Origin of the sequence: Paenibacillus sp. FSL W8-0439 (assembly GCF_038008995.1) — a bacterium.
Taxonomy (GTDB): domain Bacteria; phylum Bacillota; class Bacilli; order Paenibacillales; family Paenibacillaceae; genus Paenibacillus; species Paenibacillus polymyxa.
Window position 1 is genome coordinate 1,802,742 of record NZ_JBBPAK010000001.1, and the last position, 57,671, is coordinate 1,860,412.

At 45.4% G+C, this 57,671-nt stretch carries 55 protein-coding genes and 2 tRNA genes (1 of these 57 only partly in view); 44 read left to right on the top strand and 13 right to left on the bottom strand.

Annotation, left to right across the window (positions count from 1 at the left end; genetic code table 11):
• Nucleotides 1-109 precede the first annotated feature (109 nt).
• Nucleotides 110-1,444, top strand: a complete 1,335-nt coding sequence (locus MKX36_RS07840; protein WP_016819614.1) for a DRTGG domain-containing protein — start codon at nt 110-112, stop codon at nt 1,442-1,444.
• 44 nt (nt 1,445-1,488) lie between these two features.
• Here MKX36_RS07840 and MKX36_RS07845 read toward each other — a convergent pair whose 3' ends face one another.
• Together MKX36_RS07845 and MKX36_RS07850 are read right to left on the bottom strand one after the other, a co-directional pair.
• A complete protein-coding gene (locus MKX36_RS07845; protein WP_016819615.1) occupies nt 1,489-1,986 on the bottom strand; it encodes a hypothetical protein in 498 nt (165 codons plus the stop codon).
• A gap of 12 nt (nt 1,987-1,998) precedes the next feature.
• Nucleotides 1,999-2,328 carry a YtrH family sporulation protein gene (locus MKX36_RS07850; protein ID WP_013309582.1) on the bottom strand — a complete coding sequence of 110 codons (330 nt, stop codon included), beginning with the start codon at nt 2,326-2,328 and terminating at the stop codon, nt 1,999-2,001.
• A gap of 137 nt (nt 2,329-2,465) precedes the next feature.
• On the opposite strand from MKX36_RS07850, the gene MKX36_RS07855 reads away from it, so the two are divergent.
• The 6 genes from MKX36_RS07855 (at nt 2,466) to pyk (ending at nt 10,752) form a co-directional block, all read left to right on the top strand.
• Nucleotides 2,466-6,131, top strand: coding sequence for a DNA polymerase III subunit alpha (locus tag MKX36_RS07855; protein WP_340864493.1), 3,666 nt, complete (start codon nt 2,466-2,468; stop codon nt 6,129-6,131).
• 167 nt (nt 6,132-6,298) lie between these two features.
• Nucleotides 6,299-6,796, top strand: coding sequence for a phosphatidylglycerophosphatase A family protein (locus tag MKX36_RS07860; protein ID WP_025364511.1), 498 nt, complete (start codon nt 6,299-6,301; stop codon nt 6,794-6,796).
• A 153-nt stretch (nt 6,797-6,949) separates the two neighbouring features.
• The gene (locus MKX36_RS07865; protein ID WP_007429680.1) at nt 6,950-7,138 is read left to right on the top strand and encodes a hypothetical protein; all 189 of its coding nucleotides are present in this window, start codon (nt 6,950-6,952) and stop codon (nt 7,136-7,138) included.
• A 180-nt stretch (nt 7,139-7,318) separates the two neighbouring features.
• Nucleotides 7,319-8,212, top strand: a complete 894-nt coding sequence (gene accD, locus MKX36_RS07870; protein ID WP_016819618.1) for an acetyl-CoA carboxylase, carboxyltransferase subunit beta — start codon at nt 7,319-7,321, stop codon at nt 8,210-8,212.
• Nucleotides 8,213-9,196, top strand: coding sequence for an acetyl-CoA carboxylase carboxyltransferase subunit alpha (locus tag MKX36_RS07875; protein ID WP_016819619.1), 984 nt, complete (start codon nt 8,213-8,215; stop codon nt 9,194-9,196). It abuts the gene before it with no gap.
• 125 nt (nt 9,197-9,321) lie between these two features.
• Nucleotides 9,322-10,752, top strand: coding sequence for a pyruvate kinase (gene pyk / locus MKX36_RS07880; RefSeq protein WP_016819620.1), 1,431 nt, complete (start codon nt 9,322-9,324; stop codon nt 10,750-10,752).
• Between the two features lie 94 nt (nt 10,753-10,846).
• On the opposite strand, the gene MKX36_RS07885 is transcribed toward pyk, so the two are convergent.
• Complete coding sequence (locus MKX36_RS07885) at nt 10,847-11,734, bottom strand: LysR family transcriptional regulator (RefSeq protein WP_117289740.1); 888 nt, start codon at nt 11,732-11,734, stop codon at nt 10,847-10,849.
• 206 nt (nt 11,735-11,940) lie between these two features.
• On the opposite strand from MKX36_RS07885, the gene MKX36_RS07890 reads away from it, so the two are divergent.
• The 7 genes from MKX36_RS07890 to MKX36_RS07920 all read left to right on the top strand — a co-directional run bounded on the left by MKX36_RS07890 (nt 11,941) and on the right by MKX36_RS07920 (nt 18,122).
• Nucleotides 11,941-12,864 (top strand): phosphate ABC transporter substrate-binding protein, encoded by a 924-nt coding sequence (locus tag MKX36_RS07890; protein ID WP_016819622.1) that lies wholly within the window; start codon nt 11,941-11,943, stop codon nt 12,862-12,864.
• Between the two features lie 105 nt (nt 12,865-12,969).
• Nucleotides 12,970-13,902 carry a phosphate ABC transporter permease subunit PstC gene (gene pstC, locus MKX36_RS07895; RefSeq protein ID WP_013370343.1) on the top strand — a complete coding sequence of 311 codons (933 nt, stop codon included), beginning with the start codon at nt 12,970-12,972 and terminating at the stop codon, nt 13,900-13,902.
• On the top strand, nt 13,902-14,798 hold the full coding sequence (pstA, locus tag MKX36_RS07900; protein WP_016819623.1) for a phosphate ABC transporter permease PstA: 897 nt from the start codon (nt 13,902-13,904) through the stop codon (nt 14,796-14,798). Before pstC ends, pstA begins: the two co-directional genes overlap by 1 nt.
• Before the next feature lie 17 nt (nt 14,799-14,815).
• The gene (gene pstB / locus MKX36_RS07905) at nt 14,816-15,658 is read left to right on the top strand and encodes a phosphate ABC transporter ATP-binding protein PstB (RefSeq protein WP_016819624.1); all 843 of its coding nucleotides are present in this window, start codon (nt 14,816-14,818) and stop codon (nt 15,656-15,658) included.
• Between the two features lie 206 nt (nt 15,659-15,864).
• A complete protein-coding gene (gene pelA / locus MKX36_RS07910) occupies nt 15,865-17,073 on the top strand; it encodes a pectate lyase (protein ID WP_340864494.1) in 1,209 nt (402 codons plus the stop codon).
• A gap of 135 nt (nt 17,074-17,208) precedes the next feature.
• On the top strand, nt 17,209-17,727 hold the full coding sequence (locus MKX36_RS07915) for an acyl-CoA thioesterase (protein WP_017425912.1): 519 nt from the start codon (nt 17,209-17,211) through the stop codon (nt 17,725-17,727).
• Nucleotides 17,724-18,122, top strand: a complete 399-nt coding sequence (locus tag MKX36_RS07920; protein ID WP_013370347.1) for an FxsA family protein — start codon at nt 17,724-17,726, stop codon at nt 18,120-18,122. Before MKX36_RS07915 ends, MKX36_RS07920 begins: the two co-directional genes overlap by 4 nt.
• A 29-nt stretch (nt 18,123-18,151) precedes the next feature.
• Here MKX36_RS07920 and ytvI read toward each other — a convergent pair whose 3' ends face one another.
• Entirely contained in the window at nt 18,152-19,270 is a 1,119-nt protein-coding gene (ytvI, locus tag MKX36_RS07925) for a sporulation integral membrane protein YtvI (protein WP_016819627.1), read from the bottom strand.
• Nucleotides 19,271-19,614: 344 nt separating this feature from the next.
• Between ytvI and citZ the strand changes: the two genes are divergently transcribed.
• From citZ to MKX36_RS08000, 15 genes are all read left to right on the top strand, one after another.
• Nucleotides 19,615-20,727 (top strand): citrate synthase, encoded by a 1,113-nt coding sequence (citZ, locus tag MKX36_RS07930; RefSeq protein ID WP_016819628.1) that lies wholly within the window; start codon nt 19,615-19,617, stop codon nt 20,725-20,727.
• Nucleotides 20,728-20,874: 147 nt separating this feature from the next.
• Nucleotides 20,875-22,170 carry an NADP-dependent isocitrate dehydrogenase gene (gene icd, locus MKX36_RS07935; RefSeq protein WP_016819629.1) on the top strand — a complete coding sequence of 432 codons (1,296 nt, stop codon included), beginning with the start codon at nt 20,875-20,877 and terminating at the stop codon, nt 22,168-22,170.
• Nucleotides 22,171-22,186: 16 nt separating this feature from the next.
• The gene (gene mdh, locus MKX36_RS07940; RefSeq protein WP_340864495.1) at nt 22,187-23,128 is read left to right on the top strand and encodes a malate dehydrogenase; all 942 of its coding nucleotides are present in this window, start codon (nt 22,187-22,189) and stop codon (nt 23,126-23,128) included.
• 386 nt (nt 23,129-23,514) lie between these two features.
• Nucleotides 23,515-23,931, top strand: a complete 417-nt coding sequence (locus tag MKX36_RS07945; protein WP_017425909.1) for a hypothetical protein — start codon at nt 23,515-23,517, stop codon at nt 23,929-23,931.
• Between the two features lie 217 nt (nt 23,932-24,148).
• Nucleotides 24,149-25,018, top strand: a complete 870-nt coding sequence (locus MKX36_RS07950; protein WP_025364514.1) for an SDR family oxidoreductase — start codon at nt 24,149-24,151, stop codon at nt 25,016-25,018.
• 120 nt (nt 25,019-25,138) lie between these two features.
• Nucleotides 25,139-26,941 carry a two-component system histidine kinase PnpS gene (pnpS, locus tag MKX36_RS07955; RefSeq protein WP_340864496.1) on the top strand — a complete coding sequence of 601 codons (1,803 nt, stop codon included), beginning with the start codon at nt 25,139-25,141 and terminating at the stop codon, nt 26,939-26,941.
• 128 nt (nt 26,942-27,069) lie between these two features.
• The gene (locus MKX36_RS07960) at nt 27,070-27,801 is read left to right on the top strand and encodes a response regulator transcription factor (protein WP_013370356.1); all 732 of its coding nucleotides are present in this window, start codon (nt 27,070-27,072) and stop codon (nt 27,799-27,801) included.
• Nucleotides 27,802-27,958: 157 nt separating this feature from the next.
• The gene (locus MKX36_RS07965; protein ID WP_340864497.1) at nt 27,959-29,083 is read left to right on the top strand and encodes a methyl-accepting chemotaxis protein; all 1,125 of its coding nucleotides are present in this window, start codon (nt 27,959-27,961) and stop codon (nt 29,081-29,083) included.
• Between the two features lie 127 nt (nt 29,084-29,210).
• Nucleotides 29,211-29,969: a phosphate ABC transporter ATP-binding protein PstB gene (pstB, locus tag MKX36_RS07970; RefSeq protein ID WP_016819635.1), complete on the top strand. Its 759-nt coding sequence runs from the start codon at nt 29,211-29,213 to the stop codon at nt 29,967-29,969.
• A gap of 40 nt (nt 29,970-30,009) precedes the next feature.
• A complete protein-coding gene (gene phoU, locus MKX36_RS07975; protein WP_016819636.1) occupies nt 30,010-30,669 on the top strand; it encodes a phosphate signaling complex protein PhoU in 660 nt (219 codons plus the stop codon).
• A 175-nt stretch (nt 30,670-30,844) separates the two neighbouring features.
• Nucleotides 30,845-33,499: a DNA polymerase I gene (gene polA, locus MKX36_RS07980; protein ID WP_340864498.1), complete on the top strand. Its 2,655-nt coding sequence runs from the start codon at nt 30,845-30,847 to the stop codon at nt 33,497-33,499.
• A 71-nt stretch (nt 33,500-33,570) separates the two neighbouring features.
• Nucleotides 33,571-34,401, top strand: coding sequence for a DNA-formamidopyrimidine glycosylase (mutM, locus tag MKX36_RS07985; protein ID WP_016819638.1), 831 nt, complete (start codon nt 33,571-33,573; stop codon nt 34,399-34,401).
• 111 nt (nt 34,402-34,512) lie between these two features.
• The gene (locus tag MKX36_RS07990; protein WP_044785442.1) at nt 34,513-35,316 is read left to right on the top strand and encodes an MntP/YtaF family protein; all 804 of its coding nucleotides are present in this window, start codon (nt 34,513-34,515) and stop codon (nt 35,314-35,316) included.
• A 10-nt stretch (nt 35,317-35,326) separates the two neighbouring features.
• A complete protein-coding gene (gene coaE, locus MKX36_RS07995; protein WP_107734365.1) occupies nt 35,327-35,923 on the top strand; it encodes a dephospho-CoA kinase in 597 nt (198 codons plus the stop codon).
• Nucleotides 35,920-36,483 carry a lytic transglycosylase domain-containing protein gene (locus tag MKX36_RS08000; RefSeq protein WP_016819641.1) on the top strand — a complete coding sequence of 188 codons (564 nt, stop codon included), beginning with the start codon at nt 35,920-35,922 and terminating at the stop codon, nt 36,481-36,483. Before coaE ends, MKX36_RS08000 begins: the two co-directional genes overlap by 4 nt.
• A gap of 119 nt (nt 36,484-36,602) precedes the next feature.
• On the opposite strand, the gene MKX36_RS08005 is transcribed toward MKX36_RS08000, so the two are convergent.
• Nucleotides 36,603-36,827, bottom strand: coding sequence for an alpha/beta-type small acid-soluble spore protein (locus tag MKX36_RS08005; RefSeq protein ID WP_013309613.1), 225 nt, complete (start codon nt 36,825-36,827; stop codon nt 36,603-36,605).
• A 105-nt stretch (nt 36,828-36,932) separates the two neighbouring features.
• On the opposite strand from MKX36_RS08005, the gene nrdR reads away from it, so the two are divergent.
• The 3 genes from nrdR to MKX36_RS08020 all read left to right on the top strand — a co-directional run bounded on the left by nrdR (nt 36,933) and on the right by MKX36_RS08020 (nt 37,690).
• A complete protein-coding gene (gene nrdR, locus MKX36_RS08010) occupies nt 36,933-37,400 on the top strand; it encodes a transcriptional regulator NrdR (protein ID WP_013370366.1) in 468 nt (155 codons plus the stop codon).
• A 130-nt stretch (nt 37,401-37,530) separates the two neighbouring features.
• Nucleotides 37,531-37,606, top strand: a tRNA-Ala gene (locus MKX36_RS08015).
• A gap of 11 nt (nt 37,607-37,617) precedes the next feature.
• Nucleotides 37,618-37,690 (top strand) — tRNA-Lys (locus tag MKX36_RS08020).
• An 85-nt stretch (nt 37,691-37,775) separates the two neighbouring features.
• Here the strand turns inward: MKX36_RS08020 and MKX36_RS08025 are convergent.
• From MKX36_RS08025 to MKX36_RS08035, 3 genes are read right to left on the bottom strand one after another with little or no spacing between them, the layout of a single operon-like run.
• A complete protein-coding gene (locus MKX36_RS08025) occupies nt 37,776-38,780 on the bottom strand; it encodes an alpha/beta hydrolase family protein (protein WP_340864499.1) in 1,005 nt (334 codons plus the stop codon).
• Entirely contained in the window at nt 38,764-39,429 is a 666-nt protein-coding gene (locus tag MKX36_RS08030) for a GNAT family N-acetyltransferase (RefSeq protein WP_340864500.1), read from the bottom strand. The genes MKX36_RS08025 and MKX36_RS08030 overlap by 17 nt, the downstream gene beginning before the upstream one ends.
• Nucleotides 39,426-40,205 (bottom strand): helix-turn-helix domain-containing protein, encoded by a 780-nt coding sequence (locus tag MKX36_RS08035; protein ID WP_340864501.1) that lies wholly within the window; start codon nt 40,203-40,205, stop codon nt 39,426-39,428. The genes MKX36_RS08030 and MKX36_RS08035 overlap by 4 nt, the downstream gene beginning before the upstream one ends.
• A 176-nt stretch (nt 40,206-40,381) precedes the next feature.
• Here MKX36_RS08035 and MKX36_RS08040 point away from each other — a divergent pair, with 176 nt between their 5' ends.
• The gene (locus MKX36_RS08040) at nt 40,382-41,260 is read left to right on the top strand and encodes a radical SAM/SPASM domain-containing protein (RefSeq protein ID WP_340864502.1); all 879 of its coding nucleotides are present in this window, start codon (nt 40,382-40,384) and stop codon (nt 41,258-41,260) included.
• A gap of 102 nt (nt 41,261-41,362) precedes the next feature.
• Nucleotides 41,363-43,345, top strand: coding sequence for an AraC family transcriptional regulator (locus MKX36_RS08045; RefSeq protein WP_340864503.1), 1,983 nt, complete (start codon nt 41,363-41,365; stop codon nt 43,343-43,345).
• 124 nt (nt 43,346-43,469) lie between these two features.
• On the opposite strand, the gene MKX36_RS08050 is transcribed toward MKX36_RS08045, so the two are convergent.
• From MKX36_RS08050 to MKX36_RS08065, 4 genes are all read right to left on the bottom strand, one after another.
• Nucleotides 43,470-44,606: a hypothetical protein gene (locus tag MKX36_RS08050; protein ID WP_117289733.1), complete on the bottom strand. Its 1,137-nt coding sequence runs from the start codon at nt 44,604-44,606 to the stop codon at nt 43,470-43,472.
• A gap of 91 nt (nt 44,607-44,697) precedes the next feature.
• Complete coding sequence (locus MKX36_RS08055; RefSeq protein WP_017425900.1) at nt 44,698-45,108, bottom strand: DUF4183 domain-containing protein; 411 nt, start codon at nt 45,106-45,108, stop codon at nt 44,698-44,700.
• An 89-nt stretch (nt 45,109-45,197) separates the two neighbouring features.
• On the bottom strand, nt 45,198-46,010 hold the full coding sequence (locus MKX36_RS08060) for a DNA alkylation repair protein (RefSeq protein WP_340864504.1): 813 nt from the start codon (nt 46,008-46,010) through the stop codon (nt 45,198-45,200).
• A 75-nt stretch (nt 46,011-46,085) separates the two neighbouring features.
• Complete coding sequence (locus MKX36_RS08065; RefSeq protein ID WP_340864505.1) at nt 46,086-46,760, bottom strand: Crp/Fnr family transcriptional regulator; 675 nt, start codon at nt 46,758-46,760, stop codon at nt 46,086-46,088.
• Nucleotides 46,761-46,958: 198 nt separating this feature from the next.
• On the opposite strand from MKX36_RS08065, the gene MKX36_RS08070 reads away from it, so the two are divergent.
• The 5 genes from MKX36_RS08070 to MKX36_RS08090 all read left to right on the top strand — a co-directional run bounded on the left by MKX36_RS08070 (nt 46,959) and on the right by MKX36_RS08090 (nt 52,115).
• The gene (locus tag MKX36_RS08070) at nt 46,959-48,041 is read left to right on the top strand and encodes an ankyrin repeat domain-containing protein (protein ID WP_340864506.1); all 1,083 of its coding nucleotides are present in this window, start codon (nt 46,959-46,961) and stop codon (nt 48,039-48,041) included.
• Nucleotides 48,025-48,225, top strand: coding sequence for a hypothetical protein (locus MKX36_RS08075; RefSeq protein ID WP_340866158.1), 201 nt, complete (start codon nt 48,025-48,027; stop codon nt 48,223-48,225). The genes MKX36_RS08070 and MKX36_RS08075 overlap by 17 nt, the downstream gene beginning before the upstream one ends.
• Before the next feature lie 233 nt (nt 48,226-48,458).
• Entirely contained in the window at nt 48,459-49,205 is a 747-nt protein-coding gene (locus MKX36_RS08080; RefSeq protein WP_016819655.1) for a DeoR/GlpR family DNA-binding transcription regulator, read from the top strand.
• A 2-nt stretch (nt 49,206-49,207) separates the two neighbouring features.
• Nucleotides 49,208-50,119, top strand: coding sequence for a 1-phosphofructokinase (pfkB, locus tag MKX36_RS08085; RefSeq protein ID WP_016819656.1), 912 nt, complete (start codon nt 49,208-49,210; stop codon nt 50,117-50,119).
• Between the two features lie 67 nt (nt 50,120-50,186).
• Nucleotides 50,187-52,115 (top strand): PTS fructose transporter subunit IIABC, encoded by a 1,929-nt coding sequence (locus tag MKX36_RS08090; RefSeq protein WP_016819657.1) that lies wholly within the window; start codon nt 50,187-50,189, stop codon nt 52,113-52,115.
• Between the two features lie 124 nt (nt 52,116-52,239).
• Here MKX36_RS08090 and MKX36_RS08095 read toward each other — a convergent pair whose 3' ends face one another.
• Complete coding sequence (locus tag MKX36_RS08095) at nt 52,240-53,130, bottom strand: LysR family transcriptional regulator (RefSeq protein WP_103042360.1); 891 nt, start codon at nt 53,128-53,130, stop codon at nt 52,240-52,242.
• 112 nt (nt 53,131-53,242) lie between these two features.
• Between MKX36_RS08095 and MKX36_RS08100 the strand changes: the two genes are divergently transcribed.
• The 5 genes from MKX36_RS08100 to MKX36_RS08120 all read left to right on the top strand — a co-directional run.
• Complete coding sequence (locus MKX36_RS08100) at nt 53,243-53,629, top strand: tautomerase family protein (protein WP_340864507.1); 387 nt, start codon at nt 53,243-53,245, stop codon at nt 53,627-53,629.
• On the top strand, nt 53,626-53,961 hold the full coding sequence (locus tag MKX36_RS08105; protein ID WP_340864508.1) for a carboxymuconolactone decarboxylase family protein: 336 nt from the start codon (nt 53,626-53,628) through the stop codon (nt 53,959-53,961). Before MKX36_RS08100 ends, MKX36_RS08105 begins: the two co-directional genes overlap by 4 nt.
• Nucleotides 53,962-54,203: 242 nt before the next feature.
• On the top strand, nt 54,204-55,061 hold the full coding sequence (gene licT / locus MKX36_RS08110; RefSeq protein ID WP_019686863.1) for a BglG family transcription antiterminator LicT: 858 nt from the start codon (nt 54,204-54,206) through the stop codon (nt 55,059-55,061).
• 183 nt (nt 55,062-55,244) lie between these two features.
• A complete protein-coding gene (locus MKX36_RS08115; RefSeq protein ID WP_340864509.1) occupies nt 55,245-57,125 on the top strand; it encodes a beta-glucoside-specific PTS transporter subunit IIABC in 1,881 nt (626 codons plus the stop codon).
• Nucleotides 57,126-57,199: 74 nt separating this feature from the next.
• Nucleotides 57,200-57,671 carry the 5' end (the start) of a glycoside hydrolase family 1 protein gene (locus MKX36_RS08120; RefSeq protein WP_019686865.1) on the top strand. Its footprint extends 938 nt past the window's final position, so 472 of the gene's 1,410 nt are visible here — the first part of the coding sequence; its start codon is at nt 57,200-57,202; its stop codon lies off the right edge, out of view.

Consider the following 57,671-nt stretch of genomic DNA (forward strand, 5'->3'; position numbering starts at 1 on the left):
TGTTATTTTCAAAGCAAAGATATCCTAATAACAAGGGTCTAAAACAAAGGGGTTTTGTGGTATAATAGATACAGAATGATACAGATTGAACGTTGGGGGTGTAACAGAGTTGGACGGGCTAGATGAAACAGTTACGAAGCATGAGCAGCTATTGCGTCATATCGAGCAGTTAAAAATAGGCTCCAAAATTTCTGTGCGCAGGTTGGCTAAAGAAATGAGCGTTAGCGAAGGCACGGCTTATCGGGCTGTGAAAGAAGCAGAGAATTTGGGAATTGTCATTACCAAGGAACGGATCGGAACAGTACGAGTGGAGAAGCGTCCACGCGGCTTGTCTGAGCAGCTGACCTTTGCGGATGTTGTGAATATTGTAGAGGGACATGTGCTGGGCGGAAGCGAGGGGCTCGAGAAGCCGCTGCACAAGTATGTGATCGGGGCGATGCGTGAGGAAGCCATGGCTCGTTATATTGACGCAGGCAGTTTGCTGATCGTAGGTAACCGAGAGGATGCGCATTCGCTTGCATTAGAGCAAGGAGCAGGTGTGCTGATTACAGGGGGGTTCGGTACGAGTCGGGAGGTTAAGCAGCTTGCAGACCAGATCAGCTTGCCGATTATTTCCTCGCGTCATGATACATTTACCGTGGCTTCTATGATTAATAGAGCGATATTTGACCGCTTGATCAAAAAGAAAATTATGTTGATTGAAGACATTGCGGCCAGCAAACCGAAGACGCTGACCTTGAAAATCAACAGCACGCTGACCGAATTTGAAGAGCTATCAGCGACCACGGGATATCATCATTTTGCCATAGTGGATGAATGGAATCGTTTAATTGGTATCGTCAGCCGTAAAGATGTGGAAGGACTTCAACCTGAGCATACGATGGATAAATGTATGATCCGTAACCCAATTACGGTCACTTACCAGACCTCGCTGGCTTCTGCTGCTCAAATGATGGCATGGGAAGGTGTAGATTACTTGCCGGTCGTGGACCGCAACCGTAAGCTGCTCGGGTCCGTTACACGGCGTGAGGTGCTGGAGGCGCTGCGTAACGCCCAAAAGCAGCCACAACTTGGCGAGACGTTCGACCAGCTGATCTGGAACGGTTTTGCTGAGGAGCGTCATGAGGACGGATCATTATTTTTTCGCGGCTTTATCATTCCACAGATGGCTACCAATTTAGGGACTATCTCGGAAGGCGTACTGGTCAACGTGATGACACAAGCGGGCTACCGGGCAGCTAGAGATATGAGCGGCAAGGATTATGTGCTGGATAATTTGACGACTTATTTTATTCGACCAGTACAGATTGAGGATGCTGTCGTTCTTCGTCCGTTGCTGCTTGAGATGAGTCGCCGCACATGCAAGCTAGAAATTGCGATTTCTCGGGAAAATCATTTGGTGTGCAAGGCAGTGATGACCCTTCAATCCATTGAACATGGTTAATCCACCTTTGGATTGGAGCAGAAGATGGAGTTAAATAGATCGACTTAGTGGCTTTGAGGCAGTCTTTCTTTGGCCTCCAGCCAGATTTGCAGCACACCTTCCATTACAAGCATCGTTTTGACCTGGATTGTATACTCCTTGTCACGAACGGTGTATTTTTTTTGGTGCAGCAACATACGTACCAGCTTGCTGTCAGAGTCAATCTCAAACATATCTCTGCCGCGCAGCACCTCCAGATCACGACTGACGCGGCGAAGAAGCTCTTTCAGATTAATAGAGTCAATTTTTTCAGCCGTGGCTTCCTCCGCAATCAGCTTGATTTCTTTGATGACGGTTTGGCGCTTGCTGTATTTACGTAATGTTTTGTTGTCCTCTTCAGCTTGCTGGAGCTGGAATTGAAGGTCCTGGTTGTTCATCCACAGCTGATTGAAACTCGCATGCCAGATGGCATTGTAGATCAATCCTCCCGTAATCATACCGAGTACAAAAACGGAGGATAATTGCATAAAAGGGCGCAGGCGCTCAAAGGGAGGGACTCTCATAGTCGTTTCACCTCACGGCCGTCCGTTGCCGCATACCCACTTGACCAGCTCTGCACCCATATGAGCGCCTAAAAAGGCGAAAATCAAATACAATATCTGCTTAATGGCAGGTGACAAATTACCATCCAACATATTGCTCTCAATGACCCGGATCGGGTCCATCGTTCCTCCCACAGCGGCGGCAAGCGCCCATATTTTAATCCTTCCTGCAACCTCCAGCATCGTCTGGGTAGGCGGCTGAAGCGATACTACAGCTCCCATTCCCCCGAGCATGGCTCCTCCGAGCACGATGCCGAAGGCAATGAAGAAGTCGAGAATCGCTTTGGATATAAAAGTGCTCATGCTCTTTTCCTCCTTGGGTATACGAATCAGGACCGCGCTTGTCCGCCCGGGTCTGTACTTTTATTCTATGGGCGCTACTAACGTGGATATGATAAAATAGTTTGAAGAAAATCAAGCGGTGAAGGGAAGAGAAGCGCATGAGTTCATTTGTGCATTTGCATGTTCACAGCGAGTACAGCCTGCTGGACGGCGCGGCTCGTACCGCGGAATTGGTCAAACAGGCATCAGCTTATGGAATGGAGGCGCTGGCTCTTACAGATCATGGGGTCATGTACGGTGCCATTCCTTTTTATAGAGCATGTGTAGAGAACGGCATTAAGCCGATTATCGGGTGTGAGGCTTATATGACGGCAGGCTCGCGCAAGGAGCGTGGCAGCCGGAAGGATCAGCCCATATATCATTTAATTTTGCTCGCCAAAAATAAAACAGGCTATCAAAATTTGATGAAGTTGTGCTCCATTGGCCATTTGGAGGGTTTTCACTATAAGCCGCGCATCGATATGGATGCTTTGGCTGCCCATCATGAAGGCATCATATGCTTGAGCGCTTGCTTGGGCGGTGAAGTGCCGCAGCATTTGCTGCATGGTCGGGAAGCCGAAGCACGACGTGCGGCCGAACGATACCGTAGCATTTTTGGCGAAGATTTTTATCTGGAGCTTCAGGATCATGGTCTGTCGGAGCAAAAACGCGTAAATCCTCAATTGATCGCATTGGCGAAGGAACTGGATATTCCGCTAGTGGCGACGAATGACGTGCATTACTTAACCGAGCCGGATGCTGATGTCCAGGACGTTCTGATTTGTATCGGGACAGGGAAGACAGTTGACGATGAGGAGCGCTTGCGTATACCAACACGTCAGTTGTATCTGAAAAGTCAGGAGGACATGGCTCGTTTATTTCCACATGTAGCAGAAGCCATCGCTAATACGGTGCGTATTGCTGAAAAATGCGAGCTGGAGCTGGAATTCGGCCAATCGATTTTGCCTGAATATCGCCCGCTGCCAGAGGACATGACGTCTTCGTCCTATTTGCGTAGTCTGTGCATGCAAGGGCTAGAGCGTCGCTACGGAGGCGATCCTGTATGGGAGCAGCCGGAGGAGCGGGAAAAACTGGACCAGCGGCTAAACTACGAATTAAATACGATCGACAGTATGGGCTTCAGCGATTATTTCTTGATTGTATGGGATTTTATTGCTTTTGCTCATAAGCATAAGATTGCAACCGGTCCGGGACGGGGTTCCTCCGCCGGTAGTTTGGTCGCCTATGTGCTTAATATCACGAATGTCGATCCGATAAAATACAATCTGCTCTTTGAACGGTTTCTGAACCCTGAACGGATCAGCATGCCAGATATAGATATTGATTTTAGCGATGAACGCCGTGACGAGGTTATCGACTATGTAGTACAGAAGTACGGAAATGAGCATGTTGCGCAAATTATTACCTTTGGGACATTAGCGGCAAGAGCCGCAGTCCGTGACGTCGGCCGTGTATTGAACGTGCCGTATGGCGAGGTGGACAAGGCGGCCAAGTTGATCCCGGCGCAGCTCGGCATTAATATCCGGCATGCGCTGGAGATTACCCCTGAGCTGAAGGCTCTGTATGAAACGAAGCCCAAGACACGTGAACTGCTGGATATGGCGATCAAAGTAGAAGGAATGCCTCGCCATGCTTCGACACATGCGGCGGGTGTTGTCATCTCGCGGACTCCATTGACCGATGCGGTTCCGCTGCAAGAGGGAAGCGAAGGGGTTCCTTTAACGCAGTACTCAATGGAAAATCTGGAGCGCATCGGTTTGTTGAAAATGGATTTTCTTGGACTGCGTACGCTCTCCATTATTGAACGGTGCATGCGCTGGGTTGCGGAGCAGCATGGAGAAACACCTGACTTTAGCCGTGTTCCCGACGATGACCCGCATACCTATGACTTGCTGGGCAAAGGAGATACAGGAGGCGTGTTCCAACTGGAGTCGGCCGGTATACGCCGGGTACTCAAGGATTTGAAACCGAGTGTTTTCGAGGATATCATTTCTGTCCTGGCTTTGTATCGTCCGGGCCCGATGGGTTTTATTCCCAACTTTATACAGGCTAAGCACGGACAGATTGAGGTTTCTTATCCGCATCCTGATCTTGAACCGATCTTAAAGGATACGTACGGTATTATTGTGTATCAGGAACAAATCATGCAGATTGCATCGCGCATGGCTGGCTTTTCCTTGGGAGAGGCCGATCTGCTGCGCCGCGCGGTGTCTAAGAAAAAACGCGAGGTGCTGGATCTGGAGCGTGGTCATTTTGTCGAAGGCAGTATTAAACAGGGGTACACAGAGGAGGAAGCCGGCAGGGTTTACGATATGATCGTCCGTTTTGCTGACTACGGTTTTCCGCGTGCCCATGCAGCTGCTTATGGTGTGCTAGCATTCCAGACGGCTTATCTTAAGGCCCATTATCCAGTACAATTCATGGCTTCCATGCTGACGGCCGTCATGGGAAGTCATCGAAAAGTGGCTGAATATGTCGTCGAATGCCGTCGTATGGATATCGCAGTGTTGCCGCCTGATGTGAATGAGAGTGGGGTGCTGTTTACCCCATTACAGCAGGGTGATATCCGCTTTGGACTGGCTGCCATTAAAAATGTCGGCACACAAGCAATGGAAAGCATTCTTGCTGTTCGTAAGGAACGCCCTTTCGACAGCTTGCTCGATTTTTGTCGACGCGTTGATTTGAGGGTGTGTAATAAGAGAGTGATTGAATCGCTCATTCAGGCAGGGGCATTTGATTCATTGACAGGCCATCGGGCACAGTTGCTTGCCATGCTGGATGAAACGGTGGATGCAGCTGCCAAATGGCGCAAGGAACGTGACGATTTGCAAATTGATATGTTTGGCTTTGTGGAAATGCCTAATTGGGATATTGAATACCCCAATGTACCTCCATTTAGTACCAGCCAGCAATTAGAGCTGGAACGCGAACTGCTGGGACTGTATTTGTCTGGGCATCCGCTAGATGATTTTGAATCGCTGCTGGAAAGCAGCCAAGCGGATCGTCTGATGGAGCTGAGCGACGTGCCAGATGAAACAGTTATTGTAACCGCAGGCATGGTGGTGTCACTCAAGACGATTACGACCAAGCAGGGAAAGGCCATGGCCTTCATTGAGCTGGAGGATCAGATTGAGCGCTGTGAGGTTGTGCTGTTTCCTGAGGTATGGAAGCGAAGCCAGCAGTGGATTGAAAAGGGTGCCTTGCTTGCACTACGTGCCAAGATGCAGCAGCAGGACGAGCACTTCAAGCTCCTTGCGGATGAGGCAGCCCCGCTGGCGGAAGACGCGTTGGCAAGGCTTCTTCAGCGCCGGCGTACCGGCGCACGTTCGTCCGCAGCAGCTGGAACATCCGTGTCAGCTGCTGGCAGTCCGGGCGGGAGAGCGCCGCGTATGTCGCCCTTGCCTTCCGCAGCTGCTCCATCAGCTTCGCCGCAGCAGAAGGCGGCTCGTCCCGTAGCGGCCCCCTCACAACGCGGAGGCGAAGCGGCTCACGGTGAGCAGGTGCCTTCCCCGCGCGGCTCGGAAGCCTCCGCCCGTCAGCGGGTGTTTGTCAAAATCACCCGCCAGGCCGAGGCGGACGCCAGCTTGCTGGTCAGCCTCAAGGCGTTGCTACAGGAGCATCCCGGTGCTGTGCCTACCGTACTCTTTTACGAGAGCAACCAGCGTCTGCTGGCGTTGAGTGATGCTTACAGCATTAAGCCTTCTCCTCAGCTTTTTGATCGAATGGAGTCGATGCTAGGTGAAGGTACCGTGAAAGTCAAATGACAGGCACACAGCAACACGCCCTTATTGTAACGGTTTAATGAACATTTTCCTTCCCTTTCGCATACACTTGGAAAACTGGCGGAACAGGAGATTCAACACGTGTCCTGCACCATAAGGTCCCGCACGGTGGAAGAATAGAACTGCATGGTGAAAGCGGGAGGGAAATTATGTCCTATGAATATGCAGAAACCTTGTTAAATCGCAGAGGCATTCGGATCGAGTCCATTGCGGACATTGTTTTTCAGCTTCAGCTAAAATATTATCCTCATTTGACTATGGAAGAATGTGTAGAAAGTGTCAAAGCGGTTTTGCAAAAGCGAGAGGTACAATATACACTGCTGACAGGCATTGCACTCGATGAGCTGGCCGAAAAAAAACTTCTTCCCCAGCCACTTCAAGCCATTATGGAGGCAGACGAACCGCTGTATGGAGTGGACGAGACAATGGCTCTTGGCATTACGAGCGTGTACGGCATGATTGGCTTGACCAGTTTTGGCTATCTGGATAAAGAAAAGATTGGAATTATCGATAAGCTGAACCAAAAAGGCAGTGGTATTCATGTGTTTTTAGACGATCTTGTCGCCGGATTGGCTGCCGCCGCTTCTTCGCGTATTGCCCATCGGAGCCTTCATGCCAAGCATTATCCTGCATCATTGGATGTTTAATTGGCCTGAATAAACAGAATTAATGATTATCTAGGCCCTCCGACGGAACTTGAATGATCAGGAGGGCTTTTGTTGCGGGAAAAAAGTAAGGTATGTTATCATGAGTCTATTATATGGGCTCAAAACTTGAGGCTTAGGGGGTAGAAACAAGGCATGTGGACGGTGATATATATTGCACCGACGGCCAGACTGGCTGACATGATTAAGCTCAAACTGTCTGAAGAAGGTTTTATGGTGCAGACCCGGGCCATCAGTGCATCCAAGCAACAGTTTGAGATACTTGTGCCTTCGGGTGAAGTCGAAGAAATACAGGAAGTGCTTAATTCGATTTTGCGCCCTTGAGTCCGGAACGGCGGAAGTGATACAGCAGCATGAATGGAACAAAGGATGCACGATCGGCGGTAATGTTGTATTAACAGGCGTTGACGTGTGTATGAACATAATGCTTAGAGGTGCCGCATCGACGGCAGAGGACCTTGTATCGGTTACGGCTGACAAATAAACGGCTGGAGAGGTGTAGTTGTGTTTAAAGATTTATTCCAAAAGAAGCGTAAATACGCGACCATCCCTTCGGAACGGGCGCTGAGCGGCGATCAAGCGGACATGCCGGATCGTCCCAAACGGGAAATTCCCGAAGGTCTTATGACCAAATGTGGCAAGTGTGGAAGTATTCAATACAGCAAAGAGTTGGAGAAAAATTTGAAAGTGTGTCCGGTGTGCGGATACCATATGCGTTTGAATGCAATGGATCGCATTCGCATGGTGCTCGACGAAGACACGTTTACGGAATATGATGCCGATATGATTTCGGTTGATCCGCTGGACTTTCCGGGATATGCAAGTAAGTTGGAGCAACAGACCCTGAAATCTGGCCTGCGCGAGGCTGTCGTTACGGGCGACGGCCTTATTCATGGGCATCCTGTTGTCGTAGCGGTGATGAGCTTTGACTTTTTTACAGGCAGTATGGGCTCGGTCGTAGGAGAGAAAATTACGCGTGCCATTGAGCAGGCGATTGACAAGCGCTTGCCGCTTATCATCTTCTCCACATCCGGTGGGGCACGTATGCAGGAAAGTATTCTGAGTCTGATGCAGATGGCCAAAACAAGCGCTGCTCTCGCTCGTCTGGACGAGCAGGGATTGCTCTATATTTCTGTGATCACTGATCCGACTACAGGTGGAGTCTCCGCCAGCTTTGCTATGCTTGGAGATATTATTATTGCAGAGCCAGGTGCTGTATTTGGTTTTGCAGGTCGTATTGTAATTGAGCAAACGATCAGACAGAAGCTGCCGGATGATTTCCAAACTTCCGAATTTAATTTGCAGCACGGACAATTGGATATGGTTGTACATCGCAAGGAACTGCGTGATACCCTTGGGCAATTGCTTGATCTGCACAGTGTGAAAGGGGAGGAATAAATGGCTGGCGAATTGCCTTATGAAAAGCCCCTGGTCGAGATGCGACAGAAGATCGAAGAACTTAAGCAATTCGGACAGGACAAGCAAATTGATTTTACAGATGAAATTAACCGTCTGGAAGAACGTTATCTCCAGATGGAAGAAGAAATATACACGAACATTACAGCATCGCAAAAGATGCATCTGGCTCGTCATCATCAAAGACCAACGTCCCTTGATTTGATCGAGCAGGTGTTTACAGATTTTATTGAATTGCATGGCGACCGCTTGTTCGGAGACGATCTGGCGGTTGTGGGCGGGATTGCCAAGCTAAATGGTATTCCGGTGACCGTCATTGGTCAGCAACGTGGTAAGGATACCAAAGATAACATTGCACGCTTTTTTGGTAGTGCCCATCCGGAAGGATTCCGTAAAGGCTTGCGACTGATGCAGCAGGCTGAAAAATTTAAGCGTCCTATTATTACATTTATTGATACGAAGGGCGCTTATCCGGGTAATACAGCAGAGGAGAGAGGTCAATCGGAAGCGATTGCCCGCAATTTGCGGGAGATGGCAAAGCTTTCGGTGCCTGTTATTTGTGTGGTCATCGGCGAGGGTGGAAGCGGCGGTGCGCTTGCGTTTGCAGTGGGTAACCGTGTGCTGATGCTGGAACACGCCATTTATTCGGCCATTTCTCCGAACGGCGCAGCCTCAATTCTATGGAAAGATGCTTCTAAGGCAGATCAGGCAGCTGAAGCGATGAAGATCACCGCTAATGACCTCCTGCGCATGGAGATTATCGAGGATATTGTGCCAGAGCCGAAAGGGGGCGCACATCGTAACTATGAAGTGACTGCTGCCGCAATCAAGGAGTTATTAGAACGTCATTTGGCAGACCTTACGAATATGAGCTGCGATGAATTGAGAGAAGACAGGTATCAAAAATTCCGGAAAATAGGACAATATACTTTCTTAAAACCTTCGGAATCTGAACCTATGTTGTAATACGCTGGAAACGGGTAACAATAAATATGACGAACTTCCTATACAAATAGGAAAAAGTGTAGTAGATTTAATTGTTGGAAAAAGATATAAAGAGTAGCACCTTTGAAAACGGAGGAAAAACCCAAATGCGCAAAACTAAGATTGTATGTACCATCGGTCCTTCCAGTGAATCATTGGAAAATGTGAAGAAACTGATTATGGCTGGTATGAACGTAGCCCGCCTGAATTTCTCTCACGGTGATTTCGAGGAGCATGGCAACCGGATTAAAAACATCCGTCAAGCTTGTAAGGAGCTTAACAAAAATGTTGCTATTTTGCTCGATACGAAGGGGCCGGAAATCCGGACAGGAAAGCTCGAAGTTGAACCTATTGAGCTTGTTCAGGACGAGTTCATTACGCTGACAACGGAAGAAATTCTCGGTACGCAAGATCGTATCTCCATTACGTACAAGGATCTTCCCTCGGACGTGGAGCCCGGCTCCACCATTCTGATCGACGATGGTCTGATCGGACTCACCGTTATTGAAGTATCAGGCACTGAAATCAAATGCCGCATTGTCAATGGCGGAACGATCAAAAGCAAGAAGGGCGTTAACGTTCCAGGCGTTGCTATTTCATTGCCTGGTATTACGGAGAAAGATGCGAATGATATCATTTTCGGTATTGAGCAGGACATTGATTTCATCGCGGCTTCTTTTGTTCGTAAAGCAAGTGATGTACAGGAAATTCGTGAATTGCTGGCGAAGCACAACGCAAGCCACATTCAAATCATCTCCAAAATAGAAAATCAGCAAGGTGTTGACAACCTGGATGAAATTTTGGAAGCTTCGGATGGTCTGATGGTTGCCCGTGGTGACCTCGGTGTGGAAATTCCTGCTGAAGAAGTGCCTTTGGCGCAAAAATTGATGATTAACAAATGTAATGTAGCTGGCAAGCCTGTTATTACAGCAACACAAATGCTGGATTCCATGCAACGTAACCCGCGTCCGACTCGTGCGGAAGCAAGTGACGTAGCCAATGCTATTTTTGACGGAACAGATGCAATTATGCTGTCCGGCGAAACAGCTGCGGGTAAATATCCGGTAGAATCTGTATTGACCATGTCACGTATTGCTGAAAAAGCTGAGTCTTCTCTGAACTACCGCGATTTGTTCAAAAAACAAAGAACGGCTCAAGAAATTAGTATTACAGAAGCAATCAGCCAATCCGTTTCTATTTCTGCACTTGACCTGCATGCCAAAGCAATCCTGACGTCCACGCAAAGCGGAACAACGGCGCGTATGATCTCTAAATACCGTCCAGAAGCTCCGATTGTCGCTGTGACAACACAGGAAAGAACAGTTCGCCGTTTGGCTCTGATCTGGGGCGTACATGCAGTACAAGGCAGACCCATCGTTGACACAACAGACAGTCTGTTTGACAATGCTCTGGAAGGTGGCCGCAAATCTGGCCTCGTTAAAGAGGGCGATTTGGTTGTGATTACAGCGGGCGTACCTCTTGGTGATTCCGGTTCCACGAACCTGATCAAAATTAGCTGCGTACCAGCACAAGCGTAATTGTAGTCCCCGCAAAGTAATACAGGGATGGCATTTACTCGTTACAATAAGTAAAAGAGCATTCAGGTCCATAAGACCTGAATGCTTTTTTTTGTTAACTAGTTCTTATTCCTTCTCGTCGTATAAAATCAAGGAATGCCTGTTGCATCATGTTCCTATGTGTATCTTGTTGATACACGATGTTTATTTGATAATAGCGCTTTTTTTTGTCAGCTTCGGGAAAAGGAAGCCATTCCACCGAGGGGAAAGTATGATCCTCGCTACGAACTCCGCAGGCAGGAAAGAAGGCAAGCGCGTCACCGCCACTTACCACTTGCTTTACTGCTTCCCAAGAGTTGATTTCCAGATGGGATTTAATTAGCGAAGAATAGGAATCTACAACGGATGCCCCGCTATATTTTACCCATATGTGCTTATCCAGCGTATCGAGCCCATTGATGTCCAGTGACTTGGATGTCTCAGCCGATGCAGAGCGGATAATCCCCACCTGATCTGAAGCCACTGGTTCTGCCACCGTATTCTCCAGAAGAGATTCTCCATCGTCGAGAAAAGCAAAATCAATATCTCCCTCTTTCAGTAGCTGCTTGATTACATCCGGAGATTGAATCTCTAACTGAATACGCCATTCTGGATATTGTTGTGCAAATTCAGCCATGATAGTTGGGAGAAGATACATGCCTGAAATCGACTCTGCGCCCAGATGTAAGAGGCTCTGAGATTCTTCTGTCTGTTCATCTACAGCTTGTCGGGCCTCTTGCTCAAGAGAGAGAATCTGCTTTGCGTAAGGCAACATTTTTTTACCAGCCTCGGTTAGCATAATTCTGCCTTGTTGGAGAGAGAACAGAGTCGCACCCATTTCCTTTTCCAGACTTTTCATATGAAAGCTGACGGTGGGCTGTTTGATTTGTAAAGTTTCGGCCACCTCCGTCGCTTTATGGTATTTATCGATCAGCACTAAGATGCGCAATTTTAAAATATTCATAGAATCGAACAACTCTCCTTACTTGATATTTATGCGTGAATTTAAACTATAGATTAATTATATACCGAAAAATAATTTATCTATCAATATTTTATATTTGTTTTACAAAACCTAGTCGTTCGTCTAACATTCCGGGCCTACAATGTAAAAGTGTTGATGGTCATAAATAAAAAACCGTCACTTAACTAAGGGGAGGACAATAAAAAATGTTGAAAAAATGGCCGTTCATTCTGATGACTCTCACCATGGTATTTGCACTTGCAGCTTGCGGATCCGGTAACAATGCTGCACCACAAGGAGACGCTGCTGCAGGAACAGACAATAAAGCAGCTGCTGAACTGACAGGTAACATTCTGGCTGTTGGCTCCACTGCACTTCAACCATTGGTAGAGCAAGCGGGACAAAAATTTATGGCTGTCGATAAATATAAAGGCATTGCGGTTCAAGTGCAGGGTGGCGGTAGCGGTACTGGCTTGACCCAAGTTTCCGGTGGACAAGCGGATATCGGTAACTCTGACGTATTTGCAAAGGAAAAACTGGAGAGCGGCGCAGAAGAGCTGGTCGATCACCAAGTAGCTGTTGTAGCTATGTCAGCGGTAGCGAATCCTAAAGTAGGCGTAACAGACCTGAAAAAAGATCAACTGGTACAAATCTTCACAGGTAAAATTACGAACTGGAAAGAAGTTGGCGGTGCAGATCAAAAAATCGTGATCGTGAACCGTCCAAGTAGCTCCGGTACTCGTGCAACCTTTGAAAAATACGCGCTGGGACAAAAAACAGAAGATCTGCCAGGCTCCATTCAGGAAGATTCCTCTGGTACTGTGAAAAAGCTGATTGCTGAAACACCTGGTGCGATTGGTTACCTGGCTCTGTCCTACATCGACAACACAGTTACTGCTTTGAAGTACGACGGTGTGGAAGCTAACGTTGAAAATGTAGAACAAGGTAAATATCCAGTGTGGGCATATGAGCATATGTACACTAAAGGTGAGCCAAAAGAACATGTAAAAGCATTCCTGGACTATATTCTGTCTGATGAAATCCAAAAAGCAGACGTTGTAGACCTGGGATACATCCCGGTATCAGGTATGCAAGTGAAACGTGATGCTGACGGTAATATCACGAAATAAGGAGAGCGATCTCCTGTTCGGATGAACGCAGCTAACGCGAGTATATTCACGAAGAAGAGGCGGACTAACGTCCGGCCTCTATTCTTCGCTTAAAGGAGTTACAGTATGGAACCAATTGAAGGGAAGGCATACATGGAACAGAATAAACGATCCCGAGTTATGAAAGAAAGACATTACTGGGAAGAATGGACCGGCCGCATCTATACGTCGGTTTGTGTCGTTTTTTTAGTTGCAGTCATTGTCTCCATCGTATATTTTGTTGCCTCCAAAGGTGTAGCTACATTTGCGGTGAATGGAGTCAGTCTGCGAGAATTTTTCTTTGGAACCAAATGGAGCCCGGATGGCGAGCCCAAGTCCTTCGGCGCGCTTCCGTTCATTACGGGTTCTTTTGCCGTAACCATACTAGCGGCCTTAATTGCCAGTCCGCTTAGCTTGTGCGCAGCTTTGTTTATGACGGAAATCGTGCCGAAATCGGGTAAACGTATCCTTCAGCCTGCCATTGAATTGTTATCCGGCATTCCGTCGGTTGTCTATGGCTTTGTCGGCTTGACCGTAATCGTCCCATTGCTGCGAAACGTGTTCGGGGGACAAGGCATTGGTATTCTCGCAGGTTGCCTTGTGTTGTCGGTTATGATTTTACCGACGATTACGAGTATTATGGCGGATGCGTTGTCTTCCCTGCCGGGGGGACTGCGAGAATCCTCTTATGCATTGGGGGCTACCCGCTGGCAGACAATTGCCCGTGTTATTATCCCGACGCTGCTGCCTGCTCTTTTAACAGGAATTATTCTCGGGATGGCTCGTGCCTTCGGAGAAGCGTTGGCTGTACAGATGGTCATCGGGAATGCTCCGCACATACCGCATTCCTTGCTGGAATCCGCTTCGACCTTGACCAGCGTCATTACACTTAGCATGGGCAACACAGCGATGGGCTCCGTTCATAACAATGCACTCTGGAGTATGGCGCTTGTTCTTCTGCTCATGACATTTATTTTCGTGCTGCTGGTAAGGCTGCTTGAAAGGAGAAACCGGGTTTGATGAAAGCTAAAACGACCGACAAGATCGCTACATTTGTAATCTGTTTCTTCGCCTTGTTCATTGTTGCACTTTTGGTGGGATTGCTGGGCTTCATTTTGGCCCGTGGAGTCAGTCATATTTCTTTTGACTTTCTAACCAGTGCTCCGCAAACGTTACGTGCAGGTGGCGGCATTGGTCCGCAACTGTTTAATTCTGTATTTTTGCTAATCTTAACTTTGATTATCACCATTCCAATTGGCTGGGGCGCCGGCATTTACATGGCGCAATATGCAAAGCCGGGAAAAATTACGGACTTCATACGACTTGTCGTCGAAGTATTGTCCTCGTTCCCGTCGATCGTCATTGGATTGTTTGGACTATTACTCATCGTCAATACATTTAATTTTGGCTTTTCCCTCTTGTCAGGGGCGCTGGCTCTAGCCGTATTCAATCTGCCGCTGATGGTTCGCACAACTGAGCAGGCTTTCCGTGCTGTACCGAAGGAGCAAAAGGAAGCCGGACTTGCGCTCGGATTGTCCAAGTGGAAAATCATTACCTCCATTTTGTTGCCAGCAGCGCTGCCAAGCTTGATTACGGGTACCATCTTGGCCGCAGGCCGTATTTTTGGGGAAGCCGCCGCATTGCTGTTTACAGCAGGGATGAGTACACCGCCGCTTGATTTTACCGATTGGAATCCATTGCATGCCAGATCGCCTATTAATCCGATGCGACCTGCCGAAACATTGGCTGTTCATATTTGGAAGGTCAACAGTGAAGGCATTGCTCCTGACTCCAAAGATATCGCCGCAGGCGCTTCTGCGGTATTGGTGCTGCTCGTTCTGGTCTTCAACTTGAGTGCAAGATGGTTCGGAAGAGTCGTTTACCGTCGGTTGACAGCTGCCAAACGAATGGATTAGAAAGGGGATGGAGAACAATGGAACATGTGATTACACGAACGGCAAAAACCGCCACACCAGCAACATCCGTTCAGTCTACGCGTTCAGAACAACTTGCGGGGCAAGCGCCACATCCGTTCAGTACTGAGGATTTGAGTATTTATTACGGAAGCTTTGAGGCCGTGAAAAAAGTAAACTTAGCTTTTCCAGAGCAGACCGTGACCGCCCTGATTGGGCCTTCCGGCTGTGGTAAATCGACTTTTTTGCGTTCCCTTAACCGAATGAATGATGAGATTGCGTCTTCATCGACAACGGGACATATTTGGATGGACGGACAGGATTTAACGGCACCTGAGACGGACGTGATCAAGCTGCGTCAGCAAATAGGCATGGTGTGGCAACGGCCTAACCCTTTTTACAAATCGATTTATAATAACATTGCGTTCGGTCCTAAATACCGGGGAGTGCGCAAAAAGAAGCAGCTCGATGAAATCGTCGAAAGCAGCCTGCGTAAGGCGGCATTATGGGATGAGGTCAAGGATCGTCTTCACGATTCGGCTCTTGCTCTGTCTGGCGGGCAACAGCAGCGGCTTTGTATTGCACGTGCACTTTCCGTTCAACCGAAAATTCTGTTGCTTGACGAGCCTGCTTCCGCGCTGGACCCTGTGTCTACAGGCAAGGTGGAAGAGCTTATTACCGAATTGAAAAAAGAACTGCGCATCGTTATTGTGACGCACAATATGCAGCAGGCTGCACGAATTTCCGATTATACTGCCTATTTTTATGTTGGAAGTTTGGTGGAACATGGGAAAACAAACGATATATTCACCAATCCTGAAAACGAGTTGACTCAAGAGTATATCATGGGTCGCTTTGGATAAGCCGTCCAGATTGACGACTTGTTATAGATATAAAACATGATAAACATCTTACTAATCTAGTATTGGTAAGATGTTTTTTTATTAGTTTAGTAAACTCTTACATTTGTATATAATAAAATATATTGATTATTTGGTTATATTTTCATATAATACATGTGTTTAATAGTTCTTGAAATACCACAATCCAATTAAAGGAGAGGTTTGCAATGAAGTTTAACGTTAAAAAATCTGTCAAATGGATTGCTTTTTCTGGAATGGCTATTACCCTAACAACTGGACTTGTTAGCCCTTCATGGGCAGCAGCTGAGCAGAATGTGACTGATGCAGGTGCGAGTGTTACCCAAGCCGTATACAATGATGCAAACGTTTACAAAAATGCTGTTGTTCCACTGGCTAGTGTGAATGTGAGTAGTTTGCTGGATAAGTATCGTGATTTTAGTAAATTTTCTACAGGAAATACATCCAAGGACACTACGCTTGCTTTGAATATTGTATCGTGGCAATTGCCGCATGGTGGATTCTTCAAAGCGATGGAAAAGAATTATAAATCCAAATGGGATGGCAAGGCAGCACGTTCTACATGGAAGAGCAAGGATGGTGTTGAACTCGGAACGATTGATAACGAGGCCACGACAACCGAGATCCGCTTTTTAGCGGATGTATACAAAAAAACTAAAAACAAAGACATTAAAAACAGTGTACAAAAAGCAGTTGATTTCGTACTAACCTCTCAATATTCCTCTGGCGCTTGGCCACAGGTTTACCCTAAACGTGGTAATTACTCAGATGCCGCAACTTACAACGATGATGCTATGGTTAGAGTGATGGTACTGGCAGATGACATTGTAAACAAAAGACAGCCGTTTGATAGCGATATTCTTGACAATACATATCGCTCCAGACTTCAGCAGGCTCTGAATAAAGGCGTACAGTATACACTAAAAGCTCAAATTGTAAACAATGGCACACCAACAATTTGGGGAGCACAGCATGATCCGGTTACTTATGAATCTGTGCCTGCGCGAGCATTCGAGCTTGCTTCCAAAACAACGACGGAATCGGTAGGCATTACCGCATTCTTAATGTCTCAACCGCAGACGACTGAGGTGAAAAAAGCAGCTCAGAGTGCCTTGAAATGGTTTGACACGAATCGGATCGACGGTATGAAATACAATCGTCAAGGTCCGGAGTTCTTCCAAAAGGATGCATCAAGCGTGATGTGGTATCGTTTCTACAACGTGGAGGACAATAAGTATTTCTTCTCAGACCGAGATGGCAAAAAGTATACGGACATCATGAAAATTAGTGAAGAAAGACGACTTGGTTACGCCTGGGCGGGAAGTCAGGCCAAGAGCTTATTGAAACTGGCTTCGGAAAGTGGATATTATAAACTGTCCAAGCCGTTGCCACAATAATAAAGCCATCATTGTAAATGCTTTGAGAGGGAGAGCCGTATGGTTCGGCCCTCTTTTTGTTCCCAGGCGGTAAATATGGTTTAATGGAGAGAGGGCAAAATAGAGATAAAGATGCACAAAGATAGGAGAGCTTGTATGACTCAAGAGGAGAAACAAACGCAACTACGATGGTATGGCGCACCTCTACGTGTCCGTTATCAGGAAAGCGACCAGATGGGGGTCGTGTATCATGCGAATTATTTAAACTGGTTTGAGATCGGACGTACGGAAATGATTCGGCAGGCAGGCTTTAACTACCGGAGCATGGAAGATCGAGGAGTTTTGCTGCCAGTTATTGAAATCAATGCGAAATATGCGAGCCCTGCTCGATATGATGATTTAGTTACTATCTATACCGCTATTACGGACTTCTCCAGACTACGTCTGAACTATACTTATGAGGTTCGACGGGTAACGGATGAGGAGCACCAAAACAATGTGGGAAAGGTATGGACAGAGGCTGACACGCTGCCGGGAGAACTGCTGGTCACAGGATCGACACGACATGTGTGGCTGAATACCGACTGGAAGCCCGTTCGGCTCGATCAGGCACTGCCTGAGTTGTACACTGCGTTAAGGTCTGCTTTTACAGGCGGGGAGGGACAGAAGTCATGATGATGCGTAAACGTCTGTGGCTGTTGCTGCTGCTCATTCCTTTGGCGGAGCTGTACGGGTTTATATGGGTAAGTCACTGGATTGGAGCGGGGAAAACTATTCTGCTCATTATTCTGACGACCTTGATTGGCGCTGCCATGATGCAATTTGAAGGTCGAAAGGTGATTGCCGATGCCAAAAATGAAATGAACCGTGGCCAAATGCCTGGCCGTAAAATGCTGGATGGATTATGTGTGTTTTTCGGCGGGAGCTTGCTGCTTATCCCTGGATTTATAACGGATATTATTGGTTTTACGTTGGTGTTTCCTTTAACACGAGTATTGTACCGACGTTTTTTATTAAAGTGGCTGGAGAAAAAAATGAAAAACGGCAGTATTACGTTTCGGCGGTTTTGACTGAGCTGCCGTTGTCCCCTCTCTATAACCTAGCGGACTCTTCCAGCAAGAATGTAGTTGCGCAAGTCCTGAATGACATTTGCACGATTCAGTGCATCAAGAACGATGAGTGATACAGGTCCGATAATGAGTCCTAAAACGCCAAACAGCTTGAGCCCGATGAACATACCGATGAGGGTGGGAAGCGGGTTCAATCCCACGCTGCTGGCCAGCACCTTAGGTTCCACGATCTGCCGTCCAATCAACAGGATGGCATAGAGGATCGACAATCCAACCCCTAGTGCCAAATTCCCTGACATATACGCATACAGTGTCCACGGAATCATCACAATGCCAACCCCTAAATAAGGTAACAAATCCACCAGCCCGATCATCAAACCGATGGTAAAGGCCGATTCCACACGCAAGATGAACAGCCCAATGATAACCGTTAATGCGGTAATGGAAATGATAATAAACTGTGCACGCAAATAGCCGTACAATGCTTTACGCAGATCGTGCCAAATATCTGACAATGGTTTGCGGATCGTATCAGGAACCGTATTCGAAAGTATTCGACTATGTCGATCCCAATCCTTACTAATAAAAAAGGCCGCTAATACAATAACCATTAGCACAGCTCCCATATTAGGTAGAGAGGTTAGCAAATTTAAAACCCCATTAAAAAATTGACCGACTAGCGTAGTAACAGCAGAACTGACGGTTTGAGTCGTTTTATCAATATTGCTGTTAATGGTGTGTTGGTAATCGGGATTATCCCGAATAAAATGGTTGATTTCAATAATTATATTTTGGATTAAATCGCTTTGCGTCCAATCAATAAACAGGCTTTTAAAACGCTCGATGTGCCCGTCAAAAGTCATGGCCAGCTTAATCATTTCTCGAACCATTCGGGTGATTGCAGCAGACAGGATGATTGCGATTCCGCCTAAATATACAAATAAGGAGACCGTGACAGCCGCCCAACGTGGCATACGAGCCTTGTTACGCAAAAAAACGACCAATGGGTTCATAGCATAGGCCACAAGCCAGGCGAATAGGAAAGGATAAACGAGAGGGAACAGCATATATATGCCCAGCAACAGAGCTACAATCACGATTACGACCCATAGAGCACGAAATATGCGATTCAAGATTAACCGACTCAAGCTCTCACGACTCCTTTCTTTTCGATGGCACTCCTTAAAGGAAGTGCTCTACTATACTTATGCGGGAGGAGGGTAAGACAAGACCTATGTAAAAAAGTGCAAATGAACGCATATATTTTGTAAGGGGTTTCAAAAATTTCTTTATAGATGCGATAAAACATTTGAATGTGTTGGAATAGCCCTCAATGTTCACATAAACGACAAAATCCAGTATAGTGAAAGAAGGTTTAAATATTGACATATGGCGTTAACATTACTCAGCTAAATAAAAGACATATCTTACTTTTGAAAATGTTTACATTGCAAGTCCGTTCACAATGTTTTTACAAAGGAGAGATGTAACGATGACAGCGACTAAAGGTCTGGAAGGGATCGTAGCGACCACTTCCTCCATAAGCTCTATCGTAGATGGCGTTCTCACGTACCGGGGTTATAACATTGATGATTTGGCTGTTAACGCCGATTTTGAAGAGGTAGCTTATTTGTTGTGGTTTGGAAAATTACCTGACCAAGAGCAATTGCAAGAGCTTCGCAGCCAGTTAAGCGAATATGCTGCTATTCCGGATGAAATTATTACTCAATTAAAGTTATACCCGAAAGAATTGAGTACGATGGCTGCCTTGAGGTCAGCTGTATCGTCTCTTGCTTTGTATGACCCAGAGGCGGATGATATGTCAAGAGAGTCCAATGTGACCAAAACCGTCAAGCTTCAGGCGCAATTGCCCACAATTGTGGCAGCCATAGCGCGTATACGCGAAGGCTTGGAACCAATTGCGCCTAAAAAAGGTGTTTCCATTGCTGAAAACTTTTTGTATCAGCTGACTGGCAAGGACCCGGAGGAGACGGCTATTAAGGCGTTCAATCAGGCTCTCGTGCTGCATGCCGATCATGAATTGAATGCTTCGACCTTTGCTGCGCGTGTAACGGTAGCCACTTTATCAGATATTTATTCCGGGATCACGTCTGCCATTGGGGCCTTAAAAGGACCGTTACATGGTGGGGCCAATGAGGCTGTTGCTAAAACACTGGAGGAGATTGGCGGATTGGATCAGGTGGACTCCTATATTCAGGCCAAACTGGATAACCGCGAAAAAATTATGGGCTTTGGGCATCGTGTCTATAAAAACGGTGATCCGCGTGCCAAACATTTGCACAAAATGTCCCGCGAGCTGGGAGAAATGAACGGCGACACTACGTTGTTTGATATGTCAGTTCGAATTGAGAGTATTGTAACAGGGCAAAAAGGCTTGAAGCCGAATGTGGATTTTTATTCTGCCTCCGTATATACCCAGTTGGGTATCAAGAGGGATCTGTTTACTCCTATCTTTGCTGTAAGCCGTGTATCGGGGTGGACTGCACACATTTTGGAGCAGTATGAAAATAACCGTTTGATTCGTCCGCGTGCGGAATACACAGGTCCGATGGATCAAAAATATGTGTCACCAGAGTTGCGCTAACCTTTGGAGGAAGATTGAGGTTGTATACCCTGAATTTAAAAAATAAGGTACAATAGAAGGGTCGGCGAGAGATATACGTTTTTGTCTGTGATAAAGATCATGTCTTTCGTCCTGTACCCATTCATATCTGAGGAGGAAAAGGAACTTATGGCGAAATTTGAAAAGTTTGAGCTCCCAACTGAAGGCGAAAAAATTACAATTGATAACGGTCAACTGCAGGTTCCAAATCATCCGGTAATTCCGTTTATCGAGGGTGACGGCACAGGTCGCGACATCTGGAAAGCTTCCAAGCGCGTACTGGACGCGGCTGTAGAAAAAGCATATAACGGCACGAAAAAGATTGCCTGGTATGAAGTATTCGCTGGTGAGAAAGCTTTCAATACATACGGCGAGTGGCTCCCTAACGATACTTTGGAAGCCATCCGTGAGTATATTGTAGCCATTAAAGGTCCACTTACGACACCTATTGGCGGTGGTATCCGTTCATTGAATGTGGCATTGCGCCAAGAACTGGACTTATACGTATGCCTGCGTCCTGTTCGCTACTTTAACGGTGTCCCATCTCCAGTAAAACGTCCTGAGTTGGTAGACATGGTCATTTTCCGTGAGAATACAGAAGATATTTACGCAGGGATCGAATATGCCGAAGGGTCTGAAGACGTGAAAAAGGTAATTCAGTTCCTTCAGCAAGAGCTGGGCGTGAATAAAATCCGTTTCCCTGAAACCTCAGGAATTGGGATTAAGCCAGTTTCCTCCGAGGGTTCAAAGCGTCTGGTACGGGCAGCTATTCAGTATGCCGTTGACCATGGGCGCAAGAGTGTAACGCTCGTACACAAAGGTAACATTATGAAATTTACCGAAGGTGCCTTCAAAAACTGGGGTTATGAAGTAGCTGAGCAAGAGTTTGCAGATAAAGTATTTACTTGGGCTCAGTATGATGTCATCAAGGAAAAAGAAGGTGAGGATGCGGCAAATGCAGCTCAAAAAGCAGCTGAAGATGCAGGCAAAATCATTATTAAGGATGCGATTGCTGATATTGCACTTCAACAAGTGCTGACTCGTCCTTCTGAATTTGATGTCATTGCTACGCTGAACCTGAACGGGGACTATCTGTCCGATGCTTTGGCTGCTCAAGTTGGTGGAATTGGGATCGCGCCAGGTGCAAACATTAACTATGTAACCGGGCATGCTATCTTTGAAGCTACGCATGGTACAGCTCCAAAATATGCAGACAAAGACGTAGTGAATCCTGGTTCCGTAATTCTGTCCGGCGTTATGCTGCTTGAACATTTGGGCTGGAAAGAAGCAGCTGACCTGATTTACAAGGGGCTGGAGACGTCCATTAATAAAAAGATTGTAACTTATGACTTTGCCCGTCTGATGGACGGTGCTACACAGGTGAAATGCTCCGAGTTCGCGGACACTATTATTAGTAACCTGTAAGGAAGGGGAATACTACTTGACCATTCAACGCAAAAAAATATCCATTGTTGGCGCCGGTTTTACCGGTGCCACTACCGCATTGCTGCTGGCTCAGAAGGAGTTAGGTGATATCGTACTCATTGATATTCCGCAACTAGAGAATCCGACTAAAGGCAAAGCGCTTGATATTTTGGAAGCTGGTCCAGTGCAGGGATTTGACACCCAGATCATGGGCACTTCTAATTATGAGAATGCAGCCAACTCGGATATCGTCATTATTACAGCCGGGATCGCGCGCAAGCCGGGGATGAGCCGTGATGATTTGGTCAACACGAACGCAGGAATTATAAAATCCGTATGTGAGAATGTGAAGAAGTACGCGCCCAATGCTATCGTCATTATTCTGAGTAATCCGGTCGATGCTATGACCTATACGGCGTACCAAACGCTTGGCTTCCCGAAAAATCGGGTTATTGGCCAATCAGGTGTGTTGGATACGGCTCGGTATTGTACCTTTATTGCACAGGAACTGAATGTTTCGGTTGAAGACGTGCGCGGTTTCGTTATGGGAGGGCATGGTGATGATATGGTGCCGCTCGTACGCTATTCCAGCGTAGGAGGTATACCTATCGATAACCTGATTTCTCAGGAACGTATCGAAGCGATTGTACAACGTACACGAGTGGGTGGCGGAGAAATCGTTAACCTATTGGGTAATGGCAGCGCATATTATGCTCCGGCAGCTTCGCTTGCGCAAATGACAGAAGCGATTGTAAAAGATAAAAAGCGGATTATACCAGTCATTGCTTACCTGGAAGGAGAGTATGGCTATCAGGACCTGTTCCTCGGTGTACCTACACTTCTTGGCGGTAACGGCATCGAAAAAGTGTTCGAGTTGGAATTGACAGCTGCAGAAAAAGCAGCGCTCGATCAATCTGCCGAAGCGGTTCGTAATGTGACTAAAATAGTCAACGTATAAATACGATTTGCTACTAAAACGGTATACTTTTTTACTTAAAGAGGTGTCCACAAGTCATAGTTATGGCTGTCGGCCACCTCTTTTATTTTTAAATAGTCTATTGTTTTCTTCCTTTTCTTTTAATATTGAAAGTTTCAGTTTGGATTTGCTGGCACCAGCGGAGCGAGCGGAATGATTGCGGACAAGCATCCACCCGAGTTGAAACTTTCCCCCTCATATCCTTTGCTTTAACCCACTTCCCCGGTATAATAGAGTTCATATGCATTAATAGTTACATAGAAAAGCATGTCCCAAAACATTGCAAAGATGCTAGTCATTCGTTGGAATATGATCGTTCTATGGAAAAATCAGTTTGTAAGAAAATAAAGAATTGGAGGTTATAAAGAATGTTTTTTATTCACATTATTGGATCACTGGCAATGGGCTTTTATTTATTGCTTCCCTTCGTCGTGGGCAAAATCGACAAATTGGCTCCAAGCGCGCAGGAGGGAACGATATCGGCAGTGCAGCTATTGAACCGTTTGGCGCAATTTGCACTAATCCTTGTGCTTATTAGCGGCATCTATATGATTTTTGCTTGGAAGTCTTATTCGGTAGCATGGATCGTGGTCGTGTTGTTGTTGTTTCTTGCTATTTCTGGTATCGCAGGTGCTATGGGTAAGCCATTACGATTGTCACTGGAAGCGGTTCGCAACCAACAGCCAATTACGCAATACGCTGGTAAAGTGCGAATGTTCAGTACGCTGTTGGCCGTTTTCATGATCTTAATTACGTTTTTAATGGTATACAGCCATATTATTTAATGAATCATTTTATGAGCGGTTGGAATTGAATAATGACAACGGCTAACGTTGAAAAAACGGTCTGTGCAGAATAAGCATAGGTCGTTTTTTTTGTGTGCTCACATAGCTGGATTTTTCTTTTTTCGTTTAACGGATAAGTTTGTGTGGTAAATCAGGAGTAGAGTGGATGCAAATGTTGCATCCTAAAAAATATCTGATTTTGAAGGGAGAATGTACAATGGCTAAAAGCAACCAACCTCAGCAAACCTTGCCCCCGCAGCACCAGGAACAGCAACCGGGGATTGAGTCCAAAATGACGCCTGCACCGCAATTTGAAAAACCAACTTACAAAGCGGCTGGCAAGCTAACAGGCAAAGTTGCACTGATTACTGGTGGAGACAGTGGAATTGGGCGGGCTGTAGCTGTCACGTATGCCAAAGAAGGTGCGGATGTAGCTATCGTCTACTTGAATGAGCATAAGGATGCGGAAGAAACCAAACGTCAGGTCGAACAGGAAGGACGCAAATGCGTGTTGATTCCTGGCGATATCGGAGATGACCAATTTGCCAAAAAAGCGGTGCAACAGACGGTGAACGAATTGGGCAAGCTTGATATCGTCGTGAACAATGCGGCCGAGCAGCATCCACAGCAAAAGCTGGAGGATATCACCAAGGAACAGCTGGAGCGCACGTTCCGCACGAATATCTTCGGTATGTTCTTCCTAACACAAGCGGCATTGCCACATTTGAAGAAAGGGAGCGCGATCGTCAACACAACGTCGATTACCGCATACGCTGGGAATAAGACGCTCATTGATTATTCTTCCACCAAAGGGGCAATCACATCATTCACTCGTTCCCTATCACTCAATTTGGCGGATCAAGGTATTCGAGTGAACGCTGTAGCCCCAGGGCCGATCTGGACACCGTTAATCCCGTCTACCTTTGATGCCAAGACGGTCAGCGAATTTGGAGGAGCACAGCCCATGAAGCGACCGGGTCAGCCGGAAGAACTGGCGCCAGCTTATGTGTACCTTGCTTCAGACGATTCGTCTTATGTAAGCGGGCAGGTTATTCATATCAATGGCGGTGAAGTTGTAAACGGATAAGAGGATAAAGAAAAGGTTGGGGCAGTCTTTTGCTCCGGCCTTTTTTCTTTTCACAGTGGAACATAATGCAGGTAGCCTGTAGAATGAGATTAACTTACATAAAAGGATGGGCAAATTTCTATGAAATCGTTTCGTTTCAGGCTTACCCTGATCATGCTGATTTTGATTGGCGTATCTGTCCTTGCTGCTGGAATCACTATGGGACAAATTTTCAAAAATTCGAATATGAAGGTGCTAGAGGAGAACATGGGCCGCGAGATTGACTTGCTTCGCGCAACCTTCCCATTTGTTAATGCTGATGCCCTATCCAGCACAGATTACGTCTCCTATTATTCTGAGAAGGCGAAGGAAATTGCCCGTCTGACCGATTCGCGAGTGACCTTCATTCGTAAGGACGGGACGGTGGTGGGTGATTCGTTAAGCGATCCGCGCAAAATGGAAAACCATGCATCGCGTGAAGAAATACGACAAGCTACGTCGGAAGGAATCGGACGGACGATACGCTACAGTGAAACTTTGCAACGAAACATGCTATACGTCGCTGAGCCTGTTGTATCGGACAAGGGCTTTGACGGATATATCCGTTTATCCATGAGTCTGAAAGCGGTGGAAGAGGGAATGCAGCGCGGCTGGACGGCCATCGGGATTGGGCTTGTGTTGCTGTTTATTGCTGCTGGACTGATGAGCTATCGTATTGCTCGCAGCCTCACCTCGCCCATTGAACATATTACAGGGGTAGCCAACCGTATTTCAGGACTGGATTATGACGCAAGGGTCGGCGTACAGCGCCGGGATGAGGTAGGACAACTGGGTGAAGCCATTAATCGTATGGCTGACAGCCTCCAAAACCAAATGAAAACGATTCGTGACAATGAGGATCTGCTGCAAAGCGTCATGAGTAATATGACAGGCGGGATTCTGATGATCGATGCTAATGAACGCATTGCGCTTGTCAACCGTGAGTCTGAGCGTATGCTCGGTGTCGCGGGTAAGCGGGTGACAGACAAGCCGTATCATGAGCTGAAGAAGCACTATGAGCTCACAAAGCTAATTGAGGGCAGTATACAAAGCCGAGAAAGGCTACATGGTGAGGTGCATTTGTACAATCCCGAAGAACGACTCGTTTTGCTAGATGGTGTCCCTATGTATGAGGATGAAGGGGGATACCGGGGGATGCTGTTCCTTTTGCAGGATATTACAGCTATTCGACGGTTGGAAAATATGCGAAGCGAATTTGTGGCAAACGTTTCTCATGAGCTAAAAACACCGATTGCCGCAGTCAAGGGTTTTGCCGAGACATTGCTTGGTGGCGGGGTCAAAGATGAGGAAACAGCCCGTTCCTTTTTACAAATTATATATGACGAAAGCGAACGACTGAATCGACTGATCGGCGATATTCTGGAGCTTTCCAAAATCGAGTCCAAGCGCTCTCCGCTGGATTGCTCTCCAATTCATATCTCTTCTTTCATAGAATCATTGCTGGAGAAACTGAACAATGTAGCAGCGAAGAAAAGGATTACACTGCACATGGATATCCCGGATGAATTGTTTATGGAGGCAGATGAAGATAAGCTTCAGCAGATTTTCCTGAACCTTTTGTCTAATGGCATTAACTATACACTTGATGGCGGCAAGGTAAAAATCAAGGTTATAACGCTACAGCGAGACCATGACACGGAAAAGGTCGTATTTACAGTCAGTGATACGGGTATTGGGATACCGAAAAAGGACCTGCCACGTATCTTTGAGCGCTTTTATCGGGTGGACAAAGGTCGCTCACGCAACTCGGGCGGAACGGGGTTGGGATTATCTATCGTCAAGCACCTGGTTGATCTGCATCATGGTACACTTTCGGTTGAAAGCGAGCTTGGTTTGGGTACGACGTTTACCGTTGAATTACCGTTATTGCAACAGGAAGAATGAACTATAACATTTTTTACATTGTGTTAACAATGCCGTGATAAAATAAACGGGTGTCGCATGAGTATGGAGAAGATTTCGAGATTTTGACTAATGCGCCTTTAACAGGTAAACAGGAGATGAAGTAATTAATGGGACAACGTTTGCTGGTTATTGAGGATGAACCAACGCTTGCCAGATTGCTATCCTACAATTTGATACAAGAAGGTTTCGAAGTGGACACGGAGGATCATGGCAGTGCTGGGTTTGAAAGAGCGTCCAGAGAATCCTACGATTTGATCCTGCTGGATTTGATGCTGCCGGGAATGAATGGACTGGACATTCTGAGCAGACTTCGCCATCAGGGGCTGACGACACCTATCATTATTCTCACCGCTAAAAACGGGGAGGCTGAGGTGGTCCAAGGACTGAAGTCGGGTGCTGATGACTACATCACAAAGCCTTTTGGCGTTTCTGAGCTGTTGGCCCGTGTAACGGCTGTGCTGCGAAGAACATCCGGAGGGGATGAGGGAGTGTTGTCTGAACAGAAGGATGGCTCCAAAATTCAACTGGGCGAGCTGGAAATCTACCCTGAAAAATATGAAGTCATTCTTGGAGGTCAATCCATCAGCTTAAGACCCAAGGAATTTGAGGTACTTCTCTATTTGTCCCGCAAGCCGGGTGTCGTCCTGACTCGAGATGATCTAATGAATGCCGTGTGGGGCTTTGACTACATCGGTGGTCAACGGACGGTGGATGTACACGTCAGCTCCTTACGTAAAAAGCTGGAGCTTGATCCTGACTCGGTTCATATTGATTCGATCCGCGGAGTGGGGTATAAGCTGGTTGTAAATAAAAAAAGAAGCGCTTCTCATTTGTTATAAATGAGGAGCGTTTTTCTCTTTCCAGGCCGTAGCAGCAACTTTTATGTCCATTTTGTGATTTTACATTTCGTTGACAAAACTAGCCATTAAAATCAACAAATGACCGATATGATGTTCCCGTCACTCCAAGTAAGTAAAAAAAGGGGACTTCAGAACGATGATAACGGAACCAAAGACCCAGCCGAGTTCCACTGCCGTGATTGAACGTGAAACGTTCAAGCCGATTACTACCTATGTGCCATGCCGGGAGGTTCCGATCATTGGCACGGATATGTCTTGCAAAGAACTGTTAGCACTTATGAAAGCACAGGAAGATATCCCCTGTGTCATCGTCGTGGATAAAAATGACCTTCCATTGGGCATTATCATGAGAGATGCATACAATCGTCATTTTACGGGCAGGTTCGCTGCGGCGTTGTTCTATGATAAACCGGCTTCCCTATTTGCCGATCCGAATACATTAATTGTGGATTTGAAAAGTCCAGCAACGGAAATTGTAGAACAGGCGATGATGCGTGAAGATCAGCGTTTTTACGATTGTTTATTGATAAAGGAAGGGACAAGATTACTCGGTGTACTCACAATTCGTGATATCCTGTCTGTCGTTCAGCGAATGCAAAGAGAAGCAGACGAAGATCGGGGCGATGTGATTCGACATAGCTATGACGGAGTCCAGCGTATTCGGATGACTGTTTTGGATGCAGCGAAAGAGGCGGATGACAGTGTGCAGCTAACTCGCTCAATGAGTGAATTATCCCGCCGTGGTAAAGTGGAACTGGAGGATGTTCTGCTTTCTTATCATGCAGTAACGGAACAAATGAAGCGCCAGCATGAGCAGATGACAGCATTAACCCAATCGCTGAATGATATTGCGGGCATGGCCTCATCCATTCGTGCATTGGCAGATCACAGCGGATTGCTGGCGATCAATGCGTCTATTGAAGCGGCCCATGCTGGCGAACACGGGCGTGGCTTTCAGATTGTGTCTCAAGAGGTTCGGAATATGTCACTCCAGACCAAAGCTTTTTCTGTACAGATTACCGGCTTACTCACTCATATTGAGCAAATGCTGCGTGACACTGCTGAACTGACGGATACAAGTATGCAGCAGATTCATACAGGCTCTAAATTTATATCTGCCGGAACCCAAACGTTTACCAAATTATTGCAGGCAGTCGATGAAATAGAGGCTAAAAATAGTGAAATGTCCCGTTCCGCAGAAGAAGCTGCCTTGAATGCAGCTGGAATAGCACAGGAGCTTGAGCTCATGCTGAGTTCTTGATCATTTTACATACCGTTAACAAATCCACCACACTGAATTTACACACAGCTTATATAATCTTCATATTGTGCAAATCAGGTGCAATGCTTGAGGACCATAACTGCAACACGAAGGAGATCATAAATCCATGAATGATTCCGTAATCCGGATTGATAAGCTGAATTTGTATTATGAAAAATTCCACGCGCTGAAACATATAAACCTGGATATTCCTGAAAAAACGGTAACAGCCTTCATCGGCCCATCCGGCTGTGGAAAATCAACCTTGCTGCGTACGCTAAACCGGATGAATGACATGATACCGGGAACGCGTATTGAAGGGACCGTGAGCATCGCAGGGCAGGATATATACGGCGATACTATGGAAGTAGAAACGCTGCGTAAACAGGTGGGAATGGTTTTTCAACAGCCTAACCCGTTTCCCAAATCCATTTATGATAACGTGGCCTATGGTCCGCGGTTGCATGGAATCCGGCAAAAGGACAAGTTAGATGAACTGGTAGAGCAAAGCCTACGGCAGGCAGCACTTTGGGAAGAGGTTAAAAATTTTCTCAAGCGTTCTGCTCTGAGCTTGTCCGGCGGACAGCAACAACGGCTATGTATTGCCCGGGCGCTTGCTGTACAGCCAGATATTTTACTTATGGATGAGGCTACATCTGCGCTGGACCCGATCTCGACGATGAAAATTGAAGAGCTGGTTCAAGAATTAAGAGACACGTATACCATCGTCATGGTGACGCATAACATGCATCAGGCAGCGCGTGTGTCTGGTCGAACTGCGTTCTTTTTGAATGGGGTTGTAGTAGAGGCAGCGGATACAGAGGCGATGTTTTCCACGCCACAGGATTCACGTACGGAAGATTATATTTCCGGGCGTTTTGGCTAAAGCCAAATTTGATGATTATGCGAGAAGGGGTGACTTCGAAATGATACGTAGAAAAGGTTTTGATGAAGGATTAGAAGAACTGAGAGCCGTACTGCGCGAAATGGGTGCACACGTTTCGAAGGCGCTCGATCAGGCTATTGAATGTTTGCAGACCAAAAATACAGAAATGGCCCAACAGGTAGTCAAAAATGATGCATCCCTTAATACAATGGAAGAAAATATTCTGGATATGGGCTCCAAGCTCATTATTACCCAGCAGCCAGTAGCGAAGGATTTACGCCGGATCATTGTTGCATTTAAAATTTCCAGTGATTTGGAACGTATGGGTGATTTGGCACTTGATATTGCCAAGGTCACACTTCGCTTGGAAGGACAGCAGGCGATGAAGCCGTTGGTGGATATTCCACACATGGCTTCCATTGTTAAAGAAATGATCGACAATGCGATCAAATCCTATTTGGATGAAAATACAGATCTGGCCTACAAAATGGCTAAAGAGGATGATCGGGTGGATTCCTTGTACAGCCACATGATCAGCGATCTATACGCTTTTATGGTAGAAAAGCCAGCAGAGGCTTCACAAGCCATGCTGCAACTGCTCGTAGGACGTTACATTGAACGCATTGGCGACCATGCTACGAATATCGGTGAAAGCACTGTATATCTCGTGACAGGAGAGCGGCCAGATTTGAACCAGTAAGGCTTTTAGTATATAGCGGTTGTTTCTAATCCAGATTTGTCTTTGAGCAAAAGGCAAATTTGGCTAGGAAACAGCCGTTTTTTTCTGAAAAAGAGTCTTGTATGTTAAGATAGGAAGAGGAATGCGTAATACGTAAGAACGTTACGAATGCATTGATGAACTTGCGAGGTGCGAAATGGATAAACTCATGCTTATAGATGGTAACAGTATCATATACCGGGCGTTTTTTGCTATGCCGCCGTTGACGAATTCAAGCGGACAGCAGACGAATGCGGTGTACGGATTTACGACAATGTTATTGCGGCTTTTGGAGGAGCACAAACCAACACATATTTTGGTTGCGTTTGATGCTGGTAAAATTACGTTTCGCCATAAAGGGTACGAGGATTACAAAGGTGGACGGGAGAAAACGCCGCCGGAGCTGTCCCAGCAATTTCCGCTGCTGAAAGAGCTATTGACCGCCTTCGGCATTGCCCAATTTGAACTGGATGGCTATGAGGCAGACGATATTATAGGCACCCTGTCCAAAACAGCGGACGAAGCGGGTTTTAATGTGCTGGTTGTGACCGGCGACAAGGATATGCTTCAATTGGCTTCAGACCATGTCACGGTCGGCTTGACCCGCAAAGGGGTTACCGAGGTGGAAACGTATGGACCTGAGCAGATTCAGGAACGTTATGGCTTGAAGCCGCTGCAAATCATAGACCTTAAGGGCCTAATGGGCGATACGTCGGATAACATTCCTGGTATTCCGGGCGTGGGTGAGAAAACAGCGCTCAAGCTGCTGCATCAATATGGTTCAGTTGAAGAGGTGCTGGCGCACACGGATGAGCTGAAGGGTAAAATGAAAGAACGCGTGGAGACTCATGCTGACGATGCGCGAATGAGCAAGGATTTGGCGACCATTTATCGGGATGTAACGTTGGACAAGCAACTGGAAGATGTGGTTTTCAGCGGGCTACAGGCAGAGACGGCTGGACCAGCTTTGGCGAAGCTGGAGTTCAAGTCCCTGCTGGAGCGTTTATCCTTTTCGGGCGAGGTCGGCAGTGCTGGAGTCGGCGTAGAGGAAGCTGTAGCAGACGTGACTGTGCTGGATGAACAGCGGATCAGCGAATTGGTAGAAGTGCTGAATAACGTAGATGTGCTGCATGTTGAGACGCATGGTGATAATCCGCATCATGCTGAGATTGTAGGCTTGATATTTGCCGCAACAGGGCGTCAGTTTTTTATGACACTGGAAGTTCTACAAAGTGATGCAGCTACCCCTATTCGCGAATGGCTTGCCGACCCTGAACGCAAAAAACGCGGTCATGATCTGCATCGTACGGACTTGGCTTTACACTGGCATGGAATTGAGTTTGCTGGAGCTGAGTTTGATGTGCAGCTGGCCGGATACTTGCTAGATCCGACAGACGCCAATCAGACATTGAGTGGGCTGGCAGCCAAGTATGGCTTGTCATCGATTCGTCCAGACGACGAAGTGTTTGGTAAAGGAGCTAAATATAGAATTCCTGACGTAGATGTACTATCCGATCATGTGGCGCGTAAGGCAGCGGTGATCGAAGCGTTGGTACCTGTGCAGCAGGCGGAGCTGGAAAAAACGGAAATGCACAAGCTGTTCCATGAGCTTGAGATGCCGTTATCCCGCATTCTGGCGGATATGGAGAAGCAGGGTATTTTGGTGAATGTAGAGGAACTGCGCGCTTTGGGAAAAGAATTTGAAGCCCAGATTACAACGTTGGTAGGTGAGATCTACAGCATTGCAGGGGTAGAGTTCAATCTTAATTCGCCTAAGCAGTTGGGTGAGATTTTGTTTGATAAGCTGGGTCTGCCCGTTATTAAAAAGACAAAAACCGGGTACTCGACCGATGCAGAGGTGCTGGAAAAGCTTGCGCCATATCATGATATTGTGCAAAACATATTGCAATATCGCACCATTGCCAAACTTCAATCGACGTATGTCGAAGGATTGCTTAAAGAAATTTCGGAGAAGACAGGTAAAGTGCATACGTATTTCCGGCAGACGGTTGCAGCAACTGGACGCTTGAGCAGTCAATTTCCGAATTTGCAAAACATTCCGATCCGTCTCGAAGAAGGACGCAAAATCCGCAAAGTATTTGTTCCATCGGAGCCGGGCTGGTCGATTTTGGCGGCAGACTATTCACAAATCGAGCTGCGGGTGCTGGCTGATATTTCGGATGATGAGCGTTTGAAAGAGGCTTTTGTTCACGATATGGACATCCATACCAAGACCGCATCCGATGTGTTCGGTGTCCCTGCAGAAGCTGTAGACTCCGATATGCGACGTTCCGCAAAGGCAGTCAACTTTGGGATTGTTTACGGGATTAGCGACTATGGTTTGTCGCAAAATTTGAATATTACGCGGAAGGAAGCGGCTCGCTTTATCGACCAGTATTTTGACGTGTTCCAGGGTGTTCGCCGTTACATGGATGATATTGTGAAGGATGCGAAGAGGGATGGATACGTAAAAACGTTGTTGGAACGCAGACGATATTTGCCAGAGATTAACGCCAGCAATTTCAACCAGCGTTCGTTCGCCGAGCGTACAGCGATGAATACGCCGATTCAAGGTACCGCAGCCGATATTATCAAGCTGGCGATGGTGCAGATGGACGCAGCGCTGCGTGAGCGCAATCTTCGCAGCCGTATGCTGTTACAAGTACATGATGAGCTTGTATTCGAGGTTCCGCCTGAGGAAATGGAAACGATGAAAGAGCTTGTTCCCGCTACCATGGAAGCTGCATTAAAGCTGGCTGTGCCGCTTAAAGCGGAAGTAAGCTATGGCAGCAATTGGTATGAGGCCAAGTAAGATATTTCAATGAGTAGATAGTCCCAATTTGACGTTGCTTCCGTTATAATATAGGGTGAGGTGAAGACATCATGCCGGAATTACCGGAAGTAGAAACCATTAAACGAACACTAAACGAGCTAATCGTCGATAAACATATAGATCATGTAACCGTAAATTTGCCGCGTATTATCCAACGTCCCGATGATATCCACGCATTTGCGATGGAATTGGCTGACCACCGGATTATTGGGGTGGAAAGACGCGGTAAGTTTCTGCGGATTTTGCTGGACGGGCTAGTGCTTGTCTCCCATCTTCGAATGGAAGGACGCTATGGATTGTATTCACAAGATGATCCTGTGGAAAAGCATACCCATGTCATCTTTCATTTTAAAGATGGTACAGAGCTGCGTTATCAGGATGTACGCCAATTTGGTACAATGCACTTATTTCCGGCAGGACAGGATTTGCTGGAAAAGCCGCTGAATAAACTCGGTTTGGAACCGATGGACGAGGCTTTTACACCTGAAATGCTGCGTGCCGCTGTTGGAACTCGTTCGACTTCGATCAAGGCAGCGCTGTTAAACCAGTCATATGTGGTAGGCATCGGGAATATTTATGTAGATGAATCGTTATTTAAGGCAGGGATTCATCCGGCACAGCCAGCCAAAAGCCTAACGGATAGCCAATTTCGCGTACTGCATGAAGCTATTGTCTCCACGCTGGGCGCGTCGATTCAGGTTGGTGGCTCGTCCATCAAATCATTCGTTAACGGACAGGGCAAAACGGGTGATTTTCAGCATCAGTTGCAAATCTATGGACGCAACGCGAAGCCTTGTATTAACTGTGGTACATTGATCGAAAAATCCGTCGTAGCTGGACGTGGCACACATCATTGCCCGGTCTGCCAGCCTTTGCGCTAAACAGGCACAGTCACCCCAAGCCCATCCCTCTCATATATTGTTCCAAGTACCAATACTGCGAAGGGAGTCGGTTGCTGTAAGGCCCAGCCTTCGCAATGGGAGGGAATTGGAGTGGCTAATCATTGGGGAGCCCTGCTGTTACTGGCATTTGCGCTAAGTTTGGACAGTTTCGGAGTCGGTGTTACATATGGTCTGCGCAAAATGAAAATTCCATTGTTGTCGATTGCTATCATCTCCGTATGTTCAGGTTTGGTGATCGGCATATCCATGCAGCTCGGCGCATTACTATCCCGTGTCCTGTCTCCTGTATATACGACGGTTTTCGGTGCTGTCATTCTGATCTGTATCGGCTGTTACTCTTTGATTCAGGCTCTGCAACGCAAGGAAGATTTGACGGAAGAAACAGCGGAAGTCCCTCGGGATCTGCACCTTGCGGAACAGGTTGATTCAGATTCAGGGCATATATCAGCTCTTGCGGAGAAAAAAAGTGCTGAGAATGCCAATACAGAGTCTCTAACCAGCTCAGGAAGAGATCTATCGACAGAGACTTCTCTGGAGTTACAGCAGGAGGAGCGAACGTTATTTTCGCTGGAGTTCCGCAAATGGGGGCTTGTTATTCGGATTCTTCGAAGCCCGTCTGCTGCGGATATGGACCGTTCCGGCAGTATATCTGCTACCGAAGCGGTTTGGTTAGGTATTGCATTATCGGTCGATGCGTTCGGAGCGGGCTTAGGTGCAGCCATGCTTGGTTTTCAGCCCCTGTCTACTGCGCTGGCTATTACGTTATTCAGCGGTGTATTTTTGATTGCTGGTATGAAGGCAGGGTTCTTCCTGTCAGCATTTCGATTTATGAAGGCGCTCGGCGTATTGCCGGCATTATTACTGATTATGATGGGTATATTGAAGCTGTTATGAGGTGAAGAGCATGAATATCGGATTAACCGGAGGGATCGCTACCGGAAAAAGCACCGTGTCGGCTCTTTTGGTCGCCAAGGGTGCGCTGCTGATCGACGCAGATGCCATTGCCCGGGAAGTTATGCTTCCGGGGCATCCGGTGCTGGCGGCGGTCATACAGCATTTTGGACAAGCTATAGTAAACACTGACGGAACCCTGCACCGCAAAAGACTGGGAGAGATTGTATTCAGAGATCCTGTACAGCGACAGGCACTTAACGATATTACGCATCCTGCTATTCGTGAGGAAATGCGTCTGCGCATGGAAGCTTATGAACGGGAGCAGCCGGACAAGCTTGTTTTGGCAGATATCCCGTTAATGTATGAGTCTGGGCTGGAGAGCCTGTACGAGGAAATTATGGTTGTATATGTACCACGTGATGTTCAGCTCCGACGTCTGATGCTCAGAGACGGTCTGACAGAAGAGCAAGCCGAGCTTCGTTTGTCCGCACAAATGGATATCGAGCAGAAAAAAAATTTAGCTGATATTGTTATTGATAATAGCGGAACACAGTCTGAGACGCAGATGCAAATTGATCAGTTTTGGCAGCGAAAGGGACTTGCATGAACATTTTACGTAAGAAAAGAGTCCTGCTCATTTTGTTTGTCGGATTTGTCCTGATTCTGTTCCTCAACTCGAATTGGATGTCCTGGTTTTACCCGATTCAATATAAGGATGAGATTCGGCAGTATTCACAGACCTATGAAGTGGACCCATTTTTGGTGGCGTCTATTATCCGTGTGGAAACAAATTTTAAAACCAGCAAGCAGTCACACAAGGGTGCGCTGGGGCTTATGCAGATTATGCCGAACACAGCCAATTGGATTATGGAGAGTGCCCAGATTCAGAAGGTCCCGCTGGATAGTGTCAAGCACGAGCCCGGCACCAATATTGAGCTGGGGACCTGGTATCTGCATAACCTGTCTATGAAGTTTCAGGATAATCCTGTGGTCATCGTAGCGGCTTATAATGCTGGTCCAGGTAAAGTTCAGGAATGGCTAGATCAGGGGGTGTGGGATGGCAAAGAAGAGTCCATTAAGCAAATCCCTTTTGGTGAGACACGGCATTATGTACAGCGAGTCATCTATTACTACAGGCAATATACAAAAATTTATAATGAGTTTTAAGGGACAGGTTAATGACAACATGAGCCTTTTCGCTTTAAAATGAAAAAAAGCGCAGGACAGGCTGTTTTTAGCAGCCTATCCCTACACTTTTTCGTATTACTTCTTCATTATTACCGAGATTATTGGTATTGTCCTGCCAATTGTTGTTCGGCGATCGTTACGAGGCGTTTTGTGATGTAGCCCCCGATCGAACCGTTCTCATAGGAAGTCATGTTACCTTGGTATCCATCTTGAGGAATGCTGATACCCAGCTCTTGAGCGATTTCATATTTCATTTGCTCCAGAGCACCGGAGGATCTGCTGACTACCAGGTTGTTGGAGTTGCCATTGTTTCCTTGTGCCATTGTTGTTCACCTCCTTGCGACGTGGTAAACATATTATGATCCGTTTCGACAAAATTATTACTAAAAAGCTTCGGGAATTTATTGGAAAAAGGAAGTGATGAGATTATGAAGTGCCCGTATTGCGCTTACAACGGCACGAAAGTGTTGGATTCGCGACCAGCGAATGATAATAAGTCCATCCGACGCCGCCGCGAATGCGAACAGTGTGCCAGGCGTTTTACCACCTTTGAAATGGTGGAAGAGACCCCACTGATGGTCATCAAAAAAGATGGCAGCCGTGAAGAGTTTAGCCGTGATAAAATGCTGCGCGGTCTCATTCGAGCCTGTGAGAAGCGTCCAGTATCAGTCGAGCAGCTCGATCTGATTGTATCTCAGGTGGAGAACGCCATTCGCAACACGGCAGCCACAGAGGTGGATAGCCAGCAGATTGGTGAGCTGGTCATGGAACAGCTCTATCCTGTGGATGAAGTGGCCTACGTACGCTTTGCGTCCGTCTATCGGCAGTTCAAAGACATCAATATGTTTATGAAGGAACTGAAAACACTGTTATCCAAAGATACAGACAGCGACTGATCGCTGACTGTATCTTTTTAGGGCCGTGGCGGGAAGATGTTAATATTTTTTTTATAAAAGTATTGACACAGGGTCGAATATTTTATATGATATAGAAGTCGCTTGAAACGTTAATTAACTTACATGAGACGGGGCCTTAGCTCAGCTGGGAGAGCGCATCGCTGGCAGCGATGAGGTCAGGGGTTCGATCCCCCTAGGCTCCACCATAATTTTATATGGACTCTTAGCTCAGTTGGTAGAGCAGTTGACTCTTAATCAATTGGTCCAGGGTTCGAGTCCCTGAGAGTCCATCCTTTAAAAAAACGGCAGAAATGCCGTTTTTTTGCTGTTTATATATCTATTCCCGGTCTAATAGAGTATACAACAGTTCCAAGCTTAATGCTGACTAACAAAATCGGCGAGAATTTGTAGATAATCATCACTCACCAATTGTCTGGGGGCAAATACGGCGGTTAAGAAGGTTAGGGACTTGGAATGCGTGATGTACTCATTCATCATGGAATGGTCAACTTTTGGCAAATGAATGACAGACAGCAGGTCTGGAGATATCTTTTGGCGATATACTCGCTCGGTGTCTTTTACATCTACGTTCATATCTTTCCCAGCCAGAACCAAGAGTACAGGAGATTTAAAGTAGCTTAATTCTTCCGTAGAATCAGAACGAAAATTTTTGCCTATAAAGCTCCATCTTTCTTTGGAAATGATATCGCTAGGACTGGCTATGCTTAGGTATTCTTCATAGGAAGCATGATTTTTCAGTAATTGTAGAACCTTATGGTCGTAGTCCAGTCTCTTTTTAATTTGCTGCGGGCTAGCTCCTTCTTGTTCCAACTCTTTTTTTGTGTTAAATCGCCCTTGTGTAATCCAATTCACAGCTGGCGATACAAGGATGCTGAATGCAATATCATGCTCCTCTTTAACGATTTTCGGAATGATCCAGCCTGCTTGACTGGCTCCCCAAAGGCCGATTTTGTGCTTATCAATCATCGGTAAGGTTTTGGCCCAGTCAACTGCATATCGAATCTCCTGTGCCCGGTCCTCCATACTTTGCTCCAGCCAATCGCCTGGAGCGCGGTTAATACCGGGCTTATTCAGGGATAAGGAAGCATACCCCTTAGAAGCAAACCTTTCCCACAGTGGTTTGTATCCATCATCATACGTGTCATTGATTGGACCATCTCCATGGACAAAAACAACCAATCCAACCTTTCCCGAGTAGTTTTTAGGCAAAGCCAGTGTACCTGTTAATACTCCTTTGGGAGTTGCAATTTGTATTTTTTCTTCCGTCATCTTGTAGGAATTTTGATATAAAACAATCAATATCAAGGCAACAGCCAGACCTGCCGCAATACCAAGGGTTAGCTTATATGTTTTTTTCAATGCTGTTCTCTCCTCGAATGCAGTTTCGTTCTTTCCAGCTCATTAGATGCCATACAGGCTCCTTGAACCAAAAATGTCGCCAATAATTATATTGAGACTGCTCAATTTCAAATGCTAGATTGTGGTACAAGCGGATAGCCTGCCGGTTCTGATGTGCTACATGAAGTGTCAACGCATGGAAACCGGATTCAACCGTAAACTGCTGTGCGAAAGCTAGAAAACGTCGCCCGATCCCTTGATTGCGATGACTTGAGCGAATCGCCAAATGATCAATATAACACTCATCTATGGCAGGTTTATAGTCCAGCGCATACATGCCTGTCAAAAATTTAAATACATTGAAGCAGCCAAACTGTTTTATAAGCGAAGTCAAAGAAGTGAGATTTGTTTTAGGAAGTGAAGAGGAGGGAGCCTTCCATTTGAGCGAAAGGACACCAACAACATCTTCGTTCTCTTTAACCACAAATTGCTTCCCAGATGTAGAATCAGGATGTTGAACCCAAACCTGCATTAATAAACGCTGTATATCTTGATCCTCCAAAGTAACAAGAGCTTGAAATTTTGCCTTAAACGATTCCACTAAGAGCTTACATACGGCTTCATGGTCTTGCTCTTGATAAGCAACAATGTTATAGGATTGTGGACTCATGTAACGTCCTCCTGCACATCAGAAATTTTTACTTGAATCTCATATTGCAGCTCGTTGCTGTCGAATATGGATAGATAGGATTTTTCCACCACAATGACCTTGCTTAGGCATTCATATTGGTGCTGGGTCGCATAATGCTCCAGTTGTTGGACTTGGTGTTCGATCTCAGCGTCTTCAGTGGCAGAGAAGTGCTTATAAAGATAGCTGCCTTCTTCCAGAATATAGTCAGTTGCTCCTGATGTCGTTTCATAATATAGTTTCACCTGTCCAGAATCAGATAGATAATGTAGATCATTTTCAAATAATTGTGGTGGTGAAGGCCGCTGCTCAAATAGATTCCTGGCCGTGAGTTCTTGATCACTCTCCAATGCAAACCACAGCTTTAAATGTCGAGTATCCAAAAGCTTGATTCGATACTCATTGTTTTGCCGGGTAAGGTTATGATGTTCTTTTAGCACTTTATGAATAAACTGTTCGAGCAGCTTTAAGTTAGCGATTTCATCCTGTACCTTCTGTAACGAATGTTCTAAAAGCTGGTTGTAATCATCGGCAGTGTAGGAAGTCATGCATTCTTCAATTTGGCCGACAGGGATATTTAATTTACGTAGCATTAAAATATGTGAAAGTTGATAAATTTCATGAAGTCCGTACATTCGATATTGATTTTCATCTGTGTATAACGGATAAAGGATACCCTTTTCTTCAAAATACCGCAGCTGATGTACAGATACATTCATGAGCTGAGCAAGCTGGCTGATCGTTATGTGTTTTTTCAATGATAGGTCTCCTTACTCATAATTGATAATTGAATAACTTCACTATAAACCTTAGGTCAGACCTAAGGTCAATAGAAAATATCCGCAGAGTTTACCTCTCGTTCATAACCCGTTATAATCATAAGATTAGTGAGCATAAACCAAATGTTCAGGATGAAGGTTAGAATGGGGAAATCATGTTGAAGACTTTTAAGAAGGTATACATTGAGATAACAAGCATTTGCAATCTTGCATGCAGTTTTTGCCCTCAGACACAACGTGTCAAAAAATTTATTGATCCGGAAGTCTTTCGGAATGTGCTTGATCAGGTCAAGCCGCATACGGATTACATTTATCTGCATGTAAAAGGAGAGCCTTTGCTCCATCCCAAAATTGATCTTTTGCTGGAGAGTGCGCATGAGAAAGGCTTAAAGGTCAACATTACCACCAATGGTACCTTGCTGCCGAAGACCGGACATAAGCTGCTTGGTCAGCCGGCATTACGGCAGATGAACTTTTCTCTTCATAGTTTTGACGGGCATGAAGGTTCTGTGGATCGAGAAGGTTATTTGGGTCATATTTTCACGTTTGTCAGAGAAGCTGTAAAGCACAATGTCATTATTTCATTCCGTCTCTGGAACCTGACTCAAGACAATTTGACTAATGTGCAGCGTCAGCGCAACCGCGAGACACTGGAGCAATTGGAGCAAGAGTTTGGGCTGAACTATCGGATTGAAGAAAAAGTAATGCCGGGCAGTGGGGTCAAAATCGCCCCCAATGTATATTTGAATCAAGACTACGAATTTGAATGGCCTAGCCTGAGTGCACCAGAAGATGACGGAAAAGGCTTTTGTCATGCGCTTCGCAGTCAAGCGGCGGTTTTGGTGGATGGAACAGTGGTCCCTTGCTGTCTTGATGGAGAAGGCGTCATTAATTTAGGAAATGTCCATGAGCAAACTTTTTCGGAGATCGTGGAAGGTGAGCGTGCAAACCGTCTGTACTTTGGATTCTCCAAGAGAGAAGCAGTGGAAGAGTTGTGCCGAAAGTGTGGGTATCGCAAACGATTTGGAACCTAAACATATAGGTGGAAATCCAAGCGACAATTGAATGGTTCACAAAAAAAAGATAGCCCTTTACAGGGCTTTTTCTTATATTTGGATAGGGGGTGAGCGGTAGTAATGAAGTTGAACGAACACATTTTATTGTGGAACCATGTGTTTATACAAGTGATGGATGTTCGCCATAAGAAAATGGATAAAGGGGAAGAATTGCGAAACTACAGACTTCCGGTCAGTGCGTTTTTATATACTGTACGCGGAAGTGCGCGGGTATGGTTAGATGACAGTGTTCATAGGGTGGATCGTTTTCATGTCCTGCATGGGGGAAAAGGAATGTACCTGAGCGTCATGACGGAGGATGTGCTTGAATATTACATCATTCTGTACAAGGCAACTTTGGCCCTACCTGGTCGGAAGGAGATCGCACAATTGCTGGAAAAGGGAAATCCTTTTCAGAATCAGTATGCTTTCGCACCTCATTACCCGCTGCCCCTGTATGATAAAGTGAAGCTGTTGGAGCAAGAATGGCATAAGGGATCGGGACTTGGTAAACTGCACGTCAAAGCTTTATTTCATCATTTTGTCTTCGAATTGTTACATCAATTGGATCGACAAGGCATTCAGCCCCTTAAACCTGACTTGGTAGCGCAAGCTGTAACTTATATTTGTGAGCATTTTAGTCGGTCTATAACACTAGAGTCCATTGCGGAGGAGCTAGAGTGCAGTACCGGATATTTATCAAGGCTGTTCAAAAGTAAAATGCATACCAGTCCAATTCATTACTTGGGCCAGATACGGGCAAATCGAGCGGCAGAGCTGCTAATGCAGACGGATGCCACTTTGCAGGAGATCGCAGAGCGTGTGGGATATCCAGATGCTCATTCATTAAGTCGCAGCTTCAAGAAATATAAGGGACTATCTCCTGTACGATTCAAAAAAGAACGGCAGCAGCATATCCAGGCGCAAGATCAGGATATGCCCCAAACGAAGCTTAAATATGCCCTTCAGCGGACAGCTTTCAGCCGTTATACTGATATTGATTATCAATATCGGTATCATGCGGAAGGGGATTTATTCATGCACGGAAGAGGCAAAATTACAGCAATGATGATCATGTTGTGCTTATCATTGATGCTGGGAGCCTGCTCAGCTCCGACGAATACAAATGGAAGCTCGCAAACGAAAGCCAATCATACAGCGACATCATCCAACAGCGATGGACAAGCGGCAGTACAAGCACAGACCAGAACGGTTAAGACACTAAAAGGCGATGTGGAAGTACCTGCTAACCCGAAACGAGTAGCATCGGATCAGTATATGGGTCATCTTTTAAAACTGGGGATTATACCTGTAGGGGTCAGAAGCTTTATGTTGAATGAGGCTTGGATTGATCAATCGGGATATCCCAAAGAGAAGTTAGACGGAATCAAAGATCTCGGGGATTTTCCTATGGATTTGGAGGAACTGACCGTACTGCAACCGGATTTAATTATCGGCTCAATTGAAAAGAACATCGACAGCTACCAGAAGGTAGGAACGACTGTGTTCCTGCCGTATTGGGAGGGTGAATCTACAGCGGGACCACTGGATAAATTCCGCAGAATCAGTGAAATATTTGGTAAGCAGAAAGAAGCCGAGCAGTGGATTGCTGAATATGAGAAGAAAGTTGCAGAAGCTAGAACTAAAATTGACGGTATTATTAAAGATGGAGAGACGGTTTCGATCGTACAAGTCGCCAATAAATCAATCTATGTTTTAGCGGCGAAAGGCGGTAACTACGGAAGTCCAACCATATATCAAATGCTACAGCTGCCACCCACTAAGAAAGCATTGAATATGAAAGAAGGATTTGAAAATATTTCGCTTGAGGTTTTACCCGAGTATATGGGAGATCACATCTTTGTATATGGCTCAGAAGATGAAGGGGCCAATCAGATTCTACATAGTGAGCTATGGAAGGGTCTTCTGGCTGTAAAAAAAGGACAGGTGTACATGTACGGTTCATTCAGCGATAAAGGGGATGAGTTTGTGATGGAAGATCCCTATTCGCTGGAGCTTCAACTGGATACTATAGTTAATCTCTTATTAGCCCACAAAAGATAAGAATTAAGGTGATATAGTTCCATTTTAATATGGAGAAGTTTTTAGGATTTCAAGCTGTGATAGTCACATAGAAAAAATCCGCTTTACACAAAGATTTCTAAGGGTTTGGCGGATTTTGTCATGTCTATATTTCTTCTTCTCTATATGTTTTGGTGTATCTTTGAAATTCAGATTTTTGATTATCGTAATAATCAGCTCTCGTCCAAAAAATAATTTGAGAGAAAGAATCGGTATGCTCCAAATAAGTGATTAAATATACAACTTTCACTTTATCGTTCTCTGTCCATACTTCGTATTGCAAGCCTTGATTCCCGTTAATATTGACCTTTATTGGTCCCGTCAATATTATCCCTTTTCCAGACCTTTTAAGTACTAATTGAGCTGAAAACTCAGCGTATTCTTTTAATGTGATCATTGAGGATTTCTCATAAGGTAGTTCAGATTTCCAATCCTTGATGACCACCATGTACGCATCGTTTTTCTCATACCAGGCTTGAATTAACGCATCTGGATTAAGAATTAAACCAGCCTTCCATACATAAGGGAGACGGATTCGTTGCTGGGCATCTTCGCTTTTAAAAGTTTTTAAAATAGTTGTTGAACGAAGATCAGGCTCCACTTGTGAGTCGCTTAATATTTTTAAGGAGCTGGCTATTGTCGCAAATTCGTGATGTTTTTCTATAGCTGAGCCTCCCCTTGAATAGATCAATACTTGAAGATAATGCTGTTTGCTCTCAAACATGGCACTGAAGTAATAGACCTGTTGGCCCTGGAAATTCCCACTATAATCGGCTGTTCTAGCGGTTGTGGAATCAATCTGGATTGGGGTAGTATCCACAGCCTTAAAGTTTTCTAGGCCCAGTGCGGAGATTTCTTCACGTTGCTGTACGAATTCGTCGAGCGTCATATTATTTGCAAAAGCTGACTTGGGGACACGGAAAACCAGACCTACGTTCTTTTTTTCTTTGTCACAAACACTAAGCACTGAATCCAGTTGTCCTTGTTTAAATTTACGCCAGCCAGCGGGAATGGTGAGAGCCACAAGATCCTTATCCGAGGTAACGGTATGAGCTGACGACTCTGTGACGTGTGGGACAGGTTGACTTTCTTTGTCCACAACGGCTGTATTATGAGTCGTATTGTCTACATTAGAATTCATTTGGACTGTAGTTACAGCATTTTTGGAATTGCAACTGGTAAGAATGAATAGTGCTATAAGTGCAATAATATAAAATCGAAAATAGGCATAACTGAATCGCATGGAAATAACTCCCTCTGTTTCATATTTATAAAGGGAATTTTACCCTTTTATTAAATTATAAAAAAGAGGCGTTTGTCCTGTTTTACGTAGCTCAGTCGCTTATTGTGGTCGTCACGGTGACGTTGTTGACAGATGTTGAGGAAGCGCTGGTGTTGAAATTGATCACCTCAATAACTACGGTAGCGCCAACTAACAAGCCAGTATTTATGATTAGATTAGTAGGAGAAAGTGTCGTTAATCCGCCTCGCTGCAACGTTCCATTCACAAATACATTGTAGTAACCGTTACTGGTCGGAACCACCAGACTGTTTGCCGCAACTGAAGTCCCACTATCATTCGTAAAATTTTGTGCCGGGATGGTGGTCACTCCCCCTAGGATGTTGCCGAGCACAACAACGGCCGTGTACCGATTGACAATTGGAGTGACATTTATATTCGTGGTGATGGCAATGTTCCCAGATACAACACTGTCTGCTTCCAGATAGATTCGGATAATAGACATAGGAATTCCTCCATTCCTAATATTCCAGATGTATCTCATAGTTTATGTAAATATTCTAGCTATGGATTGGATGGGGAGGAGTCTCCAGATTATTTCATTTTGTTCAAGCTTCTTTGTGCCCGAGTTACTATTCGCTTCGTTTCCTTTGTATCTGAAGCCAACAGCCATGTATCACATACCTTAATTACCCATTCCGGGTTAGTTTTGCTGGCATCATTCAGCCAATTGCCCACCGAGTCTTGAACATATTTGACAGGGTCAGATTGAACCACTTCCAAAAGTGGAAGGGCTAACTCGGGATGTTCTTTTAGTTCAGGGATGTGTTTGGCCCAAACGCCTTGTGGCCGGGTTAATTCTATAGCAAAACGACGAATGTTAGCATCCTTGTTTCGCATCCAGCTGTTTAACAGCACAAGCGCCTCATCCAGTTGCAAGGATATAGGTTCTCTCATTGCCATCCAGGCAATTTCACGTACTCCGAAATGGGAATCTGCTGCAAATGGTCGAATACCAGCTAATTTTTCTTCTAGACTTAAACGGGAATCTACCCCGATGATGTAGGCAGCCCAGCAGCGAATGCTATCTGAAAGATGAGAGGCCATCGCGTCAAAGATACGAGTACGCTCTTCTAACGTTTGTTGCTCAAACACATGAAGCCATGCTTGTGCTATTGCGGGTATCATTTTCATGATCTTTTTTTCCTTCAGATGATCCAATTCAGTCAAGAAGACATTGAATGATCGCTGCAATCCAAACTCATCAAGAGCGTTCCGCAGAAGTACAATATGATCTACAGCCAGCCATTCGGTAAGATTCACAGTCTCAAGTTGTCCCTGTTGTAGCAATTGAAGTACATCAGTAGGGATATCTGTTCTTTTGCGAGCCCCTTTGCGGTGTAGCATTTCATCACTCCATATCGTATATTTGCTGGTAGGTATACGATAATGCTTTTGTCAGGAGGAAAGATGTAATGTAGCTTACAACTTCACTAGCTTTTGGCGATGGATGTAAATTGTCTTAAAGCCGGTCTTAATGACCCTTTCTTTGACGAGCTCCTGTAGAGCGGTTGTTACAGCCTCACGGGTGGCTCCAACCAAATTTGCTATTTCCTGGTGAGAAAGCGGGAAATCAATTTTATAATACTCATCATGACTTTGAAGGGCAAATTGATCGCATAATTTTAAAAGAACATATAAAATTTTATCCTGTAAATTTCCCAAGGCTAAATGCTGGGCCAGACTGCTCATTCCTGAGATTCGGTCACTTAGCACCTTGATCATGTTCATCATAAACCGGGGATGTTGTATTAAAAAATGCTCAAAGCGGTCTTTGTCCATCCGGCAGATATCGCATTCTTCTATCGTTTCTATATACATATCCCTTGTCCCTAATGAAATCATATCCATTTCACCAAATACATTCCCCTCATTGAGGATATCCAAAGTAAATTGCTTCCCGTCAGCATTTAGCTTATATAGACGTACTTTTCCCTTCTTCACAAAATAAAGCCCTTCGGAAAAGGTATCTGGGGTTTGAATAAATGTATTTTTTGGTAGAGTCGTAATGGAGGTCATTTGATCCATTTCAATCAAATCTTCTCGTGAGAGACTATGCAGCAAATTGAATTGGGATAAGTATTGAATGCTATTCATATGTTCTCCTTTTCGTTACATCGAGTATAAAGAATCAACTACAATTATAGCTTCTATAAGGCATATTCACCTATACTCTCAATTGTTTGCATTAGAGTGAGCAAATAAACTGGGGAGTCAGGCGGATTTAAGTAAACGGAAGATTGGTATAAAATAGATGTACATGAATAGCAGATACATAAAGAGTGAGGGTATACGATGATCCAATTAAAAGATATCGGCAAATTTGACGTTCTTCCAAAAATCGCAATGCATATTGTAGAAGGCAATATGTCGGCTTTACGCCAAGCGTTGACCGAAGGCTGGGATATCGAACAAGAAATTAAACTCAGCAAATATACGACGTTAAGTCCATTAGACCTTGCGCTCATCTGCGAGCAATTGGATGTGTTGAAGCTGTTGGTGGAGCAAGGTGTTCAACTTAATGCAAAAGATCGTCCCGCATTTTTAACAGCTGTTCGTTATTGTTCAGAAGAAATTGTCCGCTATGTGGTGGCCCATGGTGCCAAGCTGGACGGAAAAAATCAGGTCAAAGCCGGTGCCTATGAGCAAGCCTATTATGGCAATAAAAAGAATATCTTGCTGATTCACGAACTTGGCCTCGATATAAAGCAGCACGGTGGGGCAACGCTGCGCAACGCAGTTAGTAACCATGATCTGAACACCGTGGCACTACTGTTGGAGCATGGTGTGGATATTAATTACAATGCTCCTAATATGATATATCCCTATAAAGCGACTCCTTTAACTGTGGCAGCACGAAATAATGATTTTGCGTTGGTTAAGTACCTGGTAGAGTATGGAGCTGATGTGACACTGGCAGAAAAGGATGGAGATCGGGCATATACGATTGCTGTTAGCAATAAGAATGTGGAAATGGCCGAATATCTAAAGTCTGTGGAACCACCAGCGTTTCATAATCTGGAGAATAAACGACATACCTTAAAAAGCTACAAGCTTCCTAAGGATCTTGTAGCCTTTCTGATGGGAGATCAGCTCCGTGTGGATCTTCCAGAAAATGATTTAGGTATCCAATTTGTTGAGTTCTTCTCTTTCATAGATACGGTTGAGATGAAGGTGGGACGGCAAAAGCTGTTGCGATTGTCTCTAAACGTAGATAACTATTCGGATATCCTTTTGGTGTGGAATCCGAAGCACAAGTGTCTTGGTTATTATGACGAGGAGCATCAAGAATATGCGGATGTATGCAGCTTTGCTGAGTTTCTTGCGCAGCCGAAAGATTATCTAGAGAAGATGATTGAGGGTGAATATTTATCCTAATGAGGTGAGCCATGAATGCGATATGCACGCAGTCATGGCTCTTGTTGAGTTAATCCAAGCTTGCAGCACTGACCCTCGCGTCCAGGCCATAAGAAAGTTTTATGATTTGCTGGCTGAAGAATCGAGAATTACAGCTACAGCAATCCAGACCGTAGGGAGCAAGGGATATGATGGGGCATATTAAAGTGTCAGAACGTTTTTGAACGTTTACTGCTGAATTCCTATGTAAGAAGAATGAATTTACATAAAAGTAGCTGAATTTTCTTTAAAATGTAAACGCAATCATGCTGATTGGAGCAGGAATTCACCATTTTGTAAAAAAATGAAGTTGGAATGAATTTTTTTGAATCTTTTTGGAGAAAAATGATTGTTTTTTGCTAGGTTTGTGGTACGATAAGAACAGTTGGGGGAATGAAGATGCTGACGGAAGAAAGATACAAGTTAATAATACAGCGCTTACAAGAGCGTGGTGTTGTAAAATTGCAGGAATTGGCTGATCTCTTGGGAGCTTCTGAGTCAACGATTCGGCGTGATTTGATAGATCTTGAAGGCCGTCAGTTGTTAAAGCGGATTCATGGCGGGGCAACCTTGCTGAATCAGAAAAGTCAGGAACCTGGCATGGAAGAAAAAACATTCAAAAACGTTCAACAAAAAAACGCAGTCGCTCGTATGGCAGCCAAAGAAATTTTGGATGGTGAATGTATCTATCTGGATGCGGGAACAACAACGATGGCGATGATTCCTTACATTGAAGCTAAAGACGTGACGGTCGTGACGAATGGTCTCTCCCACGTAGAAGCACTGGTAAGCAAACGAATTAGAAGCTATCTACTGGGAGGGATGATGAAAATTCATACCAAAGCCGTAATCGGGAGTATTGCCCTACAGAATTTGGACAATTTCCGATTCGACAAGTGCTTTCTGGGAACGAACGGGGTAGACGTGGAGATGGGGTATACCACTCCTGATCCTGAAGAGGCGCTGATCAAGCGGCGTGCCCACCAGCTGTCCGGCAAAACATATGTGTTGGCCGATTCCAGCAAAATTGGAGAAGTAACCTTCGCCAAACTGTTCGAACTCAAGGAAGCTATCCTTATTACTGAATCGGTGCCGGAACGTTCACGCCGATCCATCGCACAGAAAACTAAGATAATCGAGGGATAACGATGATATATACAGTAACGCTGAACCCTTCCATTGATTATATCGTGGAAGTTGACGATTTGAAGCTTGGTGATTTGAACCGGATGAAACGTGATTTAAAACTGCCAGGTGGCAAGGGAATTAATGTATCACGTGTACTAAACCAGTTGGGGGCAGACAGCACGGCGATTGGTTTCCTCGGAGGGTTCACAGGCAGGTTTATCGACGATACATTGCGGGAAGAATCCATTAAAACTGATTTTGTAATGATCGAAGATGATACACGGATCAATATTAAGCTCAAGCATGGTGATGAAACGGAAATTAACGGTTTGGGGCCTGCGATTCGTGAGCAAGAAGCCGATGCATTGGTGCAAAAGCTGGCGAGTCTCCAGAAAAATGACATTGTCGTCTTGTCGGGAAGCATCCCGCCATCCCTTGGAGGGGACTTCTACGAGCGACTGATTCGCGTATGTCAGCAAACCGGGGCTGAATTCGTTATCGACACCACAGGTGAGGCGCTGATGAAGGCCTTGGTTCATAAACCGCTGCTCATCAAGCCGAATCATCATGAGCTGGCTGAGTTGTTTGGCGTAACTATTCATTCTGAGGAGGAGATCGTCACTTACGGTCGTAAACTACTGGAAGCAGGTGCAAAAAATGTACTCATTTCCATGGCAGGAGAAGGGGCTTTGTTCATTACGGCAGATGAAGTGTATCACGCAAATGTACCGGCAGGAACGGTGAAAAATTCTGTAGGCGCAGGTGATTCTATGATTGCTGGATTCGTGGGTACGCTGGCTCTACATGGCGATCCGATCGAAGCCTTCCGTGCAGGAGTGGCATCCGGAAGCGCAACCGCGTTCTCCGATGATCTGGCTACGAGAGAGAAAATTGAACAATTACGGCCGCAAGTCACGATTTCAAAACGGTAATCTGGCTACAGCATGAGCTTATTATGCGTGTGTCTACACGCTGATCGAACTTAGGAGAGTGTGAACAATGAGAATAACAGACCTGATGATTAAAGAAACGATGATCATGGACCTGCAGGCAACGACAAAGGACGGGGCGATTGAGGAACTCATCACCAGTCTCGAAGCAAGTGGACGTATTAATGACCGGGCCTTGTTCAAAGAAATGATATACAAACGCGAAGCTGAATCCAGCACTGGAATCGGCGGTGGTATTGCGATGCCGCATGCCAAGACGAAAGCCGTGAATGAAGCGACCGTCGTTTTTGCCAAAAGCAGTAAAGGCGTAGAATTCGAATCGCTGGACGGTGAGCCCGCGAAGGTATTCTTTATGATTGCAGCTCCAGAGGGAGCAGCAAACACACATCTTCGCACACTGGCTGCCCTTTCTCGGTTGCTCATTGATACTGATTTCATCGACAAGCTGATGAATACACAAACACCGGATGAAGTAACCGAGCTATTTGATACTAAGCAGGCGGAAGAAGAAGCTGCCAAGAAAGCAAAAGAGGCCAAGAAAGAGGCAGCCAAAGCACAGCAAACGCCGGACGTTATCGTTGGCAACCCGGATTCTGACGAGTTTGTAGTTGCGGTGACCGCTTGTCCTACAGGCATTGCGCACACGTTTATGGCTGAAGACGCTCTCATTAAGAAAGCGAAAGAAATGGGAGTCAATATCCGGGTAGAAACGAACGGCTCGGAAGGCGCACAAAACGTACTGACAGCAGATGAAATCCGTCGTGCCAAAGGCGTCATTGTTGCAGCTGACAAGAAGGTTGAAATGGCCAGATTTGACGGTAAACCTGTATTGCAAAGACCGGTAAGTGACGGTATCCGTAAATCTGAAGAACTGATTCGCAAAGCGCTGAACGGCGAAGCGCCAATTTACCGTAGTGAAGGTAAAGGCAACGCTGAAGAGTCAAAAGCCGAGAAGACCAGCGTAGGCAGTAAAATTTACAAGGATTTAATGAACGGGATTTCTCATATGTTGCCATTCGTTGTCGGCGGGGGGATTTTGTTAGCGATTTCCTTCTTGATCGAACAAGTGGCTGGAGAAGATAATGTACTATTCCAATTGCTGCAAACGATTGGCGGAGGAACAGGTGCATTTCACTTCCTGATTCCGATACTGGCCGGATTTATCGCAATGAGCATTGGAGACCGCCCGGCACTGATGCCAGGTATGGTCGGTGGTTTGATGGCTGTAAACTCCAATGCAGGGTTCCTTGGCGGTCTGGCAGCTGGTTTCATGGCCGGTTATGTAGTTATCTTCCTGCGTAAAGCTTTTGCAGGTCTGCCGAAAGCTCTGGACGGTTTAAAACCAATCTTGTTATACCCTGTATTTGGACTCCTAATTTCAGGCGCGATTATGTTCTACCTGTTCGATCCAATTTTTGGTGGTATTAATACGTGGCTTGTCAATGTTCTGAACAATTTGGGAACTGGTAATGCGGTTATTTTGGGTCTGATTCTGGGCGGAATGATGTCGATCGACATGGGCGGACCTTTCAACAAAGCAGCATACGCATTTTCGATCGGTGTCTTTACTTCCAGCGGTAACACAAACGGGGCTATGATGGCAGCTGTTATGGCAGGCGGTATGGTGCCTCCACTGGCGATCGCACTAGCTTCGACGTTCTTCAAAAATAAATTTACCGAGCAAGAACGCAAGTCTGGCTTGACAAACTATGTACTCGGATTGTCCTTCATTACGGAAGGTGCCATTCCATTCGCGGCTGCTGACCCTCTGCGAGTCCTGACCTCTTGTATTGTAGGGTCGGCGATCGCTGGCGGTCTGACGCAATTCTGGCAAATCAATCTTCCAGCTCCGCATGGCGGAATTTTTGTAGCAGCTCTTGCCAACCATGCGTTGCTATTCTTGCTTGCAGTGGCGATCGGCTCCGTGATTTCCGCGCTCATTCTGGGACTGTGGAAAAAACCAGTTGAAACGAAATAACGAGTATCACAAGAGTATAGAAATTAAAAGAGGAGCCGAACTCCTCTTGGTCTTATCATAGGAAAACCGCTAAACACTCGTATATCGAGGTGTTTAGCGGTTTTTTTATGGGCTCATAATATTTTCAGCTCCAACGGGTGTCATTCCCCACTGTTTTTTTAACCAGCTGCATAAACAGCCTTTGGGCCGAAGTCAGGTATTGTGGGTGCTGATTGTTTTGTAATAGTCCGATGGGGATATTCGGATCTGTTAGCTGGAGAGGAATGGTGACCAGGTCCTTCTGCAAAGGCATTGATGACAGAACCACTCCAACCGAAGGAAACGTATGTACAAATGAGGGTATAGACGAAATTTGACTGACGGTATAAAAAAAAGGCATCGACGGGAAGCGGGAAAGCTCCTTCTCCAGTCGTATATGATACAAGCAGTTCTTACCTCCGACGATAAGCGGATACTCATACAGATCTTCGAGCTGAAGCTCACTTCTTACCGCGAAGGGATGACTGCGGGACACGATAAAAGCAATTTGTTCATGATACAGAGGTTCGAAATGTAGGGAAGGAATCGAGTGAGGTTCTCCAGAGATTGCAAAATCCAGCGTACCGTCCAACAAAGCTTTGGAGAGTGCATCCGTGTTTCCCACTGTAAAGTGGCACGTAATATTCGGTTTATGCTCTCGAAACTGTCGTAGAATCAACGGCAGTGCGATAGTAGCTACCGTTTCAATCACACCGATATGGAGCGTGCCAATCTCTTCATTTTTCAGCGACTTCGCCTGATCCATTACAAAATTCCAATGCTGAATAAGACCGTCAACCTCTTCGGCATACATTTTTCCAGAGGCGGTTAATTCCGCATCCCAGCCTCTTTTAAAAAGCTGAAATCCCAGCTCTTTCTCTAGCCTCTGGATTTGGTTCGTAACTGTAGATTGTGCGTAGTTTAATTTAGCGGCAGCTTTTGAGAAGGTTCCTTCTTCAATAATGGTACGAAACGTAGTTAACTCTTTTAAATCCATATGGACTCATCTCCATCGATAAAATTGAATATGTTTATGATTATTTTCAATTATACAGATGAAGATAAGGAGAGTACAATCATCTTATCCCAACGGATAGGAGAGAATGAATATGCCTTTTGTACGAGTAGGTTATTTGGAGCAACAATACACAGAGCAAGAGCTGCCTGGCATTAGCCGCTGTATCATGAATGCTTTGATTGAACATTTTCAGGTCCCGCCCAAGGATTATTTTCAGGCTTTTCATGCTCATAAGCAGAGCGAGTTTTATTATAGTTCCGATTATTTGAATATATTCAGAACAGACAAGCTGCTTTATATCCAAATTACGATGGGATCGGGTAGAACTACGGAACAAAAAAAGAGTTTTTACCAAAGATTAGCCGAACTCATATCTATTAAATGCAAGATTAGACCGGAGGATGTATTTGTGACACTGGTAGAGACCGAATTAGAGGATTGGTCCTTTGGCAACGGACTTGCCCAGATGATATTATGAAGCATAAATTAATTAGATCGAGTGTTCGGGAAACGATAGGTGATTTTGCACCCGCTTTTGTAAGCTATACGGAGGAAGTTCTTTTTGGAGATGTATGGAGAAGAAGTGAGCTATCTCTTAGGGAACGGAGTCTCATTACAGTTGCCGCTCTGGTAGCGGGTGAGCATGTGAATCAACTTCCTTATCATCTGAACCTGGCCAAGGAGAACGGGATTTCGGAGGAAGAATTGATTGAGGTCATTACACAGCTAGCCTTTTACGTAGGATGGCCGCGGGCAGCCTCAGCAGTTCAGGTTGCCAAAGACATATTTTGCAAAGAAAAAGAACGTTAAGCATCAACTTAAAAGCTGCTGAGCACAGGGATTTCGAGTGTTTGACGGTTTTTTGGCATGATTGTATTGTTATTCTGCTTTGAAAGCGGTATAGTAAGAGTAATTGAATGAGGGGCATAGTGTCCTTCGGGATTGTTACTGATAAGCAGGCGATACCCAAATAATGACTAATGGACTTAGTCGTTATTTGGTTTTTTTTGTTATTCCAACTTTGTTATTACATCAATGAGGTGAGCAGATAGATGATCATCCGGCAAATATTTAACAACAATGTCATTCGGGCCGAAAATCAGGTAGGTCATGAGTTTGTTGTCATAGGGAACGGTCTGGGTTTTAAAAAGAAAAATGGTCAAAGGGTCGATGAAGAAAAAATAGAAAAAACCTTTGTATTAAAGTCCGATAAAATTCCGCAAAAATTAATTGATCTCATTGGTGAGACATCTGTAGAGTATTTGAAGGTGGCGGATGAAATTGTAGGCAGCGCCAAAAAAGAAATGGGAGATATTTTTAGTGATAATATCTATATTTCGTTGATTGACCATATTCAATTTGCCATCTCTCGATACAGAAAATCCGTGGGACTTAAAAATTCACTGTTATGGCAGATCAAAAAATTTTACAAAAAAGAATTTATGATAGGTATGAATGCATTGGACATCATTCATGCTCAATTTGGCATTCAAATGGATGAGCATGAAGCAAGCTTTATTGCCATGCATTTTGTTAATGCAAGACAAGACGGTCAGGGCATGAAACAAACGGTTGAGATTACTGAAGTCATTGATGACATTTTCAATATTGTAACCGATTACTATCAGATTACACTGGATGAAACCTCATTTAATTATTCGCGATTTATTACACATTTGCAGTACTTTGCCCAACGTTTGCTGAGCAATGAACAAGAGCAATTAGCATCAGGGGATAACTTCTTGTATGACCAAGTCAAAGAAAAATACGAGAGGGCTTTTCAGTGCACCCAATTAATTAATCAATACTTGGAATTAAAGCATGAAAGTGCGATGTCGATTGACGAGAAAGTGTATTTGACGATTCATATACAGCGTGTAACCTCCAGAAATGATTTGGCTGATGCTTAGAAAAAAAAGCTTGCAAACGATTTCGGAGTGTTTTATAGTAGGCTCACAACTTAAATTTAAGGATTGTTACTGATAAGCAGGCGATACCTAAATGAATGGCAGTGATCATTTTCTATGATCATGCAGGCCTTTCGTTTAGGTATTTTTTTGTTTTCAGGCAATCTGCCCCAGAGGAGAATGAACATGGACCATAAGAAAATGGGCGAGGATATCGTACGTCTCGTTGGAGGAGAAGAAAATATTAATGGGCTTGTCCATTGTGCTACACGGCTCCGATTTGACCTGAATGATTCACGAAAAGCTGAAAGAGAAGCGCTTGAGAAACACGAGGGAGTCATTACTGTTGTTGAAAGCGGAGGACAATTTCAAGTCGTGATTGGCAGCCATGTTGCCTATGTATATACGGAAATCATGAAAAACAGGGATTTTGGGTCAGACAACTCTGCGGCGAACGAATCCAGCGGAAAGAAGACATCCGTCATATCCACAATCTTTGAAGTCATTTCCGGCAGTTTCTCCCCGTTGATTCCGGCGATGGCAGGCTCGGGGATGCTGAAAGCCCTCTTGACGGTTTTGACCTTGCTGGGCTGGATGTCCGCAACAAGTGATACCTATCTGATCCTGTCTGCTGCCGGGAATGCTGTATTTTACTTCTTGCCGATTTTACTAGGGATTACGCTCGGTATAAAGCTAAAAGCGAATCCTTATGTAGCTGGTGTGATCGGTGCAGCTCTCCTGGAACCTAACTTTACGGGACTGATGGACAAAGGTTCTGATGTATCGTTTTTGGGAATACCGGTGGTCATGATGAACTACTCAGCGAGTGTTTTTCCGATATTCATATCTATCAGCATCTATGCGTTGGTAGACAAGTTTTTGAAGAAGATCATTCTTAAGGATTTGCAGCTGTTTTTAGTTCCGATGTTGGCTTTAATGATTATGGTTCCTTTATCTGCAATAGCATTCGGACCGTTTGGTACAACAGTAGGAGATTGGATTTCTTCGGGTGTGACATGGTTAATCGGTGTAAGCGGCATTTTGTCAGGGATTGTGCTTGGCGGTTTTATGACCTTTATGGTCGTCTTCGGACTTCACTGGGGCTTTACCCCGATCACGATTCAAAATATCGGTGTTGGCGGTGATCCGATTGAGGCTATGGCGGCTGCGGCTGTATTTGCTCAAATTGGTGTCGCATTCGGTATCTTCCTGAAGGCGAAAAAAGATAAAACACTTAGAACCCTTGCGGGTTCCACGAGTATTACAGGCTTGCTGGCGGGTGTAACAGAGCCGATTGTGTATGGTCTGGTGCTTCGCTTTAAACGAGTCATTCCAATTGTCATTATCGCAGGGGCGATAGGCGGTGCCATCAATGGACATTTTGGAGTGAAAATGACGGCTTATGTGTTTCACAACATTTTTGCGATTCCGGTCTATACGCCGACCTTGGTTTACGTAATTGCCATCGCATGCTCGTTCGCGGTAGCCACGGTGCTGACTCTTATTTTTGGCTATGAAAGCAAGGTGAAGGGGGAGACGGCAGCAACCGTTGAGACCACTAAGACGGAAGAACCTCTACTAGCTGTTACAGCAACTAAGGCTGTTGACATCAAGAAAGAAACGATATACAGCCCGATCACAGGCAAGACTACACCACTGAGCCAAGTGAATGATTCGGCATTTTCTACAGGGGCAATGGGAAAAGGCTTAGCCATTGAACCATCTGTCGGTGAGGTCGTAGCGCCCATAGATGGAGTTGTAACCTCGCTGTTCCCTACAGGACACGCCATCGGCTTGACTTCCAAGGCGGGTACGGAGATATTAATTCATATCGGAATTAACACCGTCGCGCTGAAAGGGAAGCATTTTAATCCGGTCGTTCAAGAGGGAGATATCGTAAAACAAGGGGACTTGTTAATCCAATTTGACAGAGAGCAGATTATAGAAGCAGGGTACGAAATCGTAACCCCTGTCATTGTCACACTGACGAAAAACAAAGTGGACGTATTTGAGACAAGTCAGGAGCAGATTCAAAAAAATGAAGTATTGCTAACTTTGGTGGTGTAATACAGGAAAGCTCATCCTCACGTACATGAATTGCGAAATCAGAAGGATATAACGATAACTGGAGGGACTATAGCATGAAACATAATCAATTGAAGGCATTTCCTGAAAACTTCTTCTGGGGAGGTTCTACTTCCGCCTATCAAGTAGAGGGTGCATGGGACGAAGATGGAAAAGGACCCTCTGTCATTGACATGGCTAACCACGTCGAAGGAGTCACTGATTTTAAGGTAACCAGTGATCATTACCATATGTTCAAAGAGGACGTAGCTCTGATGGCTGAAATGGGCTTTAAGGCGTACCGCTTCTCGATCGCTTGGACACGCATCTATCCACAAGGCGCGGGTGAAGTCAATCCGAAGGGAATTGCATTTTACAGCTCATTGATTGACGAATTAATTAAATATGGTATTGAGCCCATTGTTACTATGTATCACTTTGATCTGCCCTATGCGCTTGAACAACAAGGCGGATGGTCCAAAAGGGAAACGATTGATGCCTTCGAGCAGTATGCCAAAACGTTGTTTGAGAACTTTGGGGACAGAGTCA

Coding starts and splice junctions, on each gene's coding strand:
- MKX36_RS08060 (WP_340864504.1), bottom strand. CDS start 46,010: ATGCTACACCGCAAAGGGGCTCGCAAAAGAACAGATATCCCTACTGAT.
- MKX36_RS08055 (WP_017425900.1), bottom strand. CDS start 45,108: ATGTCTATTATCCGAATCTATCTGGAAGCAGACAGTGTTGTATCTGGG.
- pelA (WP_340864494.1), top strand. CDS start 15,865: ATGAAGTTTAACGTTAAAAAATCTGTCAAATGGATTGCTTTTTCTGGA.
- pstC (WP_013370343.1), top strand. CDS start 12,970: ATGGAACCAATTGAAGGGAAGGCATACATGGAACAGAATAAACGATCC.
- MKX36_RS07865 (WP_007429680.1), top strand. CDS start 6,950: ATGTGGACGGTGATATATATTGCACCGACGGCCAGACTGGCTGACATG.
- icd (WP_016819629.1), top strand. CDS start 20,875: ATGGCGAAATTTGAAAAGTTTGAGCTCCCAACTGAAGGCGAAAAAATT.
- licT (WP_019686863.1), top strand. CDS start 54,204: ATGATCATCCGGCAAATATTTAACAACAATGTCATTCGGGCCGAAAAT.
- citZ (WP_016819628.1), top strand. CDS start 19,615: ATGACAGCGACTAAAGGTCTGGAAGGGATCGTAGCGACCACTTCCTCC.
- pstB (WP_016819624.1), top strand. CDS start 14,816: ATGGAACATGTGATTACACGAACGGCAAAAACCGCCACACCAGCAACA.
- MKX36_RS07965 (WP_340864497.1), top strand. CDS start 27,959: ATGATAACGGAACCAAAGACCCAGCCGAGTTCCACTGCCGTGATTGAA.
- polA (WP_340864498.1), top strand. CDS start 30,845: ATGGATAAACTCATGCTTATAGATGGTAACAGTATCATATACCGGGCG.
- MKX36_RS07960 (WP_013370356.1), top strand. CDS start 27,070: ATGGGACAACGTTTGCTGGTTATTGAGGATGAACCAACGCTTGCCAGA.
- pnpS (WP_340864496.1), top strand. CDS start 25,139: ATGAAATCGTTTCGTTTCAGGCTTACCCTGATCATGCTGATTTTGATT.
- MKX36_RS07915 (WP_017425912.1), top strand. CDS start 17,209: ATGACTCAAGAGGAGAAACAAACGCAACTACGATGGTATGGCGCACCT.
- MKX36_RS07845 (WP_016819615.1), bottom strand. CDS start 1,986: ATGAGAGTCCCTCCCTTTGAGCGCCTGCGCCCTTTTATGCAATTATCC.
- MKX36_RS07945 (WP_017425909.1), top strand. CDS start 23,515: ATGTTTTTTATTCACATTATTGGATCACTGGCAATGGGCTTTTATTTA.
- MKX36_RS08095 (WP_103042360.1), bottom strand. CDS start 53,130: ATGGATTTAAAAGAGTTAACTACGTTTCGTACCATTATTGAAGAAGGA.
- pfkB (WP_016819656.1), top strand. CDS start 49,208: ATGATATATACAGTAACGCTGAACCCTTCCATTGATTATATCGTGGAA.
- MKX36_RS08030 (WP_340864500.1), bottom strand. CDS start 39,429: ATGAGTCCACAATCCTATAACATTGTTGCTTATCAAGAGCAAGACCAT.
- MKX36_RS08050 (WP_117289733.1), bottom strand. CDS start 44,606: ATGCGATTCAGTTATGCCTATTTTCGATTTTATATTATTGCACTTATA.
- mutM (WP_016819638.1), top strand. CDS start 33,571: ATGCCGGAATTACCGGAAGTAGAAACCATTAAACGAACACTAAACGAG.
- MKX36_RS07860 (WP_025364511.1), top strand. CDS start 6,299: ATGTCCTATGAATATGCAGAAACCTTGTTAAATCGCAGAGGCATTCGG.
- MKX36_RS07890 (WP_016819622.1), top strand. CDS start 11,941: ATGTTGAAAAAATGGCCGTTCATTCTGATGACTCTCACCATGGTATTT.
- MKX36_RS07855 (WP_340864493.1), top strand. CDS start 2,466: ATGAGTTCATTTGTGCATTTGCATGTTCACAGCGAGTACAGCCTGCTG.
- coaE (WP_107734365.1), top strand. CDS start 35,327: ATGAATATCGGATTAACCGGAGGGATCGCTACCGGAAAAAGCACCGTG.
- pstA (WP_016819623.1), top strand. CDS start 13,902: ATGAAAGCTAAAACGACCGACAAGATCGCTACATTTGTAATCTGTTTC.
- MKX36_RS08115 (WP_340864509.1), top strand. CDS start 55,245: ATGGACCATAAGAAAATGGGCGAGGATATCGTACGTCTCGTTGGAGGA.
- MKX36_RS07850 (WP_013309582.1), bottom strand. CDS start 2,328: ATGAGCACTTTTATATCCAAAGCGATTCTCGACTTCTTCATTGCCTTC.
- pyk (WP_016819620.1), top strand. CDS start 9,322: ATGCGCAAAACTAAGATTGTATGTACCATCGGTCCTTCCAGTGAATCA.
- MKX36_RS08065 (WP_340864505.1), bottom strand. CDS start 46,760: ATGAATAGCATTCAATACTTATCCCAATTCAATTTGCTGCATAGTCTC.
- MKX36_RS08090 (WP_016819657.1), top strand. CDS start 50,187: ATGAGAATAACAGACCTGATGATTAAAGAAACGATGATCATGGACCTG.
- MKX36_RS08040 (WP_340864502.1), top strand. CDS start 40,382: ATGTTGAAGACTTTTAAGAAGGTATACATTGAGATAACAAGCATTTGC.
- MKX36_RS07885 (WP_117289740.1), bottom strand. CDS start 11,734: ATGAATATTTTAAAATTGCGCATCTTAGTGCTGATCGATAAATACCAT.
- MKX36_RS08070 (WP_340864506.1), top strand. CDS start 46,959: ATGATCCAATTAAAAGATATCGGCAAATTTGACGTTCTTCCAAAAATC.
- MKX36_RS07875 (WP_016819619.1), top strand. CDS start 8,213: ATGGCTGGCGAATTGCCTTATGAAAAGCCCCTGGTCGAGATGCGACAG.
- MKX36_RS08080 (WP_016819655.1), top strand. CDS start 48,459: ATGCTGACGGAAGAAAGATACAAGTTAATAATACAGCGCTTACAAGAG.
- phoU (WP_016819636.1), top strand. CDS start 30,010: ATGATACGTAGAAAAGGTTTTGATGAAGGATTAGAAGAACTGAGAGCC.
- MKX36_RS08005 (WP_013309613.1), bottom strand. CDS start 36,827: ATGGCACAAGGAAACAATGGCAACTCCAACAACCTGGTAGTCAGCAGA.
- MKX36_RS07950 (WP_025364514.1), top strand. CDS start 24,149: ATGGCTAAAAGCAACCAACCTCAGCAAACCTTGCCCCCGCAGCACCAG.
- MKX36_RS08100 (WP_340864507.1), top strand. CDS start 53,243: ATGCCTTTTGTACGAGTAGGTTATTTGGAGCAACAATACACAGAGCAA.
- MKX36_RS08045 (WP_340864503.1), top strand. CDS start 41,363: ATGAAGTTGAACGAACACATTTTATTGTGGAACCATGTGTTTATACAA.
- MKX36_RS08000 (WP_016819641.1), top strand. CDS start 35,920: ATGAACATTTTACGTAAGAAAAGAGTCCTGCTCATTTTGTTTGTCGGA.
- MKX36_RS08105 (WP_340864508.1), top strand. CDS start 53,626: ATGAAGCATAAATTAATTAGATCGAGTGTTCGGGAAACGATAGGTGAT.
- nrdR (WP_013370366.1), top strand. CDS start 36,933: ATGAAGTGCCCGTATTGCGCTTACAACGGCACGAAAGTGTTGGATTCG.
- pstB (WP_016819635.1), top strand. CDS start 29,211: ATGAATGATTCCGTAATCCGGATTGATAAGCTGAATTTGTATTATGAA.
- MKX36_RS07920 (WP_013370347.1), top strand. CDS start 17,724: ATGATGATGCGTAAACGTCTGTGGCTGTTGCTGCTGCTCATTCCTTTG.